The 54891-nt window shown below is 63.3% G+C and carries 55 protein-coding genes and 1 tRNA gene (2 of these 56 cut by a window edge); 33 read left to right on the top strand and 23 right to left on the bottom strand.

Features of this window, described 5'->3' with window-relative positions:
- Window positions 1-930, bottom strand: partial view of a murein L,D-transpeptidase catalytic domain family protein gene (locus LB536_RS21850; RefSeq protein ID WP_224596196.1) — the 5' portion only. 54 nt of this gene lie to the left of the window's left edge; the window shows 930 of its 984 coding nt (coding positions 1-930); it begins with the start codon at window positions 928-930; its stop codon lies off the left edge, out of view.
- 236 nt (window positions 931-1166) lie between these two features.
- Between LB536_RS21850 and LB536_RS21845 the strand changes: the two genes are divergently transcribed.
- Window positions 1167-1724: a GNAT family N-acetyltransferase gene (locus LB536_RS21845; RefSeq protein ID WP_224596195.1), complete on the top strand. Its 558-nt coding sequence runs from the start codon at window positions 1167-1169 to the stop codon at window positions 1722-1724.
- 2 nt (window positions 1725-1726) lie between these two features.
- Here the strand turns inward: LB536_RS21845 and LB536_RS21840 are convergent, their stop codons facing one another.
- The 4 genes from LB536_RS21840 to LB536_RS21825 all read right to left on the bottom strand — a co-directional run bounded on the left by LB536_RS21840 (window position 1727) and on the right by LB536_RS21825 (window position 6073).
- A complete protein-coding gene (locus LB536_RS21840) occupies window positions 1727-2764 on the bottom strand; it encodes a P1 family peptidase (RefSeq protein WP_224596193.1) in 1038 nt (345 codons plus the stop codon).
- Between the two features lies 1 nt (window position 2765).
- A complete protein-coding gene (locus tag LB536_RS21835) occupies window positions 2766-3950 on the bottom strand; it encodes an MFS transporter (RefSeq protein ID WP_224596191.1) in 1185 nt (394 codons plus the stop codon).
- Window positions 3951-4066: 116 nt separating this feature from the next.
- On the bottom strand, window positions 4067-4276 hold the full coding sequence (locus tag LB536_RS21830) for a DUF2061 domain-containing protein (RefSeq protein WP_140761175.1): 210 nt from the start codon (window positions 4274-4276) through the stop codon (window positions 4067-4069).
- Between the two features lie 132 nt (window positions 4277-4408).
- Window positions 4409-6073, bottom strand: coding sequence for a Na/Pi cotransporter family protein (locus tag LB536_RS21825; RefSeq protein ID WP_140810273.1), 1665 nt, complete (start codon window positions 6071-6073; stop codon window positions 4409-4411).
- A gap of 378 nt (window positions 6074-6451) precedes the next feature.
- Here LB536_RS21825 and LB536_RS21820 point away from each other — a divergent pair, with 378 nt between their 5' ends.
- The 5 genes from LB536_RS21820 to rpoD all read left to right on the top strand — a co-directional run bounded on the left by LB536_RS21820 (window position 6452) and on the right by rpoD (window position 12076).
- Window positions 6452-6814, top strand: a complete 363-nt coding sequence (locus tag LB536_RS21820) for an RcnB family protein (protein WP_140810272.1) — start codon at window positions 6452-6454, stop codon at window positions 6812-6814.
- Between the two features lie 136 nt (window positions 6815-6950).
- On the top strand, window positions 6951-7199 hold the full coding sequence (locus LB536_RS21815) for a type II toxin-antitoxin system RelE family toxin (RefSeq protein ID WP_224596190.1): 249 nt from the start codon (window positions 6951-6953) through the stop codon (window positions 7197-7199).
- 12 nt (window positions 7200-7211) lie between these two features.
- Window positions 7212-7577, top strand: a complete 366-nt coding sequence (locus tag LB536_RS21810; protein ID WP_127278334.1) for a helix-turn-helix transcriptional regulator — start codon at window positions 7212-7214, stop codon at window positions 7575-7577.
- A 108-nt stretch (window positions 7578-7685) separates the two neighbouring features.
- The gene (gene dnaG / locus LB536_RS21805) at window positions 7686-9626 is read left to right on the top strand and encodes a DNA primase (protein ID WP_140810271.1); all 1941 of its coding nucleotides are present in this window, start codon (window positions 7686-7688) and stop codon (window positions 9624-9626) included.
- A gap of 425 nt (window positions 9627-10051) precedes the next feature.
- Window positions 10052-12076 carry an RNA polymerase sigma factor RpoD gene (gene rpoD / locus LB536_RS21800; protein WP_027145766.1) on the top strand — a complete coding sequence of 675 codons (2025 nt, stop codon included), beginning with the start codon at window positions 10052-10054 and terminating at the stop codon, window positions 12074-12076.
- A gap of 62 nt (window positions 12077-12138) precedes the next feature.
- Here rpoD and LB536_RS21795 read toward each other — a convergent pair whose 3' ends face one another.
- Window positions 12139-13197 carry a TauD/TfdA family dioxygenase gene (locus tag LB536_RS21795; protein ID WP_224596188.1) on the bottom strand — a complete coding sequence of 353 codons (1059 nt, stop codon included), beginning with the start codon at window positions 13195-13197 and terminating at the stop codon, window positions 12139-12141.
- Window positions 13198-13474: 277 nt separating this feature from the next.
- On the opposite strand from LB536_RS21795, the gene LB536_RS21790 reads away from it, so the two are divergent.
- From LB536_RS21790 to LB536_RS21760, 7 genes are all read left to right on the top strand, one after another.
- Complete coding sequence (locus LB536_RS21790; RefSeq protein WP_140761191.1) at window positions 13475-13768, top strand: GYD domain-containing protein; 294 nt, start codon at window positions 13475-13477, stop codon at window positions 13766-13768.
- A gap of 133 nt (window positions 13769-13901) precedes the next feature.
- Complete coding sequence (locus LB536_RS21785) at window positions 13902-14171, top strand: DUF333 domain-containing protein (RefSeq protein WP_140761194.1); 270 nt, start codon at window positions 13902-13904, stop codon at window positions 14169-14171.
- Window positions 14172-14191: 20 nt separating this feature from the next.
- Window positions 14192-14560: a thiol-disulfide oxidoreductase DCC family protein gene (locus LB536_RS21780; RefSeq protein ID WP_224596187.1), complete on the top strand. Its 369-nt coding sequence runs from the start codon at window positions 14192-14194 to the stop codon at window positions 14558-14560.
- 200 nt (window positions 14561-14760) lie between these two features.
- A complete protein-coding gene (locus tag LB536_RS21775) occupies window positions 14761-15852 on the top strand; it encodes a sugar ABC transporter substrate-binding protein (protein ID WP_140761201.1) in 1092 nt (363 codons plus the stop codon).
- A gap of 10 nt (window positions 15853-15862) precedes the next feature.
- Window positions 15863-16912 carry an ABC transporter permease gene (locus LB536_RS21770; protein ID WP_224596186.1) on the top strand — a complete coding sequence of 350 codons (1050 nt, stop codon included), beginning with the start codon at window positions 15863-15865 and terminating at the stop codon, window positions 16910-16912.
- Window positions 16912-17697, top strand: a complete 786-nt coding sequence (locus tag LB536_RS21765) for an ATP-binding cassette domain-containing protein (RefSeq protein ID WP_140810265.1) — start codon at window positions 16912-16914, stop codon at window positions 17695-17697. The genes LB536_RS21770 and LB536_RS21765 overlap by 1 nt, the downstream gene beginning before the upstream one ends.
- A gap of 108 nt (window positions 17698-17805) precedes the next feature.
- Complete coding sequence (locus LB536_RS21760; protein WP_140761210.1) at window positions 17806-18492, top strand: PadR family transcriptional regulator; 687 nt, start codon at window positions 17806-17808, stop codon at window positions 18490-18492.
- A gap of 82 nt (window positions 18493-18574) precedes the next feature.
- Here LB536_RS21760 and LB536_RS21755 read toward each other — a convergent pair whose 3' ends face one another.
- Entirely contained in the window at window positions 18575-18835 is a 261-nt protein-coding gene (locus tag LB536_RS21755; RefSeq protein WP_027145771.1) for a YiaA/YiaB family inner membrane protein, read from the bottom strand.
- Window positions 18836-18890: 55 nt separating this feature from the next.
- Entirely contained in the window at window positions 18891-19568 is a 678-nt protein-coding gene (locus LB536_RS21750) for a PspA/IM30 family protein (protein ID WP_140761213.1), read from the bottom strand.
- 178 nt (window positions 19569-19746) lie between these two features.
- Here LB536_RS21750 and LB536_RS21745 point away from each other — a divergent pair, with 178 nt between their 5' ends.
- Both LB536_RS21745 and LB536_RS21740 read left to right on the top strand, forming a co-directional pair.
- Window positions 19747-20388: a TetR/AcrR family transcriptional regulator gene (locus tag LB536_RS21745; protein ID WP_140761216.1), complete on the top strand. Its 642-nt coding sequence runs from the start codon at window positions 19747-19749 to the stop codon at window positions 20386-20388.
- A 44-nt stretch (window positions 20389-20432) separates the two neighbouring features.
- Entirely contained in the window at window positions 20433-20723 is a 291-nt protein-coding gene (locus LB536_RS21740) for an HlyU family transcriptional regulator (RefSeq protein WP_224596185.1), read from the top strand.
- Window positions 20724-20832: 109 nt separating this feature from the next.
- Here the strand turns inward: LB536_RS21740 and LB536_RS21735 are convergent, their stop codons facing one another.
- On the bottom strand, window positions 20833-21867 hold the full coding sequence (locus LB536_RS21735; RefSeq protein ID WP_224596184.1) for a class I SAM-dependent methyltransferase: 1035 nt from the start codon (window positions 21865-21867) through the stop codon (window positions 20833-20835).
- Between the two features lie 298 nt (window positions 21868-22165).
- On the opposite strand from LB536_RS21735, the gene LB536_RS21730 reads away from it, so the two are divergent.
- Window positions 22166-24160, top strand: coding sequence for a putative bifunctional diguanylate cyclase/phosphodiesterase (locus tag LB536_RS21730; protein ID WP_224596234.1), 1995 nt, complete (start codon window positions 22166-22168; stop codon window positions 24158-24160).
- A gap of 186 nt (window positions 24161-24346) precedes the next feature.
- On the opposite strand, the gene LB536_RS21725 is transcribed toward LB536_RS21730, so the two are convergent.
- Window positions 24347-25549, bottom strand: a complete 1203-nt coding sequence (locus LB536_RS21725; RefSeq protein ID WP_224596182.1) for an MFS transporter — start codon at window positions 25547-25549, stop codon at window positions 24347-24349.
- Window positions 25550-25734: 185 nt separating this feature from the next.
- On the bottom strand, window positions 25735-26193 hold the full coding sequence (locus tag LB536_RS21720; RefSeq protein ID WP_224596232.1) for an Lrp/AsnC family transcriptional regulator: 459 nt from the start codon (window positions 26191-26193) through the stop codon (window positions 25735-25737).
- A gap of 169 nt (window positions 26194-26362) precedes the next feature.
- Here LB536_RS21720 and LB536_RS21715 point away from each other — a divergent pair, with 169 nt between their 5' ends.
- Together LB536_RS21715 and LB536_RS21710 are read left to right on the top strand one after the other, a co-directional pair.
- The gene (locus tag LB536_RS21715; RefSeq protein WP_224596180.1) at window positions 26363-27097 is read left to right on the top strand and encodes an AzlC family ABC transporter permease; all 735 of its coding nucleotides are present in this window, start codon (window positions 26363-26365) and stop codon (window positions 27095-27097) included.
- Window positions 27094-27393, top strand: coding sequence for an AzlD family protein (locus LB536_RS21710; protein WP_224596178.1), 300 nt, complete (start codon window positions 27094-27096; stop codon window positions 27391-27393). The genes LB536_RS21715 and LB536_RS21710 overlap by 4 nt, the downstream gene beginning before the upstream one ends.
- 54 nt (window positions 27394-27447) lie before the next feature.
- Here the strand turns inward: LB536_RS21710 and LB536_RS21705 are convergent, their stop codons facing one another.
- A complete protein-coding gene (locus tag LB536_RS21705) occupies window positions 27448-28083 on the bottom strand; it encodes an FMN-dependent NADH-azoreductase (protein WP_224596177.1) in 636 nt (211 codons plus the stop codon).
- A 108-nt stretch (window positions 28084-28191) separates the two neighbouring features.
- On the opposite strand from LB536_RS21705, the gene LB536_RS21700 reads away from it, so the two are divergent.
- Window positions 28192-29154 carry a LysR family transcriptional regulator gene (locus LB536_RS21700; protein ID WP_224596175.1) on the top strand — a complete coding sequence of 321 codons (963 nt, stop codon included), beginning with the start codon at window positions 28192-28194 and terminating at the stop codon, window positions 29152-29154.
- A 54-nt stretch (window positions 29155-29208) separates the two neighbouring features.
- Here the strand turns inward: LB536_RS21700 and LB536_RS21695 are convergent, their stop codons facing one another.
- The 4 genes from LB536_RS21695 to LB536_RS21680 form a co-directional block, all read right to left on the bottom strand.
- Window positions 29209-29307 carry a putative RiPP precursor gene (locus tag LB536_RS21695; protein WP_210241180.1) on the bottom strand — a complete coding sequence of 33 codons (99 nt, stop codon included), beginning with the start codon at window positions 29305-29307 and terminating at the stop codon, window positions 29209-29211.
- A 253-nt stretch (window positions 29308-29560) separates the two neighbouring features.
- The gene (locus LB536_RS21690) at window positions 29561-30175 is read right to left on the bottom strand and encodes a TetR family transcriptional regulator (protein WP_224596172.1); all 615 of its coding nucleotides are present in this window, start codon (window positions 30173-30175) and stop codon (window positions 29561-29563) included.
- 145 nt (window positions 30176-30320) lie between these two features.
- Complete coding sequence (locus LB536_RS21685) at window positions 30321-33431, bottom strand: efflux RND transporter permease subunit (protein WP_224596170.1); 3111 nt, start codon at window positions 33429-33431, stop codon at window positions 30321-30323.
- The gene (locus LB536_RS21680; protein WP_224596166.1) at window positions 33431-34543 is read right to left on the bottom strand and encodes an efflux RND transporter periplasmic adaptor subunit; all 1113 of its coding nucleotides are present in this window, start codon (window positions 34541-34543) and stop codon (window positions 33431-33433) included. The genes LB536_RS21685 and LB536_RS21680 overlap by 1 nt, the downstream gene beginning before the upstream one ends.
- 86 nt (window positions 34544-34629) lie before the next feature.
- Here LB536_RS21680 and LB536_RS21675 point away from each other — a divergent pair, with 86 nt between their 5' ends.
- From LB536_RS21675 to LB536_RS21660, 4 genes are all read left to right on the top strand, one after another.
- Window positions 34630-35211 carry a TetR/AcrR family transcriptional regulator gene (locus LB536_RS21675; RefSeq protein WP_224596229.1) on the top strand — a complete coding sequence of 194 codons (582 nt, stop codon included), beginning with the start codon at window positions 34630-34632 and terminating at the stop codon, window positions 35209-35211.
- A 71-nt stretch (window positions 35212-35282) separates the two neighbouring features.
- On the top strand, window positions 35283-36587 hold the full coding sequence (gene fabF, locus LB536_RS21670) for a beta-ketoacyl-ACP synthase II (RefSeq protein WP_224596226.1): 1305 nt from the start codon (window positions 35283-35285) through the stop codon (window positions 36585-36587).
- A gap of 74 nt (window positions 36588-36661) precedes the next feature.
- Window positions 36662-37477: an oxidoreductase gene (locus LB536_RS21665; RefSeq protein ID WP_224596163.1), complete on the top strand. Its 816-nt coding sequence runs from the start codon at window positions 36662-36664 to the stop codon at window positions 37475-37477.
- Between the two features lie 32 nt (window positions 37478-37509).
- Window positions 37510-38244 carry an NADPH-dependent F420 reductase gene (locus LB536_RS21660; RefSeq protein ID WP_224596160.1) on the top strand — a complete coding sequence of 245 codons (735 nt, stop codon included), beginning with the start codon at window positions 37510-37512 and terminating at the stop codon, window positions 38242-38244.
- Between the two features lie 30 nt (window positions 38245-38274).
- Here LB536_RS21660 and LB536_RS21655 read toward each other — a convergent pair whose 3' ends face one another.
- On the bottom strand, window positions 38275-38868 hold the full coding sequence (locus tag LB536_RS21655) for a TetR/AcrR family transcriptional regulator (protein WP_224596157.1): 594 nt from the start codon (window positions 38866-38868) through the stop codon (window positions 38275-38277).
- Between the two features lie 66 nt (window positions 38869-38934).
- Here LB536_RS21655 and LB536_RS21650 point away from each other — a divergent pair, with 66 nt between their 5' ends.
- A complete protein-coding gene (locus tag LB536_RS21650; protein WP_224596155.1) occupies window positions 38935-39360 on the top strand; it encodes a VOC family protein in 426 nt (141 codons plus the stop codon).
- 151 nt (window positions 39361-39511) lie between these two features.
- A complete protein-coding gene (locus LB536_RS21645; RefSeq protein ID WP_224596152.1) occupies window positions 39512-42430 on the top strand; it encodes a patatin-like phospholipase family protein in 2919 nt (972 codons plus the stop codon).
- Between the two features lie 6 nt (window positions 42431-42436).
- On the opposite strand, the gene LB536_RS21640 is transcribed toward LB536_RS21645, so the two are convergent.
- Window positions 42437-43402 carry a S1C family serine protease gene (locus LB536_RS21640; RefSeq protein ID WP_224596150.1) on the bottom strand — a complete coding sequence of 322 codons (966 nt, stop codon included), beginning with the start codon at window positions 43400-43402 and terminating at the stop codon, window positions 42437-42439.
- A 223-nt stretch (window positions 43403-43625) separates the two neighbouring features.
- Between LB536_RS21640 and LB536_RS21635 the strand changes: the two genes are divergently transcribed.
- Window positions 43626-44498, top strand: coding sequence for a S1C family serine protease (locus LB536_RS21635; RefSeq protein WP_224596147.1), 873 nt, complete (start codon window positions 43626-43628; stop codon window positions 44496-44498).
- An 8-nt stretch (window positions 44499-44506) separates the two neighbouring features.
- On the top strand, window positions 44507-45145 hold the full coding sequence (locus LB536_RS21630; RefSeq protein ID WP_224596223.1) for a helix-turn-helix transcriptional regulator: 639 nt from the start codon (window positions 44507-44509) through the stop codon (window positions 45143-45145).
- 52 nt (window positions 45146-45197) lie between these two features.
- Here the strand turns inward: LB536_RS21630 and LB536_RS21625 are convergent, their stop codons facing one another.
- Window positions 45198-45464, bottom strand: a complete 267-nt coding sequence (locus tag LB536_RS21625; protein WP_224596144.1) for a type II toxin-antitoxin system VapB family antitoxin — start codon at window positions 45462-45464, stop codon at window positions 45198-45200.
- Window positions 45465-45644: 180 nt separating this feature from the next.
- Here LB536_RS21625 and LB536_RS21620 point away from each other — a divergent pair, with 180 nt between their 5' ends.
- Window positions 45645-46511 carry an SDR family oxidoreductase gene (locus LB536_RS21620; protein ID WP_224596141.1) on the top strand — a complete coding sequence of 289 codons (867 nt, stop codon included), beginning with the start codon at window positions 45645-45647 and terminating at the stop codon, window positions 46509-46511.
- 264 nt (window positions 46512-46775) lie between these two features.
- On the opposite strand, the gene LB536_RS21615 is transcribed toward LB536_RS21620, so the two are convergent.
- Window positions 46776-49115 (bottom strand): OmpA family protein, encoded by a 2340-nt coding sequence (locus tag LB536_RS21615; RefSeq protein WP_224596139.1) that lies wholly within the window; start codon window positions 49113-49115, stop codon window positions 46776-46778.
- A 197-nt stretch (window positions 49116-49312) separates the two neighbouring features.
- Here LB536_RS21615 and LB536_RS21610 point away from each other — a divergent pair, with 197 nt between their 5' ends.
- Window positions 49313-49759, top strand: coding sequence for a YcgN family cysteine cluster protein (locus tag LB536_RS21610; protein WP_140813433.1), 447 nt, complete (start codon window positions 49313-49315; stop codon window positions 49757-49759).
- 252 nt (window positions 49760-50011) lie between these two features.
- Window positions 50012-50368 (top strand): hypothetical protein, encoded by a 357-nt coding sequence (locus tag LB536_RS21605; RefSeq protein ID WP_140761277.1) that lies wholly within the window; start codon window positions 50012-50014, stop codon window positions 50366-50368.
- Between the two features lie 106 nt (window positions 50369-50474).
- Here the strand turns inward: LB536_RS21605 and LB536_RS21600 are convergent, their stop codons facing one another.
- Entirely contained in the window at window positions 50475-51185 is a 711-nt protein-coding gene (locus LB536_RS21600; protein ID WP_224596137.1) for an SIMPL domain-containing protein, read from the bottom strand.
- A gap of 134 nt (window positions 51186-51319) precedes the next feature.
- On the opposite strand from LB536_RS21600, the gene LB536_RS21595 reads away from it, so the two are divergent.
- Window positions 51320-51395 (top strand) — tRNA-Ile (locus tag LB536_RS21595).
- A gap of 166 nt (window positions 51396-51561) precedes the next feature.
- On the opposite strand, the gene LB536_RS21590 is transcribed toward LB536_RS21595, so the two are convergent.
- Window positions 51562-52677, bottom strand: coding sequence for a Gfo/Idh/MocA family protein (locus LB536_RS21590; protein WP_224596134.1), 1116 nt, complete (start codon window positions 52675-52677; stop codon window positions 51562-51564).
- Between the two features lie 21 nt (window positions 52678-52698).
- Window positions 52699-53436 (bottom strand): GntR family transcriptional regulator, encoded by a 738-nt coding sequence (locus LB536_RS21585; protein WP_224596131.1) that lies wholly within the window; start codon window positions 53434-53436, stop codon window positions 52699-52701.
- Window positions 53437-53564: 128 nt separating this feature from the next.
- Between LB536_RS21585 and LB536_RS21580 the strand changes: the two genes are divergently transcribed.
- Together LB536_RS21580 and LB536_RS21575 are read left to right on the top strand one after the other, a co-directional pair.
- Window positions 53565-54722, top strand: a complete 1158-nt coding sequence (locus LB536_RS21580; protein ID WP_224596128.1) for an LLM class flavin-dependent oxidoreductase — start codon at window positions 53565-53567, stop codon at window positions 54720-54722.
- A protein-coding gene (locus tag LB536_RS21575; protein ID WP_140761289.1) for a flavin reductase family protein crosses the window boundary here: on the top strand, window positions 54722-54891 show its start. 313 nt of this gene lie beyond the right edge of the window; the window shows 170 of its 483 coding nt (coding positions 1-170); it begins with the start codon at window positions 54722-54724; its stop codon lies beyond the right edge, outside the window. The genes LB536_RS21580 and LB536_RS21575 overlap by 1 nt, the downstream gene beginning before the upstream one ends.

Below are 54891 nucleotides of genomic sequence, written 5' to 3'. Positions count from 1 at the left end.
CTTGTACTGGGCGATGACAGGCTCGAGGGTTTTTCGCGGCCAGAATTTCGGCGTCCCGATTTCCTTCAGGCAGGATGCGTTCCAGTAGGTGCCTGAAGCGGCATGGCCGCTCGCAACGGCGGCGATGTCGCGCGATTCCGGATAGATGTAGAGGGTCGTCGGGTTGTCTTTCACCATCGAGATGAGCTGCTTGGCATCGGCTGGGGACCAGCTGGTGCAGCCATTGCTGCGGCCGCCGGCATAGTCCACCAGCTTGCCGAACGGCACCATGCCATCGTGGTCGGCATAGGCGCTGTTCGGGGTCTTGCGCATGCACATGGTGCGCAGCACTTGCGCCGCATGGCCGCCGATCACGCGCTGCCTTGCGTTGGCGGCTTCGCCTTCACCGTCGAACTGGATGAAGGTGCGCTGGAAAGCCACGTCCTGTTTCGCGCCGGTGCGATAAAAGCCCTTGAACGAGGTTTTCGCTTCCTGGGTCATGTAGGCACCGCCGGCGGTCAGTTCCGAATCCATGGCATTGCCGAAGTTCTTTGCGCAGCGCCTGCCATTCGAAAAGTCCACGGTGCCTTTCAGGTTCCGGCCGCCGCCGTGACCCGACGAAATCGCACTGAACGACTGGCTGGCTTCGCACACGACATAATAGCGGCGCCCGAGCACGCCATTGCCCAAATCGCCGGGACGGGTGGCGTCCATGGCGAAGTAGCAGGGGTTCCGGACGGCGCCCTGCGCCACCTTCTTCAGGTAAAGCGCGCGCGCCCGCTCCAGCACCACTTGTGAAATCTGGCCATCGCCATTGCCGACATGGGCCTCCAGCCAGGCCGGAATGGCCGATGGCGCGGCAAAGGACCGGGCCGATGCCATCAAGGCCATGACGATGACGAGGAGGCCGAGGAGCGCAACGACACCCAAGGGGACAGATCTCAACCGCACCGGACCCATTCTCCTGTCGAAGCCGTTTGTGATTCCCAACGGTGAATCACCAGAGGACGATCATAAAATAGCATAATCATAAAACGCCGCGCGCCATCAGGCGAAACACATCTTGTTTAGCGCGCCGGCAAGTATGCGTGACAAGCCCGGGCCGACGCGCAACCTTCCAGGCGGCGAGCCCTTGAGGCGGATGCTTGCCTCGGTTATGCCGGCCGTGGTGGCAAGGAGCGCGGATCATGATCGAGATCGTCAAACCGGCGCTTGAACATCTGCCGTCCTACAAGGCGGCGCTCGAACGCGGGTGGTCGCCGGACAATGTGCGGCTCCTGGAGGCGACGCGCGAACAGCTCGCGGCCATAGAAGAAAATCCCACGGCGTTCCTCGCCGACCTCGATGATCCCGAGGCCAAGGGCGCGCCCATCACCTTGCCAGACGGCACACAAGTACCACGCCTGCCGGGCTTCCGTCGCTGGATCTGGGACGGCGAAGCGTCGGGCTCGATCGGCTTCCGCTGGCAAAAGGGCACGGCGGATCTGCCGCCGCACGTGCTTGGCCATATCGGCTACGCGGTGGTGCCATGGAAGCGGCGGCGCGGCTATGCCACGCAGGCCTTGCGGCTGATGCTGGACGAGGCGAGGGCGGTGGGCTTGCCCTATGTCGAGATTACCGCCAAGCCGGGCAATCCGGCCTCGCACAAGGTGATCCTGGCCAATGGCGGCAAACTCGTCGAGCGCTTCTTCGAGGACGCCGCCTATGGCGGGGTGGAAAGCCTGCGGTTCCGGATTGAGCTGTAGCCCTATCGCCTTTTGGCCTCGTCGCGCAGCCAGTCGGCGAGCGATGCGCGATGCGTGCCGGACCTGCCGGTGAAAGCCTCGGCGGACAGCATGGAGTTCAGCACCGCTTCCTGCGTCGCTTCCGCCGCCGCCTGGAAGAGAATGTCGATGCGTGCTTCGTTGAGCGCGAGCAGCGGCACCAGATCGCGGTTTTCATCGTGGTCGATAGCGTTGCCGGTGCTGAAGGCGATGGCGATGTCGCCGCTGCCATTGCCCCAGAAGGAACCGAGCCTGGCGATGCCGGCGCCCGCGCGGCGCGCCACGCGCTCCAGCTGACGGTTTTCGAGCGGCACATCCGTCGCCAGCACGACCATGATCGAGCCGCGTTCGGCCTCGGCCTGCCGCCTGGGGTCGGGCCGGCGCCCATCGGGCAGGACGAGGTCGCCAAGCCTGCCGAAATTCGACAGGACGAGAACGCCAAGATGATATCCGCCGCCAAGCGCGATCTTCCTGGACGCGGAGCCGATGCCGCCCTTGAAGCCGAAGCAGCTCATTCCCGTTCCGGCGCCGACATTGCCCTGTTCGACCGCGCCTTCACGGGCATCGGCCAACGCGGCAAGGGCATGCTCCTCCGATATCGCCATGGCCTGGATGTCGTTCAGCGGACCGTCATTGCACTCACCGACCACCGGATTGACGGTTCCGGTGGTGCGGCCGATCTCGGGGTTCTGGCGGATGGCGTCACGGATCAGCGCCGTGGCGCACGTACCGACTGAAAGCGTGTTGGTCAAGAGGATAGGCGTCTCGATGGTGCCGAGTTCCTCGACCTGCATCAGCCCGACGGTCTTGCCGAAGCCGTTGATGACATGGCATGCCGCCATCACCTTGCTGCGGAACAGGTTTCCGCCATGCGGCAGGATCGCGGTCACGCCGGTGTTGACGTCGCCGTCGCGCAGCGTGCAGTGACCGACGCGCACGCCGGGCACATCGGTGATCGCGTTGTGCGTGCCCGCCGGCAAGGTGCCGCAGGTCAGGCCGAAATCAGCGACGGTCCTTGCCATGTTATTCGGCGGCCGCCGGTACCGGCGGGCTGATGTCGCTGCGCCGTTCCCAGAGTTGGGAGATGACAGCCACGATGACGGCAACCGCCATCGCGAAGGCGCCAACAACCGGCAGGCTGCGATAGCCGTAGCCGGCATTGAGCATGGCGGCGCCCAGCGACGCGGCCAATGCGATGCCGATATTGAAGCCGGACGGGATAAGCGAGGCGGCGAGGCCGGAGGCGTCGGCCGTCCAGGACAGGATGCGGGTCTGGATCGGGGTGCCGATGGCGAAGTTGAGGCCGCCCCAGACGATTACCGCAATAACCATCGGCACGGGGTAGGGGCTGACGGCATAGATGATGGCCAGCGTCACCGCCTGCAGGGCGAGCATGGTGATCAGCGACGGCATCAGTTTCCAGTCCGACAGTTTGCCGCCGAGAAAGACGCCAAGCGTGGCGCCGACGCCGTTGAGCAGCAGCACCCAGGGCACCAGGTTTTCGTCGAGCCCTGTCACCTCCAGCAGCGTCGGGGTGATGTAGGTGAACAGGCAGAACTGGCCGAGCATCAGCATCAGCATCAGGATCAGCGAGGTCCAGACCTGCTGGCGCGCCAGCACGCGGACTTCGCTGGCAAGGCTCGCCGCCTTGGCCTGATATCCGGTGGTGCGCGGCAACAGGGCCGCCATGGCCAGAGTTGCCGCCACGCCGAGTGCGCCCATCACCCAGAAGGTCGCGCGCCAGCCCCAGATGTTGCCGATGGCAGTGCCGGCCGGCACGCCGATGACGTTGGAGACGGTGAGGCCCGACAGGATGACGGCGACCGCCATGCCGCGCTGGTCCTCGCGCACCAGGCCGACCGCGACCACCATGGCAACGCCGAAATAGGCGCCATGCGCGACAGCCACGGCAATGCGCAGCAACAGCATTGAGGTGAAATCGGGCGCCAGCGCGCAGGCCGCCTGGCCGATGGTGAAGGCGACGGCGAGGCCGAGCAGCAAGGTCTTGCGCGGCAAGGACTTGGTGGCGAGCGCCAGCAGCGGCCCGCCGATGGCGATGCCGCAGGCATAGCCGGAGACGAGATAGCCGGCGGAGGGAACCGAAACGCCAAGCCCATGCGCCACCTGCGGCAGCACGCCGGCGATGACGAATTCGGTGGTGCCGAAAGCGAAAGCGGCGATGAACAAGGCGATGAGCGGCAGCGACATGAAAAAGAAACCCTCGAAATACAGGGCTCAAACCATGGATAGCCGTGGCAGGCAATCCAGAAATTGTCGACGTCGCTTTAGCTTTTCTTGACCAGGTCCGTTGGTCACCGGTCCCGTCAGGTCGCGGACTTGCGTCCGTAAGGAATCTTCAGCCACGCCCGCTCATGAAAATAATAGAGCAGCGACTTGGTGACGACTTCGGTCATGCCGATGGCTGCCGCCAGCTTGATGCTTCCGGTCACCACCAGCGAGATGATCATCGTATCGATAGTGCCGGTCACACGCCAGGAAAGCGCCTTGGCGAAACTGCGCGAATGGGTGTCCATCGATTTCCTCCGGGTGGCATTAGATGCTTAGCCGACGGACGTGAGGATGAGCAAAGACTAATTTTGCCGTTGAAGCCGGAATACCGGAATCGTGTTCCCAAGTTGATGTCGATGCGGCAAATCCTTGCCGCCTCAGCTCGCCTTCAGCCTCGATCCCGTGAGCAGGCCGCGCTCTTCGAGCACGGGGTAGGCCATCGACGCCAGCAGCGAGTTGATCTGCTTCAGGTCGCGGATGGTGTCGAGGTGGATCGAGCTGGTTTCGATGCTTTTGGCGGTGCCTTCGCGCAGGCGCTGGAAATGGCTGGCGCTGGTTTCCTTCTCGCGGTCGCGCAACTGGTCCTTCTCCAGCACCAGCTGGCGGGCGGTCTCGGCATCGCGCGAGACCAGCACGTTGAAGGCGAGCCGGGCATTGGCCAGCACCGAGCCATGGAAGGCGCACAGTTCGCTCCAGCCTTCGTCGGTGAATTCCAGCCCGCGGTCGAATTTCTTCTTCACATGCACCAGCATGTTGCGCACGACGATGTCGCCGACCTGCTCGAGCTTGACGCAGGCGCCGATCAGTTCCTGGCATCGCAACGCCTCGTCTTGGGTCATCGGGTTCCTGGTGACCTTGGCGAGGTAGAGCTTTATGGCCGCGTGCCTGCGGTCGACACGGTCGTCGAGGGCCGCCAGCGCCTTGATCTTGTCCGAGTCGGCGTCCTCGTAGAGTTCGATGATGCGCTTGAGCATGATCTCGACCGTCTCGCAGACCCGCACCACTTCGCGCGTGGCGTTGGCCAGAGCCTGGCTCGGCACATCGAGCGCGCCTTCGTTGAGCGCCGACAGTTCGACGACGTCGAGCGTCGCGGCCGGCGCCGGCTTGGCGCCGAGCGCCACGATTCTCTCGGAGGCTCGGTAGACCAACCCGGCCAGCGGCAGGCCGGCAAGCAGGATGATCACGTTGAACAGAATATGAGCGTTGACGATCTGATCGGCCGCCGTCGCGCCGAGCAAGGCGACATGCGGCCGGAAGATCATGAACAGGATCAGTATGACCAGCGAGCCCAGTCCGCGCATCAGGAGGTTGCCGACCGGCACGACACGCACTTCGGGACTCGCCGAGCGTGTCAGCATCGGCGCGATCAGCGACGAACCGAGATTGACCCCGAGGATGAGGACGAGGCCGAGTTCGGGGCTGATCAGGCCGCGGCCGGCCAGCGTCGCCATCAACAGCACCGCCGCGATGCTCGACTGGAACAGCCAGGTGATCATTGCCGCCAGCAGATAGGCGGTGATGGAATCGCTGGAGAAATAATTGAGGATGACCGGCAGCAGCTGGCTGTTGCGCAGCGGCTCGGACGCCTGCCCGATCATTTCCAGTGACAGGATCAGGAGGCCGATGCCGACCAGGATGCGGCCGGTCTGGCGCCAGTCGCGCCGCTCGGTGGCCATGAACATCACCGTGCCTGATATCAGGCAGAGCGGCACCAGCAGCGTGAGATCGAAGGTCAGCAGCTTGACCACCAGAGCCGAGCCGATCTCGGCGCCACGCACCGCCAACTGGCCGGCGGCGCCCGAGACGATGCCGGAACCGGCGAAGGAGCCGACCAGCAAGGTGACCGCGGTCGAGCTTTGCAGCGCGATCGCAAGGCCGGTGCCGGCCAGTACCGCCATGATCGGGTTGCGCATGGTGGCGCGCAGACGATGGCGCAGCACGTCGCCATAGGCGCGCTCGACGCCGGTCTTGACCATGCGCGTGGCAAACAGCATCAGCGCCACGGCGCCGGCCAGATGCAGAAGGACGACCGAGCCGCTCATCGCGGCGCCTGGATGCGGGCGGGGCGCGCGCCGCGGGCAGCATGGCGACCGGTGGCTAAGGCGAGGGTAAGAATCATGGTCATGGCAGCCTTGGAATATAGCCGGAATATTTTAGCCGGATAATAAAAATTTGTCGATTTCAAGGGCCGCCGCGAGGCGACGGCCGGTGTCGGAAAATGGACGGGCCCGCAAATGGTTGCAGTGGCTGGAGCGGTGGATCGGCGGGATCTGCGGCACTGTTGGCGCCGGTCTTCGCGACGATGTTCAAATCTTTGGAATAAGCGGCGGAATTCATTACACAATTGTAATGGTGGCGTTCAGTTTCGGTTCATCCCCTGGCCGTTATTCCTCTGGCATCGACAACCAAGGAGACTTCCGATGAAACGCATTGTCCTTTCCACTCTTGCTTTCTCGATGCTGGCCGCCACCTCGCTCACCGGCCAGGCAGCGCCGATAAACGCGCCAGTGGCGCCGCAGTCGAACTACATGAAAGTCGATTGGCAGAAGCCTGGCAGGCATGTCGAGAAGCGCGTGGTGAAGAAGAAGGTCGTCGTGAAGCGCAATCACTGGCGCAATGGCCAGAAATATTCCGGCTGGAGACAGCACCAGCCGATCCGCGACTATGGCCGCTATGGCCTGCATCGTCCCGGCCGCGGCCAGGAATGGATCCGCGTCGGCAATGACTATGTGCTGGTCGGCATCCTCTCCGGCGTCATCTTCGGCGCGCTTGCCGCGCAGTAATCGTTGGCGAAAGCCGGCATCTCGCCGGCCTTTCGATGGGAGGCGGCCTCGCGAGGGTCGCCTTCTTTGGTTCGTCCTGCCCAGTCTCATGCCGACCCGCCTTGCCGGAAATATCACAATATGCGATATTTAAACGGTGAAGCGGGTCGTACTTCTGCCTTTGGCGGCAAAAGCGTTGCGAAAGCATCGGGTCGATGCCGAGAGGATTTTATCGAAGATCGAAACCTATGCCAGGGACGCGAGTACGCTTGCAAACAGCGTCAAGGCCTTGCAGGGATCTTCGGCCCTGCGCCTGAGGGTCGGCGACTATCGCGTGATCTTCGAAGAGACGGATCAAGAGATCATCGTGACTAAGATCGGACCGCGTGGATCGGTTTATGATTGAAGGAATGCCGGGATGAATAACATCGCCTATGTCACGACGCCAGGTGGCGAGGAACTGGCCATCCTGCCTCGCAGCGAACTGGAAGCCCTTCGTGAATCGCTGGAGCATGCGCAGGCGCTTGGCGGGTTTCGTGCCGGGCAGCTTCCCGGTCTTACGCCCGATGAAGCACGAGCACTTGTCGGCGCGGTCTCTCCGCTTGCTTTTTGGCGCAGATACCGCAAGCAGACCCAGGCTGTTCTCGCTGCCTCCGTGGGCGTGACCCAGAACTATCTTTCGGATATCGAGAACGGAAAGCGCGGTGGGGACGTCACGCTTTGGCTGCGGATTGCCCGCGCTCTCGAATTGCCCATCGAGAGTTTGGTCGACGACGGCGACTGATCGGCGGCACCGGAGGGTCGCGTTGCCCTGTGGAAACCGGGTATGGCCTCTATTGGGGGTCGTCTGAGATCGCGGGCATGATTATATGGTGGCGAAACGAGTTCCCCGATGCGCTTTCCGCCCGCCTTCCTCGACGAGATACGCGACCGCGTGCCGATTTCCTCTGTTATCGGCCAGCGCGTGGCGTGGGATCGCAAGAAGACCAACCCGTCGCGCGGCGACTATTGGGCGTGCTGTCCGTTCCATGGCGAGAAGAGCCCGTCCTTCCACTGCGAGGACAAGAAGGGCCGCTATCACTGTTTCGGCTGCTCGGTCTCGGGTGACCATTTCAAGTTCCTGACCGAACTCGAAGGACTGAGTTTTCCCGAGGCGGTCGAGAAGATCGCCGACATGGCCGGTGTGCCGATGCCGGTCCGCGACGAACAGGAAGAGCGGCGCGAGAAAGAACGCGCCAGCCTGACCGACGTCATGGAGATGGCGACGGCCTTCTTCCAGGAGCGCCTGCAAGGGCCTGAAGGCGCCAAGGCCCGCGCCTACCTGCGCGACCGTGGGCTGACACCGGCGACGCAGCAGTCGTTCCGGCTCGGCTTCGCGCCCGACAGCCGCAATGCGCTGAAGGAGCATCTGGCCGCCAAGGGTGTGCCGAAGGCCGATATCGAGGCCTGCGGGCTGGTGCGCCATGGCGACGACATTCCCGTCTCCTACGACTGGTTCCGCGACCGCATCATGTTCCCGATCCCGGATTCGCGCGGCAAGATCATCGCCTTTGGCGGCCGCGCACTGGCCCCCGACGCGCTCGCCAAATACATGAACTCGCCAGACACCGAGCTCTTCCACAAGGGCAATGTGCTCTATAATTTCGCCCGCGCCCGAAAAGCCTTGGCCAAGGGCGGGACGGTCATCGCGGTCGAAGGCTACATGGATGTGATCGCGCTGGCGCAGGCCGGCTTCGAGAATGTCGTGGCGCCGCTCGGCACCGCGCTCACCGAAAACCAGCTCGAACTGCTATGGCGCATGGCGCCGGAGCCGATGCTGTGCTTCGACGGCGACAAGGCCGGGCTGAAGGCGGCATGGCGGGCAGCCGACATGGCGCTGCCGTCAGTGCAGGCCGGGCGCTCGGCGCGCTTTGCGCTGCTGCCGGAAGGCAAGGATCCCGACGATCTGGTCAAGGCCGAGGGGCCAGACGCCTTCCGCGCCGTGCTGGCCGATGCGCGGCCGCTGGTCGACCTGTTGTGGATGCGCGAGACAGCGGGCGGCGTCTTCGACACGCCGGAGCGGCGGGCGGAATTGGGACAGACGCTGCGGGAACTCAGCAGCCGCATCCGCGACGAAAGCACGCGCTACCACTACCAGCAGGAAATGCGCGAGCGGGTGCTGAGCTTCTTCGGCTCCCAGCGCAATGCGCGGCAAGGTCGTCAGGATAACGGCCGGCCCGGCGAGCGCGGCCAGGGCAAGCCTGCGCCGGGCGGGCAATTCGCCAAGCCTGGTGGCGGCCGCATGGCGATCACCGAAAGCCTCGGCCAGTCGGCGCTGGTCAAGCGCGGCGAGGGAATGTCGGTGCGCGAGGCAACGATCATCGTCGCATTGATCAACCATCCCGCGCTGATCGACGAGAACTTCGCCCATGTCGAATTCCTCGATCTCGCCAATTCCGATCTGACCCGTCTGCATGCCGCCATCCTCGACGCGATGGCGCATGATATGGCCAATGACCGCAACGCCGTGGTGGCGACGGTCGAGCGCGCCGGCTGCGCCGAGATCTGGGAGCGGGCCGTCGGCCTGATCAGGCGGGCGCGGCAATGGCCGGCACTGGAGACGGCGGCGCTCGAGGATGCCCGCGACGCTCTGAACCAGGCGTTGCACTTGCAGCGTAGCGCGCGGACCTTACATAAGGAGCTGAAACAGGCGGAAGCGGCGCTCGAAGCTGATCCTTCGGATGAAAACTTCCGCCATCTGATCGAAATTCAGGCGCAATTTCAGGATGTACAAGCAACGGAAGCGCTGATCGAAGGATTCGGCGTTTCGTCGGGCAGGGCTGGACGAGCCTAAGTGCATGCGAGTGCGGAATGAAGGCGTTGCCATGCCTCCTTTTGGGGCGGGGCGCGCTAAGTCGGGTAATTGATTCGCTTTTTTCATGCGAATCATGCCAGAGCCGCTTGACCTTCGGACAGAATGGCGGAATCAGGACGATTCGAAACGTTAACCCGCACCCGCGTCGACGGGAAACAAGCGATGTGAGGTACTGGTCACTGGACAGGCAGCCCGCCTGCCACAGATATCAGGGTTAATCTGGACTTAATGCATGCCGCCCAAGAGTGGAACCCGGTTTTGGGGCGACGGCATGCACCAAACAAAAAGAGTGGATGCAGCTCATGGGCCGGGTGAAGCGCGTTTAGAAAAACGGGCGTATCCGATTTGACTGGTCCGAAAGCTGACGCGGCCCGATGGCCGGCCGCTAGGAGAAGATAAAGACTATGGCGACAAAGGAAAAGGAAGAGGTCGAGACCGAACGCGAAGGCGCCACCGATGGGCCCTTGCTCGACCTTTCCGATGATGCTGTCAAGAAGATGATCAAGGCCGCCAAGAAGCGCGGCTATGTCACCATGGACGAGCTGAATTCGGTGCTGCCTTCCGAGGAAGTGACCTCCGAGCAGATCGAGGACACGATGGCGATGCTGTCCGACATGGGCATCAACGTCGTCGAGGATGACGAACAGGGCGAAGAGGCCGAGGCCGGCGACACAGCCGCCGACGCCGAGGAAGACGCCAACGAGCTGGCCGAGCAGACCGGCACCGCGGTCGCCGCCACCACCACCAAGAAAGAGCCGACCGACCGCACCGACGACCCCGTGCGCATGTATCTGCGCGAAATGGGCTCGGTCGAGCTTCTGTCGCGCGAGGGCGAAATCGCGATCGCCAAGCGCATCGAGGCCGGCCGCGAGACGATGATCGCGGGTCTGTGCGAAAGCCCGCTGACCTTCCAGGCCATCATCATCTGGCGCGACGAGCTCAACGAATCCAAGATCCTGCTGCGCGAGATCATCGATCTCGAAGCCACCTATGCCGGGCCCGAGGCCAAGCAGGCGCCGGTGGTCGAGCGCGTCGAGGAGGCGCCCAAGGCCGAGGAAAAGCCGCGTCGCGGACGCGACGATGAAGACGACATCACCAATGTCGGCGCCGACACGCGCGGCATCGGGGATGACGACGAGGAAGACGAGGACGAGGCGAGCCTGTCGCTGGCGGCGATGGAAGCGGAACTCCGCCCGCAGGTGATGGAGACGCTCGACGTCATCGCCGACACCTACAAGAAGCTGCGCAAGCTGCAGGACCAGCAGGTCGAGAACCGTCTGGCCGCCGCCGGCACGCTATCGCCCAGTCAGGACCGCCGGCTGAAGGAGCTGAAGGACCAGCTGATCAAGGCGGTGAAGTCGCTGTCGCTCAACACGGCGCGCATCGAGGCGCTGGTCGAGCAGCTCTACGACATCAACAAGCGCCTGGTGCAGAACGAGGGCAAGCTTCTGCGCCTCGCCGAAAGCTATGGCGTGCGCCGCGAGGAGTTCCTGAAGGAATATCAGGGCTCCGAGCTCGATCCGAACTGGACGCGCTCGATCGCCAATCTGACCTCGCGCGGTTGGAAGGAATTCACCAAGAACGAGAAGGATGCGATCAAGGACCTGCGCGCCGAGATCCAGCACCTGGCCACAGAAACGGCGATCTCGATCCTGGAATTCCGCAAGATCGTCAATCAGGTGCAGAAGGGCGAGCGCGAAGCAGCGATCGCCAAGAAGGAAATGGTCGAGGCCAATCTGCGCCTCGTCATCTCGATCGCCAAGAAATACACCAATCGCGGCCTGCAGTTCCTCGACCTGATCCAGGAAGGCAATATCGGCCTGATGAAGGCGGTCGACAAATTCGAATACCGCCGTGGTTACAAGTTCTCGACCTACGCGACATGGTGGATCCGGCAGGCGATCACGCGTTCGATCGCCGACCAGGCGCGCACCATCCGCATTCCGGTGCACATGATCGAGACGATCAACAAGATCGTGCGCACCTCGCGCCAGATGCTGCACGAGATCGGCCGCGAGCCGACGCCGGAGGAACTGGCCGAAAAGCTCGCAATGCCGCTCGAAAAAGTGCGCAAGGTCTTGAAGATCGCCAAGGAGCCGATCTCGCTCGAAACGCCGGTCGGCGACGAGGAGGATTCGCATCTGGGCGATTTCATCGAGGACAAGATGGCGATCCTGCCGATCGATGCGGCGATCCAGGCCAATCTGCGCGAGACCACCACGCGCGTTCTGGCCTCACTGACGCCGCGCGAGGAGCGTGTGCTACGCATGCGCTTCGGCATCGGCATGAACACCGACCACACGCTGGAAGAAGTCGGCCAGCAGTTCTCGGTCACCCGCGAGCGTATCCGCCAGATCGAAGCCAAGGCGCTGCGCAAGCTCAAGCACCCGAGCCGGAGCCGCAAGCTGCGCAGCTTCCTCGATAGCTGAGTTCATTTCTATCTATCACGACGAGTTAAGGGCGCCGGTTGGCGCCCTTTTTGTTTCAGGCGTCAGAGCAACGGCACGTTCAGCAGTGCGCCCTTGACGATGATTCCGCCCCGATCGCCGATCTCGATCGAGCCATAACGCTGCCTGAAGCTCTCGGGCAGCGGACGGTCGCCGGGGACCGACAGCCACAGGCGCAGCATATGGCGCCGCCTGTCGGGGTCCGGCCAATCGCGAAAGCCCATGCGATCGTGAAGCAGCGAATGATTGTAGACGAACTGCATGTCGCCCGGTCGAAGCCGCATCGACAGATTTAGCTTCGGGTCATTGGCGAGGCTGTCGAAGAGATCCAGCGCTTCGACATGGGCGGCGGTGAGCCGCATGGCATCGGGAAAGCGTTGCGCGCTGTCGATGTACTGGCGCTGATAGATGCCGGTCAGCAGTCCGGCATGCCAGTTGAGTACGGGGATTTCGAAATAGGGCTTTTCGCCTTCCGGGATCTCGCCGCGCCGGTCGGTGGCAATCGGATCAAACAGCAGGGGAACCAGATCGGGCCGTCTTTTGCGCATCTCGTTGTAGATCGTCACCGTGCTGACCAGCAGGGACTCGCCGCCTTGCATGGCATCGCGCAGGCAGAGCAGACCGACGACGTCGGCGGAGTCGGTGTGAAATGTCTGGCGTTCCGACGTCTGGTAAATGCGCGTCGTGACGTCCCTGGCGTCGGCGCCGATGTCGCGGACATGGCCGAGGATATGGCCCTGGGCATTCTGGGACCGAGCGCTTCCCAGATGGGCGCCAACTCCGCAGAAGATCGTTGCCGCCATCTCGGCGGAATAGCTTTCGACCGGGAGACCGCGCAGCACCTCGAATCCAATGCCTGCAATCAGTTTTTCGCGAAGGGCCGCAAGACGGCCGGCCAGACGAGGCAAAGGGAAATCCGCCTTGGTAAGGCCGCTGAGATCGTGCGAGCCGGCAAGAAAGCCGGTCGCGGCAACTTCCAGTTCCACGACATCCTGCGGGCCCAGTTCGACCAGCCACTTTTCAGGATGCTTCGCCATGTACTCGCCGGTCCAGGCGGCGGAAGTTTCGATCTGTTCCGGCGGCAGGTCTATCGTCTCGCGCATGAAGCTCTCCTGCGGCTGGGTCGGTCACGGACGTTTTGCCGGGCTCACGCCACGACGGAGATTGCCGCAATCAAGCGGGTTTTTAAACCGGCTTCAACTGGCCGCGCTCACTCTGCAATGGGTGTCGGCGCGGTAGTGCTTGCGGGACGTGGGCAGCGGGAGGATAATCCGACGTCGGATGCATTTTTCGGGCGACAACCCCGGCAGCCCGCCCCGGTCGAGGCCGTGTCGATACGGCCTGAGTGCCGTGCTCCGTGGCCCCGGAGGGAGGTGTGCCATGACAAGCTACATCGTGCTGATGAACTGGACGGAGCAGGGCGCCAGAAATGTGCGCGATTCACCGAAGCGGCTCGATGCAGCCAGGAAGCAGCTGGGCGAAATGGGCGGATCGTTCAAGGCGTTCTACCTGACCATGGGCGAGTACGACATGGTGGCGGTGGTCGAGGCGCCCGACGACGCGGTCCTGGCGCGTTTCTCGCTGATGCTGGCGGCGGCCGGCAACATCAGGACGCGGACGATGAAGGCCTTCCCCGAATTCGCCTATCGCGAGATCATCACCTCGCTTGGATGATGATGTTTTCGCGGACAGCCCGGTCAGGTGCCGCCTCAACGGCACTCGACCCGGCGCGCGTTCCGACAAATCTGACAGTTGCCTCGGGACAGGACGCCTCGCCGTGGTAGACATGCGGCCGAGGAGAGATCGCATGAAGAAAGTCTCGATATTGGCTGCCAGCCTCGCTTTGTTGTCCTTGATGCCGATCGACGCCGGCGCCGCCGCGCAAAAACCGGTCGGCATGGCAAATCCCGCATCGCTCCATTGCGGTGCGGTCGGCGGCCGCTTCGTGGTCAGGAAGGACAAGGCCGGCAACGAATACGGCTTTTGCCGCCTGCCCAACGGTCGCCTGTGCGAGGAGTGGGCGCTGTTTCGCGACAACAAGTGCGTCGGGCCGAAGGCGGCGATGCGCGGCAAGTGACTGGTAGCGGAACCACGCCTTTGCTGACCGTCTGGTACAACACGCGCTGCCCGGTCTGCGATGCCGGTATCGGCAGACAGAAGCGACGGCTGGTCGAGGCCGTGAAGGCCGGACGGGTCGAATTTCGCGACATCAACCTGGAGCCGCATGCGCTGTCGTCGCATGGCGTCTCGCTGGAGGACATCCGCTGCCGGCTGCATGCCATCGATGCCGAGGGTAGGGTGCTGGTCGGCGCCGACGTGGCGATCGCGGTCTGGCTGTTGACGCCGGGCGAGGGCTGGCTGGCGAGCCTGTTCGGCAATCGGCTCATGCTGCCGCTGACCCGCCATGCCTATGATCGCTTCGCCGATCTGCTCTACGGCTGGAATCGGCGCAAGGGCCGCTGGTAGCGGTCTCGCTGGCCGGACATTCGTTGACCCGGAACTCTCAGCGTTCAAAAAAAAGTCATCGCGGCGTATCCATCTAGCGGACCTTGCGCCGGACCCTAGTTCTGCATGCAAGGGCCTCGTGGCCCCCGTCCATGGCTTTGCCGGCCGTCCGGCAAGAAGGATGCATAAAAAAAGAAAATCGGAACTTAGGGAGATCGACCATGATCGCTGATCATGAATACACCAATCGTGGGCAGGGCTTCGCGGCCACGCGACGCACCCTGCTGCAAATCGCGCTGGGCGCGGGTGGCGCGGCCTCGCTGGCGGCGCTGGCCGCCTTGCCGGCCTCCGCGGCGGCAGACGCTACGCAGGGCGACTTTCCCCAACACAAACCGTGGAAGTTCGTCTTCGTCAACCATGTCACCACGAACCCATTCTTCGTGCCCACCCAATACGGGATCGCCGATGCCTGCGCGCTGCTCGGCTGCTCCTATCAGTGGACGGGCTCACAGCAATCCATCGCCTCCGAGATGGTCAACGCCATGAACACGGCCATCGCCGCGGGGGTCGACGGCATTGCCGTCTGCCTCGTCGACGAGCACGCTTTCAACGAGCCGGTGAGCAAGGCGCTCGCGGCCGGGATTCCTGTCTTCGCATACAACGCCGATGCCAAGGGCAATGCCCGGCTCGCCTATGTCGGCCAGGATCTGTATCTTGCCGGCAAGGCGCTTGGAGAGCGTATCGTAAGCCTGGTCGACGAGGGCGAGGTGGTGGGTTTCATCGCCACGCCCGGCCAGCTCAACATCCAGCCGCGTCTCGATGGCGCCGCCGACGCGATCAAGGCTTCAGGCAAGAAGATCACTTTCACCCAGATCGCCACCGGACCGACGGTCAACGAGGAGGTGTCGCGCGTCGATGCCTATTATGTCGGCCACAAGGACGTGAAGGGTATATTCGCCGTCGATGCCGGCAGCACCATGGCGGTCGGCAAGACCATGGAGAAATACGGTCTGCACGCCAATGGCGTCAGGGCCGGTGGCTTCGATCTCCTGCCCGCGACGCTGGACGCCATCGCCAAGGACCATCTCGACTTCACCATCGACCAGCAGCCCTATCTGCAGGGCTTCTACGCGGTGATGGAGATGTTCCTGTTCCAGATGTCGGGCGGGCTTACGGGCCCGGCCGACATAAACACAGGCCTCAAATTCGTCACCAAGGACAGCGTCCAGCCCTATCTGAAGACGCAAAGCCGCTACGAGGGCAATGCGAGCAAGCAGATGCTGATCGAGCGCTCGGGCGCCATCGGCGGTTGAGGGCGAGCCCATGGCCGACGATGCCCGGCATTCTCCGGCCGGCGAAGGCCGGCTCCCCGACGACGCCGTGAAGGGAGCCGACGCCGCACCGCGCCGCGGCGCCTGGAACCTGGCCGCGACGGCTGTCTTTCGGTACCGCGAAGCCAGCATCGTCATTGCCGGCCTGCTGCTGGTGATCTATTTTCAGTATTCCAGCGCGGCCTTTCTGTCGCCGGCCAACCTCGAAAACCTCGTCCAGTTCACCGCCACCACCGCCATCATCGCCGCTGGCGAGGTGATGGTGCTGGTGTGCGGGGAACTGGACCTGTCTGTGGGCATGGTCTATGCGCTGGCACCCTTCCTCATGTACTTCGCCATGGCTGGCGGCGCACCGCCATGGCTCGCGGTGGTCGCGGGGCTCGCGGCGGCGGCATTGGTGGGCGCGATCAACGGTTTCCTCACCACGCTGTTGCGCCTGCCTTCCTTTGTCACGACCCTCGGCATGCTGTTCTTGATCAACGGTTTCACCTTGACCATTTCCGGCGGCTTTCCGGTGCAGCCGCTGGCGGGCGAACTCTTCACCCAGATTTTCGGCGGCAACCCCTGGGCGGAATTGGCCTGGGCGCTGGCGATCGCGATCGGCCTGCAATTCGTGCTGATGAAGACGCGCTGGGGCCTGCACACCGTCGCCACCGGCGGCAACCCGACTGGCGCCGCCGAGGTCGGCATCAAGGTCCGGCGCATCAAAACCGGCAATTTCATCCTGTGCAGCATGCTCGGCGGCTTTGCCGGGATGCTCGATGCCTTCCGTATCGGCTCGATCGACCCGCTGGCCGGCGGCAGCGAGATCATGTTCGCGGCGATCGCTTCGGCCGTCATCGGCGGCACATTGCTGACCGGTGGACTCGGCACCACGGTCGGCGCCTTCCTCGGCGCGCTCGTGCTGGCCATTCTGAAGGACGGCTTCACCTTGCTGGGCGTCAGCGCCTTCACCTTCGACATGATCCTAGGCGCGGCTATCCTGGCGACAATGACGGTGAATATCCATCTCAGCCGGCTGCGCGACCAGGGAGGCGGATAATGGAACAAGAGGCGGTTTCGGGCGAATTGATGCGGGCCGAGCACATCGCAAAGCGTTTCGGCCAGGTCACGGCGCTGCGCGACGTCAATCTGCGGCTGAAACGCGGCGAGGTGCTGGGATTGCTCGGCGACAACGGCGCCGGCAAGTCCACGCTGATGAAGATCCTTACCGGTTTCCTCAAGCCCACGAGTGGACAGCTCTATCTCGACGGCGTGCCCGTAACGCTGAGTTCGGTCGCGCATGCACGCAGCCTCGGCGTAGAGGCGGTGTACCAGGACCTGGCCCTGATCAATGAGCTGAATGTCTACCGCAACATGTTCCTGCAGCGCGAGGCCGTGTTCGGCGGCCCGCTTGGAATCCTCGACGACAAGGCCATGCGCCGCGCGGCGCTGGCGCAACTGGAGCGCATGGGTGTCAACATCCCTTCGGTGGATGCCGAGGTGTCCCGGCTGTCGGGCGGCCAACGCCAGGCGATCGCCGTCGCCCGCTCGGTCTACCAGAAAGCCAGGATCCTGCTGCTCGACGAGCCGACAGCGGCGATGGGCGCAAAGGAATCGGCACTGATCCTCGATCTGATCCAGCAGCTGAAGGAGGGGGGCGATGTGGGCATCATGATCATAGCGCACAACTACGCCCAGATCTTCGACGTCTGCGACAGGATCAACCTCATCGAGGGTGGGATCATCGTCTTCGACAAGCCCACCTCCGAGACCTCCGTCCAGGAACTGACGGATCTCGTGGTCCGCGAATACCGCAACGCGCGCAAGGGCGTGAGGGGTCGATAGCTTCCTCCACTGGCGTCACTCTCAGATACATCGTAAGATATATCTTGACTCGATCGACCGGCGAGCCTAATTAAGATATATCGTAAGATAGAACTTTAGGAGCGATCAATGCACAATCATTCCGACCACCATCATTTCGGCGAGCGCATGTTCATGCACATGGCCGGCAAGTTCGGCGGCAAATTTGGTGGCAGAGGAGGCGGCGGCTTCGGTCCGTTCGGGGGGAGGGGCGGCGGGCGCGGCCCAGGCGACATGTTCCGCGCCGGACGGATGCTCGCCGATGGTGACCTCAAGCTGATCACGCTGTCGCTGCTGGCGGAGGCGCCGCGCCACGGCTACGACATCATCAAGGCGCTGGAAGAGCGTACTAGTGGCATCTACAGCCCGAGCCCGGGCGTCGTCTACCCGACGCTGACCTTCCTGGAAGAGGCCGGCTACGCTGTCTCGTCGAGCGAAGGCAACAAGAAGGTGTTCTCGATCACCGAGGCCGGGCAGGCGCATCTGGCCGAGAACCGCGAGATGATCGACGGCGTGCTCGAGCATCTCGAACGCTTCGGCCGCAAGATGGCCAAGGCGCGCGAATGGTTCGGCTGGAACGACGATGGCGAGGATCGTCGCGGCGGCCGGGGTGGCCGTGGCGAGCGCTCGGAAACGCGCGACGAATTCCGTGCCATCCGCCACCGGCTGCGCGCCGCACTCGGTGACATCGTCGATGCCCCGGCGGAAAAGCAGGCCGAGGCGATGAGCATCCTCGAAGCCGCGGCAGACGCGCTGGAAGCGCTGACGCACCGGTGATCTCGTGATGCCCGCGTCTCTTAAAAGCTCAACAGACAAGCCCGGGGAGACCCGGGCTTTTCTCGTCAGGCCATTGTCGGCATCATTCCTTGCCGACATATTCGCTGATCAGCTTTTCATTGCGCGCTTTCTCGATCTTGGCGGTGGTCTCGGCGGAGATGCGCTCGTCGGTGCGGTACTTGACCAGGTTCACCAGGCTGCCGGTCAGCAGCAGGATGCCCATGGCCCAGTAGCCCTTGGTCGACAAGTCGACCGGCGCCAGCCACAGCGACAGGCCGAGCATGAAGTAGGCGGCGCCCACCGAGACGGTGTTGAACATGATGTAGGTCTGATTGCTGTTCATTGTCGTATTCCTTTGATTGGATCGAAGTTGGGTTTGATGTGCAGGTCAAAAATATTCAGTTGATGGTTTTCAGGCGCTCGAGCACGTCCTTGGCGCGCACCTTCACCGCCGGGCCGTGTCCGGCGTCGGCAAGGCGGTCGCGGATCGCCTCGTGACGCAGCTCGCCGTCGATCTCATCGAGAATGCCGGCCTCCTCGAACGGATCGCTGCCTGCCTTGATGCGGGCCAAAAGCTCTTCGGCGTCGTTGAGGCTTGCCGAATGGCCGATCGACCTGACGAGGCGTGACTGCGCCTTGCGCTCGGCATCGATGGCCCGGGCCGAGATCATGCCCTGGTTGAGGTCGATGATGCGACGGTGCGCCCGCTCCACCGAAACGCGCATCCGCAAGGTCTTTTCGCCAAGGCTCTGCACCGTGGCGCGGCGGACCTCGCGTTCATTCTCCAGTTCGGCGATGGCCGCGGCACCGCTCTCGGCCAGTCCGCTGTTGCCGGCGGCCAGTGCGCTGATGGTGCGTGCCTCCAGGTCGGCGTGGCGGCGATCGAGATGCTCGAGGCCGGCCTGCTCGGCACGCTGGCGCACGATCAATGAGGCGAGTGTCTGCTTGGCGGCGGCAAGTCCCGCCTCGGCATCGCGGATGCGCTGCGCCAGAAGGTCGATGGCGAAGCGATCCTTGAGGCCGTCCTCGGCCCGTGCGCCGGCGCCGTCGAGCAATGTTCTGATCAGGCTAAGCATGGTTCTTCTCCCTTCGAAGTTTTGGTGAACGATGTTCACAAACTCAACTTAGCAGGAAATGAACTGTGTTCAAGACGATTTTGAACACTGTTCACGATATCCGGGATATGGTAAACGAAGGGAAATCGGGGGTTCGAAAAAGCGTGCCATCAAAAGCACGCGCATCCAAAGGACTTATATGGCGCTGGACAAGGAAGAGACGGGCGAGCGGGTGCTGGCCATTGCCGAGACGCTGCTCGACGAAGGCGGCATGGACAATCTGAAGGCGAGGACCATCGCCGAACAGGCGGGCATCTCGGTCGGCTCGGTCTACAATCTGTTTTCCGATCTCGACGGCGTGCACCGCGCCGTCAACATGCGGCTGCTCGACCGGCTGGGGGTCGCGGGCGCGGCGGCGATGGCCGATCTTGGCAGGCGCGGCATTACCGACGTGCGCCAACGGCTGATGGCGCTGGCCGGCGCCTATGTTCGCTTCGTCGAGGCGCATCCCGGCAGCTGGCCGGCGCTGCTTGCCTTCAACCGGCGGCGTCCGGTGCTGACCGAGCCCGACGTCTATGAGGCAAGGCTCGACCAGTTGTTCGAGATCATCGCCAGCGTCCTTGCCGATGGCGGCTTCGATCTCGACGAGGACACGCGCCGGATCGCCGCGCGAACCCTCTGGTCAAGCGTGCATGGCATCGTCACCAGCGGGTATGCGGGGAGGTCCGAGCGCCGGCAGGCCGACGAGATCGACCGGCAGATCGAGCTCCTGGTCGCCGTCTTCATCAGGGGGCTGGAACGCGGCGGCACATTCGCGCATGCTGGGAAGACAACGTCGTGAATCGCATACCGACGGCGATCGCAGGCGACAAGGAGATCTGAGCGATGTCTTTTCTGAAACGTCTTTTCGGCGGCGGCGGCGAAGCGGCCGAGCCTGGAAGTGCCGCGCCCGCCAAGCAGGTCGAGCACAAGGGTTTTACGATCAGCGCCACGCCCTACAAGACAGAAGGTCAGTACCAGACGTGCGGCATCGTCTCCAAGGAAATCGACGGCGTGGTGAAGGAGCACAAATTCATCCGCGCCGACCGTTTCGCCGGGCTGGACGACGCCGTCGACATCTCGATCAAGAAAGGCATCCAACTCGTCGACGAACAGGGCGATCGGATTTTCGGGTAAGGGTCGGCCGTTTCCGAAAAGGCGCGGATTGTGCGTGAGGCGGGCTTACAACCTCGAGCACTCGTGAAGCGCTCGAGGTCCTTGGCCGCTGTGCCATCCCAGGCGAGTATTATCCGCGCTTTTGGATGACGCCGTAGAGCACGTTGCGGTTCTCACCGAAATACACCTGCGCCTCCACGGTGTTGCGGTCGACGCTGGCATTGATAATGTTCCACATGTCGACTTCCGACCGCAGCAGCAGCACCCAGTCCATGAACGTTTCCCAATACCCCGCGCCGGAACTGCCTTCGGCGTAGTTGGCGAACAGGAATATCCCGTTCGGCTTCAGCATCTGCAGGCAGGTCTTGGTGAGTTTCACAGCGACGTTGTGCTGGAGGTAGTCGTAAAGGCCAGAGGCGTAGATGAAGTCGAACTTGCCCAGCTTGTGGCCTCTCGTGAGCATGGTTCGCACCGAACCGTCGATGGCTTGGACCGCGGTGCCCTGGAAGTCGCGCGCGATCAGTCCGACGCTCTGGGGATCCTGGTCGAGCGCGACCCAGCGCTTGAGGCGGCGCTCGGCCAGGGCGGCCGAACGGTTCGCTTCGCGCAGATGGCCGGCCGCGATCGCCAGGACTTCGGTTTCCGGTCCATTCTTGGCCGCAATCTCATCGACATAACGGGTCAAGAGATCGCGCCGTTCCCGCGCTGCGATGGACGACGGCACGTCCTTGGTATGGCTGTAGAGTGCCTTGCCGATCTCCGAGGCGCTTGCCACGCTCTCGGCCACGTGCGGGTCACAATAGATGTAGTCAAGCAACTGCGCGTCGCCGGAATAACCCCTGGGTTTGGTGAAGGACCAGCGCGTAAGCGGATCCTCGAGAAAATATTTCATGACCGGATGGTTCTGCACCACCGGTATCAAGGCTTGCCAAACGTCGGGATGAACCTTGGAGCGCGTCGCGCTGAGGTGCGACGTCAGGCGACGCGTGATCTCGGCGGGGTCCTTGTGTTGTTCGATCTGCTGCTGTGTCGCGTGAAGAATGAGTGCAAGCTCGGCGCGGGCGGTTTCGAACGCTTCGCCGTGATGCTCGATCTTTCCTCGCGGTAGCCCGCCGGCGATCGCCTCCGCAGTGATCAGACTCTGGCCATCAAAGACAGTTTGCACACCAAGGCTCCATAGTTAACAGTCAGTTAACTTATTGCTTAGAATACTCGATTTGCCAATGTCGGCTCGCAGGCATTTTATCGGTATGATTAATTTCCCGCTAACCATGTCAATTCTTTGGGGTTTTTAAGGAGGGGATTCCGGGTTCGAGTTAACGGAAACTTGTCCTGCGTCGTTGCATTTGACTGCGCGGCAAGACGTGTCGCGCCCAAGGAGTCGGTCTGCGTTGGGGGCAGAAGCTGGAAAAGAATTCGGAACGCGAAATGCCGCTCAGCCGGGATTCGTCGTGAACGAACGCGTGTCATCCAGAGTGGCGGATGCCGTGGATGCGGAACCGCACGATCCGCGTCAGGAGTTGGGGGCGGTCGAACTTCGTATCCTTTACCGCAAGGAAGCTGAAGCGACGCGAAGAATGGAAACCAGGCCAGGGCTTTGGGTCGCCGTTGCCATCTATCTGCTGTTTTCGGCAACGGATCTGCTACTCATTCCTGACGTTGCAGCCTACACGATCGAGGCGCGCTTCGCGGTCGGATTGACCGTGCTTTTGACCATGGAGGCACAGCGTCGCCGGGGAGCCGGAGGGGAATGGCTTGATATAACCTGCGCCGCGGCCATTATATTTGGCTATCTCGGTTGGCTATGCCCGGCGGTTTTGTCTGCAGATAAGGAAAGCGTCTCTTACTATATGATCTTCGGCACCATTTTCATGATGGGGGCCAATCTCTTCTTCACATTCAGATTCAAGTTATCTATTGTAACCTCCGCTATAATCTTGTGCGTATTGTACATTGTGAACTATTTCGTGCCTTCTACGTCAACGTACAAGATAATATTGGGAATTTTCTATATATCGTGCTTCATCTTTACCTCTTATGTGAACTGGAAACTGAACGAAGAGCGCTACAACGTCTTCCTCAACGCGCGGGAAGCCAAGATCCAGCACAATGAGGCCACCGAGCGCGGCAAGGCCCTGCTCAGGCTGTCGCGGACGGATCCGCTGACTGGTCTGGAGAACCGGCGCGCGATCGACGAGAAACTGCGCGACTACTGGAATGACTGGCAAAAGCTTGGCCATGGTTTTGCGGCGATCCTCATCGACGTCGATTTCTTCAAGAAATTCAACGACTGCTATGGCCATCAGGAAGGTGACCGTTGCCTGATCCAGGTCGCCGATGCGCTCAGTGAGCTGATCAAGCAATATGATGGTTCCATCGGCCGCTATGGCGGTGAGGAATTCATCGTCCTAGCCCGCATGGACAGGAAAGACCAGGTCGCGGATCTGGCGGAAGCCATTTGCCGCACGATCGAGAACCTGGCGATCGCGCACGAGTTGCGGCGGGATGGCGTCGCGATCGTGACGGCGAGCGTGGGCGCGGCGTTCACCAGGAAGCAGACCGCCGCCAAGCTGGAGAAGATCATCCACGAGGCCGATCGAGCGCTCTATCTGGCAAAAGCCAGCGGCCGAAACTGTGTCCGGCTGTTCGATCCGACCGACCCCCAAAGCAGCGACGAGAGCGAGAACCTCGCGGCTTTGCTGAAGATCGCGATCGGCCAGGATCTCGTTTCGCTCGTCTATCAGCCCATCGAGGACGTCGCGTCGGGCAGGGTCGATGCGGTGGAGGCGCTGATGCGCCTCAAGATGTTCGACGGCACCTTGGTCCCGCCGAGCCTGTTCATTCCCGTCGCGGAGCGAACCGGCGCCATCCTCGAGCTCGGGCGTTGGGCAATAAGGACCGTCTGCGCCGAGATCCTGGCGCAGGATCACGTGCGCGTCGTCAGCGTCAACGTCTCGCCGATCCAGCTCAAGACACCCGGCTTCGCTACATCGGTCGCGACCATTCTGGGCGAGACCGGCGTAACCGGAAACAGGCTGGCCTTCGAGATCACCGAGGGGCTGGAGATGGAGATGCACTCCGACATCCTGCGCTGCATCAGCGACCTTAAGCTGCTCGGCATCAGGATATGGCTCGATGATTTCGGGACGGGCTTCGCCGGCCTTTCGTGGCTTCGCCTCATCGATTTCGATACGGTCAAGATCGACCGCTCGTTTCTCCACGACTGCGGCACCCCCAAGGGCATGGCGATGCTGCAGGACATCATCGCGCTGGTCAGAAATCGCGGCCACAAAATCCTGGTCGAAGGGGTGGAGACCGAAGAGCAGATGCTCCTCATGCGCCAGTTCGGCATAGACAAGGTCCAGGGCTTTCATGTCGGCCGCCCGGCTCCGGCCGCGAATTTCCAGGCCAAGCGGGCCATTCAAAAGCGGCCGTTCACGGTTCTCAAGTCGGCGTGACGGCTAAGCAGGCGGTGGCTTGACCGGCCATCGGCCATCAAGCGCCCGTTTGTTACCTGGCCACGATTGCCGTCCGGCCGTGCCTACAGCATGTCGCGGCGAACAGGATTCGCCCGACCTGCTGTAAGCTTCTGATTTTATGCATGTCGTTATCCCGGAACCGAGGACACTTGCGGGCGACATGCATTATGCCGGCTGCAACGCCCTGCGTGGCAGCGGCGGGAAGGCGATGGCTATGCCCGCGGCGCCCAGACCGATGAGAGCCGAGCCGATGAACAGCCAATGGTAGCTGGCATAGGCGTCGAAAATCATGCCGCCGGCAAGCGGCCCCAGCGCCATGCCGAGGCTGGAGAGCATGGTGGCGGCGCCGAACACGGTGCCGAGGATACGCTGGCCGAAATATTCGCGCGCCAGCACCGCGTAGAGCGGCATGACGCCGCCATAGGTGGCGCCGAAGATGACGGCCAGCATGTAGAACTGGTCGAGGCGGCTGATCGAGAGATAGGCGGCAATGACGATCGCCTGGATCGCCAGCCCCGCGATCAGCACCGGCTTGACGCCCAGCCTGTCGGCCAGCACGCCGTAGAGCAGCCGCCCGCCCAGGCCAGCCAGACCCTCGACACTGTAGATCGAGACAGCGGCCATCGGGGCGACACCGCACAGCATGGCGTAGCTGACCATGTGGAAGATCGGGCCGGAATGGGCCGCGCAGCAGGCAAAGAAGGTCAGCCCCAGCACGATGAATTGCGGCGAGCGCAGCGCCTGCCCGACCGTCAGGCCGGCACCTTCGGCTATCGGCGACGCGGCCGCATCGGAGGCGGCGGGCTTCGGTGGCTGTCGCACCAGAAGGACGGCGGGCAGCAGGAGCACCCAGGCCATGAGGCCGATGTCGAACATGGCCGTGCGCCATTCATAGGTGGAGATCAGCCAGCGGGCCAAGGGCGAGATCGTCATCGGCGCCACGCCCATGCCGGCCGAGACCAGCGATACGGCCAGCCCGCGATTGGTGTCGAACCAGCCGGATGTCAGCGCGATCATCGGCGCGAAGAAGGCGCTGGCCGCGAGCCCGACGAGCACGCCATAGGTGATCTGGAAGGTGAGAAGCGAACCGGCGCGGCTTGCCAGCACCAGTGCCAGCCCGAGCAGCACGGCACCGATGGTGACGACGATGCGGGCGCCGAACCGGTCGGACAGGGCGCCCCAGGCGAAGCCGCCGAGGCCCATCACCAGGAAATTGAGCGTCATGGCGCTCGAAATGCCCGCGCGCGACCATTGCGTGTCGATCGCCATCGGCTCGAGGAAAATCGCCAGCGAAAACATCGTGCCGATGGCGACACAGGACATCAATGCGCCAGCCGCGACGATGACCCAACGATAGGAAAGGTTCATGTTTCTTCTCCCAGCCGGGTGCAGGATCGATCTTTCGACGCCGCCCGGCTATTCCGGTTGCGTCCGAAGGACGTTCGAGGCGTGCTCGGATCGACATTCCAGATGGAAATTTTTATAGGGCCAGGCGATGGCATGCGCCTCGTCAAATGCGCTGACGATCCACCGACGCGAGACCTTTCAAAGGCTCAGATCGGCAGTTCCGATGTATACTTGATCGTCCAGCTGGGAACGTCGGTCTTGACGTTCTGCACGCCCTTGATGCGGCTCAGATGCTCCGACTGGAAACGGCGATAGTCGTTGATGTCAGCCGCTACCACGCGCACCAGGGCGTCGCAGTCGCCGAGCATGAGATAGCATTCCATCACTTGCGGCAGCTTGGCCACCTCGGTGGCGAAATGTTCGATCGTGTCCTCGTCCTGCGTCTTCAGCCAGATGCGGGTGAAGAAGGTGAGACCCTTGCCGATGCTGGCCGGATTGAGCACGGCGACATAGCGGTCGATGACGCCGGCTTCCTCCAGAAGCCTGACGCGCCGCAGGCAAGGCGAGGGCGACAGGCCGACCTCATTGGCCAGATCATTGTTGGCCATGCGGCCGTCGCGCTGCAACGCCCGCAGGATGCGTTTGTCGATCTCGTCGAGCGTCATGGCGTTGAATTCCATTTTCCTGCCGATATCTGACACTGAATGCCAAAATTTGGCGAAAGACAACAATCTTCGCAACCAAATTGCCGAGAGGTGTAGGTATGTTTTGCCTCTGACATCACAGACTTCAAACGCAGGGCAGGGCGGCTGTGAGGCCGGCCTATGGCAGACCATGAGCATTTCACAGGCAGTCGAAACAGCCGGCAATGGTTCGGAATCCGAGTTCCGCCGGGGCGTGGCGTCCTGCGCGCCTGTGCTGCTCGGCACCATCCCCTATGCGCTGGTGCTCGGCGCCCAGGCCACACAGAAAGGGCTGAGCACGGTCGAGTTGTCTGTCATGACGGGGCTGAACTTCGCCGGCGGCTCGGAATTCGCGGCGATCCAGCTGTGGACGTCGCCGCCGCATATCCTGCTCATTGTCGCCATCACCTTCCTGGTCAACAGCCGGCATCTGCTGATGGGTGCGGCGCTCGCGCCGTTCCTGCGCGAGCTGCCGCGGCGCAAGGTTTTCCCGGCGCTGTTCTTCATGTGCGACGAAAGCTGGGCGCTCGGCCTGGCCGATGCCAAACAACGCGCCGCCGTCGGTATCGCGCCCGCCTTCAGCCCGCGTTACTACATGGGCGCGGCGCTGGCGATGTATCTCACCTGGGTGGCCTTCACGACGCTGGGCGCCTTGCTCGGCCCGATGCTGGGCGATGTCGGGACCTATGGTTTCGACGTGGCGTTTCCGGCCGTCTTCCTGGTGCTGATGCGCGGCATGTGGAAGGGCGTGGCGGCGGCACGGCCCTGGCTGGTCAGCCTGGTCGTCGCGGCCCTTGTCTATCTCTTCATTCCCGGCGCCTGGTATGTCGCGGCGGGTGCGGTGTCGGGGCTGCTTGCTGCCTGGTTGATGGCAGGTGATGCATGATCGACGCAACGACCCTTCTCACCATCGTGCTGATGGCCGGCGTCACCTATCTGACGCGGATCGGCGGCTATGTCGTCCTGCGCAACCGCGTGCTCGGTGCTCGCGCCACAGCGGTGATGGAGGCCGCGCCCGGCTGCGTGCTGATCTCTGTTATCGCGCCGGCCTTCGTGTCGCGCAATCCGGCTGATCTTGCGGCATTGGCCATCACGCTGGCGGCGGCAACGCGGCTTTCCATGCTGCCGACCGTGCTGATCGGGGTCGCTTCGGCCGGCCTCTTGCGGCATCTGATTGGCTGAAACGAAAAGGCAGGCGCGAACGCCTGCCTTTGATAAGCCATACGGATCAGTGGCTTACGCGGCAGCCGCTACATCACGGCTGGCGGCAACCAACGCATCGACCTTGGCGGTCGCCTTGGCAAGCGCTGCTGTCACCGCGTCAGGGCCCTTGGAGATACCTTCGATGCGGACGACTTCGACATCGGTCATGCCGTTGAAGCCGAGCGCAGTGCGCAGGTAAGGGATGGCGTGGTCCATCTGCACGGCAGCGCCTTCCGAATAGATGCCGCCGGAAGCCAGCACGACGTAGACCTTCTTGCCGGTGACGAAGCCCTTGGGGCCGTTCTCGCCGTAGGCGAAGCTCTTGCCGGCACGAGTTACGTGGTCGACCCAGGACTTCAGCGTCGAAGAGACGCTGAAGTTGATGAAGCCAGTGGCCAGGATCACGGTGTCGGCGGCGAACAGTTCGTCGAGCACGTCATCGGAAACGCCGACCACCTCGGCCTGGCGAGGGGTGCGCGCTTCAACCGGCGTGAAGATGCCTGCCGCATAGTCGGCATCGATATGCGGCAGCGGGTTGGCGACGAGATCGCGCACGACAAGCGTGTTCGACGGGTCGGCGGCGAGAAGCTTCTGAGCGAATTCGGTGGCGATGTGGGTCGAATGCGAGTCAGCGCCGCGCGGGCTTGAGGTAACAAGAAGAATGGACATAGCGGGTCTCTCCAGTGGAATGAATTGTCCCGCTACATATGTGGCTATCGATCCATCCGATAAACTGGTATATTTTCTATACGATCCATCTATAAAGTAGATAGAGATATGCAACCCAATCCAACCCTCGACCAGCTCCAGATCCTTGTCGCCGTTGCCGACACCGGCAGTTTCTCGGCCGCCGGCCGCAAGCTCAACCGGGCGCAATCCGTCATCAGTTACGGCATCGCCAATCTCGAGGCGCAGCTGGGGCTGAAGCTGTTCGAGCGCGAGGGCACGCGCGAGCCGCAACTGACCGAGATCGGCCGGGCGATGCTGGAGGATGCGCGGCGCATGGTGGGCGTGCTGCAGCGCATCCGCTCGCGCGCCGACGGCCACCATCACGGGCTGGAAGCCGAGGTGGCGCTGTCGGTCGATGCGACGTTGCCGTCCCCGGTGCTGGTGCGGGTGCTCAAGGCGTTCGAGACGAAATTCCCGACCGTGATGCTGCGCCTGCATATCGGCACGCTCGGCGTCATTCCCGATCTCGTCGTCAACGGACAGGCCGATCTCGGCATTGGCGGCTTGCTGGGCGATGTCGACGTGCACCTCGTTCGCATCGGCTTCATGTCGCTGGTGCCGGCGGCCGCACCCAACCATCCGCTGGCACTGCTGCCGAAGCCGGTGGCGCTCGAGGATGTGCGCGAGCACACGCAGCTTGTCGTCACCGACCAGTCGGAGCGCACCAAGGGGCGTGACTACGGCGTCTTCGCCTACCGCACCTGGCGCCTGACCGACGTGCGCACCAAGCACATACTGATGCGCGAGGGGCTGGGCTGGGGTGGGCTGCCGCGCTGGCTGATCGCCGACGACCTAGCTACTGGCCGCCTGGTGGAACTTGATCTCGATCCCTACAAGGAGGTGAGTTCGCCGTTGTTCGCCATGCACCGCAACGATCGCAGCCCGAAGCCGGCCGCCGCCTGGCTGATCGACCGGTTCAAGCGCGGGCTAGGCTGCTTCAACGAATTCGAGCCGGGCGAGGTGCCCGAAGAGGAGCCGGAGACCCATGGCGTGTCCGGCTCCGGCATCTGACCTGGCGGTGGCCGGGTCGCCTGCCCGGGCCCTGGAACCGGCGCGTCCGAGAAATCATCGGATGATCGTCACCCCGGAAACCACGATCTGCGCGGTGCGGGCGGTCAATTTCCCGTGCTTGCGTAGCGTCGGTTTTTCATAGGTCTTTTTCATCTGTCGGTCCCGAATGTGAGCCTCGAGGGATGCCCTGACACAACGAGATTGGAGGGTTCCGGTTGCGTCGCCATTCCATTCCCTATCGCGGACTGGTCACGATCACCTGCCTCTCGGAGACCGTCAGAGAACTCCACGCTTCACAGCTGGTCGCGATAATGTGCCGCTTTGTTGGCCGTCGCGAAACCGACGTGTCGACCTCGATCTTCTGGTCGCCTCCCGCCGCGAGGCTCTGCCGAAGCGGTGGCACGCCTCAGTGAGACTTTCCCAGTGCCTTCAGGATAAAGCGAATCTGCTCGCGCAGGCCAGCTTCGTTATCTTCGCCGTGTCGAAGGCAGTGCTCGATCAGAATCGGGTGGAAAAACGGCGTGAACGCGGTCTTGACCGCGCGCGCCGCTTTCGCGGAATCTTCGACCTTGAATTCCCCCGCTTCGATGCCCTCGCGGATGATCGCCTCGAAGATCGTTACCACCCGCTCGGTATGCGCCTTGATGATCGCCCAGTTCTCTTGCATGGCGGCGACAATCATGTCGTGCATGCGCTTTTCCTTGACCAGTGTGGTCTTGCTGTGGTGGTGAACCGCGGTCAGGAGTTGATCGAGTTTCTCCGAGGCCGGCGCGCTCGTGCGTGCGATCGCAAAGGCGATCTCGGTGACCTCGTTCACGACCCGCCCGCAGATGGACTCGATGATTGCACCCTTGGAGGGGAAGAAACGATAGACGTTTGCCGTGCTCATGCCGAGTTCGGAGGCGATATCGGCCACCGACGTCTTGTGGGTGCCGATGCGGCGAAATTGCTCGTCCGCCACGGCCAGGATGCGCGCGCGCATCTCGTCGGGATCAGTTCGTGTTCGAACCGGACGATTCATGCATGTCTCCAGAATTGATGAAGCGAAACTGCCGGACTCGCATGAAGGATCATCTGTAAGCGGTAAGTTCGTGCCGTTGGCCCTGCATGTGTCCAGGCAAAGCCAACGGGCAAGAACTTGAACCGTCTCCTGTGACAACAGACCCTTATTCGGCCGCCATTGCTGCTGGCACTTCCGGTTGCTCCGTCGAATCCTCACGGAGCTCATCCGTGGTCGGTTTGATCCGGAACCACGCGACATAGAGCGCAGGGAGGAACAGCAGGATCAGCACCGTGCCGGCCGCCGTGCCGCCGATCAGCGTGTAGGCCATCGATCCCCAGAAGACCGAGTGCGTCAGCGGGATGAAGGCCAGCACGGCGGCAAGTGCGGTCAGGATCACCGGCCTCGTGCGTTGCACCGTGGCCTCGATGACCGCGTGATAGTCGTCAAGACCGGCGGCACGGTTCTCCTTGATCTGTTCGGTCAGGATCAGCGTGTTGCGCATCAGGATGCCCGCCAGTCCTATCAGGCCCAGAATGGCGTTGAACCCGAAGGGCTGGTTGAAGGCCAGCAACATCGGTACGACGCCAACGAGGCCGAGAGGTGCCGTCAGCATGACCATCGCCATCGTCGAGAAGGATCGCACCTGCAGTATGATGACGATCAGCATGGCGGCGAGCATGGCCGGAAAGACCTTGCCCAGCGCGGTGTTGGCCTTGGCCGCCTCTTCGATCGATCCACCCATTTCGATGCGATAGCCGGCAGGCAGGGATTTAATCAGCGGCTGAAGGGCCGTCATGATCTCCTTGGAAACTTCTGGAGGCTGGGTCGCCTCGTTGATGTCCGAGCGGATCGTGATGACCGGCGTGCGATCACGCCGCTTCAGGATCGGCTCTTCCAGACGGATTTCCGAGTGGCCGATCTGGTCGAGCGGGATCTGGCGGCCGTCCCGGCTCATCAGCGAGAAATCCGCCAGACGCGATGGATCCAGTCGCTCGCCGCCGGCGCTGCGTGCCACGATGGGGACATTGCGGATGTCTTCGCGGACCTGCGTGACCGGGATGCCGGTGAGGAGGAACTGGAGTTGCTGGGCCACCTCCGCCGGCGACAGGCCGATGAGGTTCAGTCGATCCTGGTCCGGTATGAAGCGCAGTACCGGCGTGCGATTGCCCCAGTCGCGACTGGCCTGCCGCACGTCCGGCACGCCGCGCATGACGTCGAGGGCTTTCTCAGAGATGGCGTACAATTGCGCGGGATCAGGTCCCATGACCCGGAACTCGACCGGGAATGGCGTGTAGGGTCCGAACACGAGTTGCGTGACGCGGACGTTCGCTTCGGGGGCAAGCCCTGTCGCGACCGCTTCACGGAGCCGGCGCTTCAAGGCCTCGCGCGCCGCCGCGTCCGGTGTCAGCACGACGATTTTGGCGAAGGCGGGATCCGGCAGTTCCGGCGCCATGGCAAAGAAGAAGCGGGGAGCGCCCTGACCGACATAGCTCGTCACGATCTTGGCCTCCGGCTGGCCGCCAAGCCAGTGTTCCAGCTTCTCGACCGTGGCGGTCGTCGTCTCGATGCTGGTGCCTTCCGGCAGGCGAACCTCGACCAGCACTTCAGGGCGATCGGACGTGGGGAAGAACTGCTGCTTGAGACCGCTCATGCCGACAACCGAAAGCGCGAAGACGAGGCCGACGGCAGCGCAGGTCACAAACTTGTGGCGCACGGCAAAGGTGATGAGCCGGCGAAGGCGCCGATAGTTCGGTGTATCGTATATGGCGTGGACGCCGCCTTCGACCGGTTTGATCGCGGGCAGCATCTTGACGCCCATATACGGGGTGAAGACCACAGCGACGACCCAGGAGACGATGAGGGCGAACCCCACGACCCAGAAGATATTTCCGGCATATTCGCCGGCCGTCGAGCGCGCGAAGCCCACCGGTAGGAACCCGGCGATCGTCACCAGCGTGCCCGACAGCATCGGCGCCGCGGTATGGCTCCAGGCATAGGCCGCCGCCTTGATGCGGTCCATGCCCTCTTCCATTTTCACCACCATCACCTCGATGGCGATGATGGCGTCGTCCACGAGAAGGCCGAGCGCCAGGATGAGGGCGCCGAGCGTGATGCGGTCGAAGAACCGGCCGGTTTCCAGCATGATCAGGAACACGACCGCAAGCGTCAGAGGAACGGCGGCCGCCACGACGATGCCGACGCGCCAACCCATGCTGATCAGGGCGATCAGCAGCACCACGCCGAGCGCCATCGCGAATTTGAGCATGAACTCGTTCACCGACGAGCCGATGTTCACGGCCTGATCGCTGACCTTGGCCAGCGTCATGCCGAGAGGCAGCTTCTGTGCAATCGCCGCCGATCTCTCCTCCAGCGCCTTGCCGAGCTCGAGACCATTCCAGCCCTCCTGCATCACCGCCGCGAGCATGATGGTCGGCTCGCCCTGGTGACGGATGACGTAGGTGGCAGGATCCTCGTAGCCGCGCCGGACCTCGGCGATGTCGGAGAGCTTCAACGTCCGTCCGGCGGCGACGATCGGCGTGTCGGCGATCGTCTGGACACTGTCATAAGCGCCATTGACCCTGATGAAGACCTGCGGCCCTTGGGTATCGATCGAGCCCGCCGGTGTGACGGTGTTCTGGCGCTGCAAGGCGGCAACGATATCCTGCGCCGACACGCCAAGGGTTGCCAGCTTGGCATAGGAAAACTCGACGAATATCTGCTCGGGACGTTCGCCGAGGATGTTGATCTTCTTGACGCCAGGCACATGCAGAAGGTCCTGGCGAATGGTCTCGGCTTGCCTGGCGAGTTCCCGCATCGGCAAGCCCTTCGCCTCGAGGGCGTAAAGAGCGAAACTGACATCGGAATATTCGTCGTTGACGAAAGGGCCGAGCACGCCGGGCGGCAGATTGCGGGCTTCATCGCCAAGTTTCTTACGGGCCTGGTAGAACTCCTCCTGCACGCTGGATGGCGGTGTGCTGTCCTTCAGCGTGACCGTCAAATACGCATAACCTGGCCGTGTTGTCGTTTCGACCCGGTCGTACCAGGTCAGTTCCTGAAGTCGCTTCTCCAGCGGTTCGGCGACGAGGTCCTGCATCTCGCGCGCCGTCGCACCCGGCCATACCGTCGTGACCGTCAGCGTCTTGATGGTGAAGTTGGGATCCTCCGCCCGTCCAAGCATGAGGAACGCGTAGGCGCCAGCGGCGACGAGCAGAATAATGAAGAAAAGGGTGACGGCGCGCTCGCGAACGGCGATCGCAGAAAAATTGAGGCTCATCAGTAGCTCCTGCCTTCAGAGACAGTCCTGACGCGAGCGCCTTCCTGCAGGAGATGAGCGCCGAGCGAAACAATCGAATCACCAGAGCTCAGCCCGGAGATCACGGCGGTTTCACTGGTTACACGAACAAGCTTGACGGGCCGAAAGTGTACGGTCGAGGTTGCGCCGTCCAAGCTCCAAACGCCGGTCTTCTGGCCATCATCCAGCACGGCTCCGAGCGGCACCTGGACTTCCGTTTGACTTGCCTGGCTTGCAAGCCGGATGGTCACCGTCGCGCCAAGCGGTGCCGCAGCCGCCTCACCGTCGAGCACATAACGGGCCTCATAGGTGCGAGTCTGGGGATCGGCGGCGTCCGACAACTGCCGAAGATGCGCCGTAAAATGCCGCCCATCGGTTCCATACAAGCCTGCCTCGGCTACCGATCCGATCGCCGGCCGGATCGTTTCGGGAAGCGCGACCACCGCCTCGCGTGGGCCGGCGTTCGCGATCCGAACCACGGTCTGTCCCGCAGTGACAACCTGTCCCGGCTCGCCAAGCGTTTCGACGACCGTCCCATCCGCGTTCGCGTCCAAGACGGAATAGGCGGCCTCGTTCTCCGCGACCTTCGCTTCCGCTTCCGCGGCGGCAAGCTGTGCGGTCGCGGTATCAAGTGCTGCCTTCGCCTGCTCGTAACGCTGCGGGGTTGCTGCCAACTCCTTCTTGACCAGAACGGCATAGCGCTTTTCGTCCGCACTAGTCTGAACCAGGACAGCGCGTGCCGCGGCGACAGCGTTGCGCTTGGCGGCGAGCGCAAGGGCCAAATCGGTATCATCGATCCGCAGCAGCGGTTGGCCCGCCTTGACCTGTTCGCCGACATTTACAAGGCGCTCGATGATCTTGCCGGGTACACGAAAACCAAGATTGCTCTGCACCCGCGCGGCAATTGTACCCGTGAAGCCGCGTTCGGATCCCGTCACCTCCACTGGCGTCACCAGTCTGACGATCGGTGGTTCCAGCCTCGGGTCGCCCGCTGCGGAAGCTGCCTGCGTGCGAATGGAAAGTGTGACGAATGCCGCCATTCCTAATCCCGCGACCAAAATGCTCCCCAGCCCAATAACGTGTTTCTTTTTCATGCCTGTGTCGCCTCCTGTTAAAATAGATTGCATTCACACTCTATACCTGATATAGATTTCGAACGCAATCTAAAAAGGAGATGGCGATGCGCGTAAGTCGCAGTCAGGCCGAGCAGAACCGGCAAACCGTGATCGATGTGGCAAGCCGGCTTTTTCGAGAGCACGGCTTCGATGGCATTGGGCTGAAGGATCTGATGAAGGGTGCCGGGCTGACCCAAGGCGCCTTCTACAAGCAGTTCGAATCCAAGGACGACTTGGCAGCGCAGGCATCGAGACGAGCGATGGAACACGCGACCCGCAGATGGTCGGCTGTTGCTGCCGCAAGCCCTGATCGCCTTGAAGCCGTTATCGGCCTCTACCTTTCGCTGGGACATCGCGAAGAGAAGAGCGACGGTTGTCCATTGGTTGCGCTTGGTTCGGACGCGGCGCGTCAAAGCGAGGAAGTGAGGAGCCCCTTCCGGGATGGGATCGCAGCTCACCTCGAGGTTCTCGACGAATTGATGCCGGCGGCGGAAGGTCCAAAAACCCATCGCAAGGCCATGGCGATGCTATCGCTCATGGTGGGGGCCGTGACGCTCTCCCGTATCCTTGGGGATGAAGAGATGTCGCAGCGTTTTCTCGATGCCGCCGCCGGCGAAGTCAGGCGAATAGCGGCCGCGCAGGAATAGAGGCGGTGATCGCGATCGAGCGTTGGCACGGCGCCGTCGCGCGAACGGATCAAACAGAAGCTGGAGTAGACATGCGTCGTATCGTCATTACAGGCATGGGAGCAGTCAGCCCCCTGGGGGCCAACGTGGCGACTTCCTGGTCGCGGCTCCTGGCAGGCCGTTCGGGCATTCGGAGCCTGCCGGATGAAATGGTGGGAGACCTGCCGGCGAAGGTCGGCGGAATGGTTCCCACCCTGCGGGACGACCCCGAAGCCGGCTTCGATCCAGATACCGCCCTGGCTCCGAAGGAACAGCGCAGGGTGGACCGCTTCATTCTTTTCGCACTGGCGGCGGCGGAAGAGGCGCTGGCCCAGGCGAGGTGGAAGCCGGTCTCGGACGATGACAGGGCCCGCACCGCGACGATCATCGCTTCGGGTATCGGAGGATTTCCCGCGATAACCGAGGCCGTGCGAACCGTCGACCAGCGCGGTGTTCGGCGTCTCTCGCCGTTCACTGTGCCATCTTTCCTGGTGAACATGGCGGCGGGACAAATTTCGATCCGATACGGGTTCAAGGGTCCGCTCGGCGCTCCGGTGACGGCGTGCGCGGCCGGCATCCAGGCGATAGGCGATGCGGCGCGTCTCATCCGCGCCAATGAGGCCGACATCGCGGTCTGCGGCGGAACGGAAGCCTGCATGAATACGGTCAGCCTCGGCGGCTTTGCCGCGGCACGCTCTCTTTCGACCTCTTTCAATCACCGCCCCGATCAGGCGTCCCGCCCCTTCGACATGCTGCGTGACGGCTTCGTCATGGGCGAAGGAGCCGGCATCCTGGTCATCGAGGCCTTGAGCCATGCGCTTGCGCGGGGCGCCAAACCGCTGGCCGAGCTCGTCGGCTACGGCACGACGGCGGACGCTTATCACATCACGTCCGGTCCCGAGGATGGCGACGGGGCTCGCCGGGCGATGGAGATCGCGATTGCCCAAGCCGGCATTTCGGCACGGGAGGTCCGCCACCTCAACGCGCACGCCACGTCAACGCCAGTCGGCGACCTGGGGGAAATAGCGGCGATCAAGAGGGTTTTCGGGACAGATTTCGCCATAGCCGTCAGCGCAACGAAGTCGGCGACCGGACACCTGCTCGGCGCCGCCGGCGGGCTTGGGGCTATCTTCACGGTGCTGGCGCTCCGGGACCAGGTCGCACCGCCGACGCTCAATCTGAGCGCCCCCGATCCTGCCGGCGACGGGATCGACTTCGTCGCAAACCACACCCGGCCAATGGAGATGGACTACGCGATCTCCAATGGCTTCGGCTTTGGCGGCGTGAACGCCAGTGCGTTGTTCCGGCGCTGGACGGACAGACCCGCCGGTGCGGGCGCCGGAGGGGCCGGTTATTGAGCCGCTGACCGGTCCTGAGCCGACCAGCGGGCCATATTTTCGAAACGCAAACCCAGCTTGAAGAAGGAGCTTCCATGAACAAGACCAATCCCGGCGTCGCCCTGGTGACCGGGGCATCCTCCGGCATCGGGCACGCAACGGCCAAAGCCCTGCTGGACGCGGGCTTTCGCGTGTTCGGAACCAGCCGTCGCGCGGCGGGCGAGAGATCCGACGGCGTCACCATGCTGACCTGCGACGTGACCGATGACGCGTCCGTGGCGAAGCTGGTCGAGGACGTTCTGGCCAAGGCCGGACGTATCGACCTGCTCGTCAACAATGCCGGGATGGGCCTGTTCGGCGGCGCGGAGGAGTCCTCGACCGCACAGGCCCAGGCGCTGTTCGACGTGAACGTCTTCGGCGTGTTGCGCGTGACCAATGCGGTGTTGCCGGCAATGCGACGCCAGGGGAAAGGCAGGATCGTCAATTTGAGTTCCGTACAAGGGTTCATCCCGGCTCCCTATTTCGCGCTTTATGCGTCGACCAAACATGCCATCGAGGGCTATTCCGAATCACTCGACCACGAGCTGCGTCCGTTCGGCATTCGCGTTGCGCTGGTCGAGCCGGCCTATACCCGCACGGCGTTCGAGGAGAATCTCGCCGCTCCTGACCAAATGCTTGATATCTATGATTCCGCGCGGGCCGGCATGACCATGGCCGTGCGGAAATCGATGGAAAAAGGTGATGAGCCCGAAGTGATAGCCAAGGTCGTTTTGGCGGCTGCGATCGATGCCACTCCGAAGAGGCGCTATGCGGCAGGAAAAGTGGCTCGCCAGGTCAGTTTCCTGCGCCGTTTCGTTCCCGCATCCGCATTCGACAAGAGCCTGAGAAAGCAGCTCGGGCTACCGGTCTGACGGTGTTGGTTTTACTCGCGAAAGGACATCGAATGAAGATCGCAATTATCGGAGCTGGAAACATCGGCGCCACGTTGGCGCGAAAGCTCGCCGCCAACGGACATGAGATCAAGCTCGCCAATTCGAAGGGACCGGACACCATTCGCGGTCTCGCCCGCGACGTTGGAGCTGCCGCGGTGACGAAGGAGGAAGCGGTGCGAAACGTCGCGGTGATCGTTCTTTCGATCCCGTTCGCGAACTATTCGGATCTCGCCAACCTGTTCGATGACGTACCGACCGATGTCGTCGTGATCGACACCTCCAACTACTATCCGTTGCGCGACGGTGCGATCGCCGAGGTCGATGGCGGCAAACCTGAGACCGTCTGGGTCAGTGAGCAGATCGCTCGTCCCGTCGTCAAAGCCTGGAACGCCGTTTTGGCGGCGACGCTGTCCGACAAAGGACTGCCGGCCGGAGCATCCGGACGTATCGCCATTCCGGTCGCCGGTGACGATTCCGAGGCTAAGGCCACGGCCATGGAATTGGTAGAGGCCACGGGCTTTGAGGCGCTGGACTCAGGGAGCCTTGTCGATTCCTGGCGTCAGCAGCCCGGCACTCCCGCCTATTGCACCGAGCTGACGAGGGACCAACTGACGGCGGCACTGCAATCGGCCGACAAGTCCCGCGCTCCCGGCAATCGTGATGCGTTGATCAAGGAGTTCATGGCAGCCGGCGACAAGCTGACACACGGCGACATCGTCGCCCGCAACCGGGCAGTGACTGCGTGATCACATTCGCATCGTGAAGAATGAAGCACTTCAGGCGCGCGACAGTCCGTCTATCAGCGCCATGAGAACGGCGCGGTAGTCCTCGGCTGATGCGCCCGTCTCGATGGCGAGCGCCGCCCGGTCGAAAGCCGAGCCGAGCAGGGCGGTCAGCGCTTCCGGCGGCAGCCTTTTCATCGACTGCGTCCGCATCGACGCGACCAGGCCCTCGCGCAGTGAGCGGTTGCCGTGGCGGTTGTCGATCGCATCCATGGCGGCGCGGCCGAGCACGGCCGGGCCATCGAGCAGCAACAGCCGCGTGCGGCCGGGCACGCGCATGGCGGCGAGATAGGCATCCGAACCGGCAATCAGCGCATCGCGGGCACCGAGCGAAGGCGGGGAGGCGCGGTCGATCTCCCGGGCCACCGTCGCCGCTTCCTGTTCGACGACGGCGGCGAAAAGCGCCTGCTTGTCGGCAAAGTGGTGGTAGAGCGCGCCACGCGTGACGCCGGCGGCGGCGACGATCTCCGGCGTGCCGGTCTCGGCATAGGACTTCTCCGTAAACAGTTTCCGCGCCGCCGCGATCAGGTCGGCGCGTGTCGCCTCGGTGCGGTCGCGGTTCGAGCGGCGGCCGGTTTCCTGTTGCATACATGCAGCCTGTATGTTAATTCAATTTACATGCAGACTGTATGTTAACTGGCGGAAGAAGGAAAGATGAAGACGACGAGCTACTACCCGGTGCTGATGACCGGCGATGTCGCCGGCACGGCGGCATTTTACGTCAGGCATTTCGGCTTCCAGCCGCTGTTTACGAGCGACTGGTACGTGCATCTGCAATCGGTGGACAATCGCAGGGTCAATCTCGGCATCGTCCAGGGCGACCACGAGACGATCCCCGAGGAGGGGCGGGGGCGGACCTCGGGCCTGCTGATCAATTTCGAGGTCCGCGATCCCGATGCGGTCTATGAGCGGATACTTGCTGCTGGCCTGCCGATCCTGCGCACGCTGCGCGACGAACCCTTCGGCCAGCGCCACTTCATCACCAGGGACCCCAACGGAGTGCTGATCGACGTCATCAAGCCGATCTCGCCCAGCGAGGAGTTTTTGGCGCAGTATGCCGAAGGCGCGGCGGGGGTTTGAGCGGCAGGCTATGACGGAAACCGCCGTCACCTCACCTCCGGCAGTCCTCCAGGCGCCGATTCTCGATTGTTTTTTGACTTCAAGCAGAGACAGACCTTGCGGAAAACGCGCCGTTGTATTGTTGTAGAACAGGTGGCGACGGGGGGTGGCTATGTCCGAACAGGCGAAGCAGTCTGAAAAGAATTCATATACAGACGACTTCAACGAGGTTCTGAGGGAGGAATATCTAGCAATTCTGGAGCGAAGAAAGGCGCTCAACGAAATTGTCGGGCATCACGATCGCAACAAAAAATCCGACGCTGGTTCCGTCGCTGGAAATGATCCGCCATGGTTGTTTGGCGTTGCACTCTCCGGTGGCGGCATAAGGTCGGCTTCGTTCTGTCTCGGCGCGCTTCAGGCCCTCGACCAATATGGCCTCACGCCTCGGATGGATTATCTATCGACGGTGTCGGGGGGCGGTTATATCGGCGCGGCGATGGTCGCCGACATGACGCGCCAGGAAGTCGAGCAAGCGAAGAGGGGCGAGGACAAGCAGCTCGATTTTCCCTTCGCATCCCGCGACGACGCGCACGACGTGCGTGACAATCCGCTTGTCGGTCACATCCGCGACAACAGCCGTTTTCTGGCGCCGCGCGGTTTTCGTGACATCACCTTGTCGATCGGTATCCTCATGCGCGGCTGGATGGTGAATTTCCTGTTGCTGCTGACCCTCGTCCTGCCGCTGGCGACATTTGTCATCCTGACGAACCCGACCACCGACCACCTCGGGCACAGCATCATTCTCGACGTCGCCGACTGGGTGTTCGGAGACGATTGGGGGCAGACGGGATGGACTGCCAGCTTGCGATCCATCGTGGCCAATCCTTTCGTGCTGTCGCACTCCGCACTGGCAGTTTTTGCCATCTGGCTGGTTGCCTGGGGGTTGCGGCGGTCCTACTCCGACAGCTACGCCGTTGCGCGCAAAGGCGAGCATCTCGAACAGGACAGTTTTTGGGCCAGGGATGGCCGCGCGCTGCTCTTGATCACGACGCTCCTGTTCCTGATCGAAGTGCAACCCAAGATCATCCTGTGGCTGATCGAGGTGACCTCACCGACATTCGGCCGCCGGCAGACCACTTTGGAAACGCTCAAGGCGCTGATTGCGGCCGCCGCGGCCATTGTCACCGCCACCGCTGCTTTCAGAGGCCTGTTGATTTCCTGGGTACAGAAAGCCCTGAATTCGCCGAAGATCGGGCACCAGATCCGTGGTTATCTGGCGCGGGCGGCATTCCTGGCGCTGGGGCTTGCCTTGCCCCTGCTGATCTACGGGTTCTTTCTGCTGATTACGCTCTGGGGGATCAAGATATCTCCGGTCTCGATCTGGGGCATCAATGTATCTTCAATCTCGATCTGGGGCATCGACATACCTTGGATATTCGGCCGTGCCAGCGGCTATGCCTATGGCCCGGTCTGGCTGACCGCCAACAGCCACCTCCTGTTCACCACCCTAGTCGTTTGCATGGCGCTGTTCTTGGCGGGGCGAACCTTCGCGGTCCGCTATCTGGCCGACGACCTAGCGCCTGGCCGGCTCAGCAGCTTCTTTGCCGCGATGATGCATGACTACAGCGGATCCGTGGTCGTCAAGGTGGTTCTTGTCCTGGCGAGTTCGGTCGTCTTCGCTATGGCCGCCAGGAGGTCGGGAAGTGTCTGGCATTGGGACGAAGTCACGGTGCTGCTCAACTATCTGGCCATAACCGCCATCGTCACGATCGTGGCCTTCAATTTCACCGAGAATGCCAATGGCCTGCACCGCCTCTACCGAGACCGGCTGCGGTGGGCGTTCCGGCTCGGCGGCAGCGAAGGTGATGCGGACATTGCGTTGAAGGATCTCGGCGTGAAGGCGCCCTATCTCCTGATAAACGGCACATTGAATGTCCGCTGCGCCAGGCAGGCCGCCGATCCCCCGAGAGAGTCTTTTATCGCTGCGGTAATCCGCTGGGTGGCAAGAAAGATCGCTGCGGCCATGAGGCTGCGGGCCTGGCGGGGCCCGGAAATCGTCCTACCAGGCCGCCGGTCTCCAGCACCAGCCGCTCTGAGCCCGACAGCGGTCGACCCGAGCAAACGGGGACGCAATGCCGAATTCTTTCTGTTTTCAAAACATTTCGTCGGCAGTGAATCCACCGGGTACGCGCGCTCCAAGGCGATGGCCAAGGAAGAGGGGCAACTGGATCTCGCGGCGGCGGCAGCGATTTCGGGCGCCGCCATATCCTCGAGCATGGGGCGCATCAGTCTCGGCCTGCTCGGGCCGACTCTGGCCCTTCTCAACCTGCGGCTGGGGTTCTGGCTTCCCAATCCGAGTGGACCCGCATTTGACGACCGGCGCGCCAGGTCGGCCTTTCCTGCAACCGAGGAGGATACCTCCCAGCGAAGCTGGGAGGACATTTTGCGGCTGTATCTTCTCGCGGAAGCGACGGGGCAATTGAGGTCGGACAGTTCGCGCGTCTACATCACCGATGGCGGCCATATCGACAATATCGGCCTCTACCAACTGCTCAAGCGCAGGTGCAAGCTAATCATCGTGGTCGATGCCGAAGCCGATGCCGGCATGAATTTCGGCGCGTTCACCGATGTCCAGCGTTTCGCGCGCATTGATCTCGGCGTACGCATCTCGCTCGACTGGCGGCCAGTCAGGGATGCGGCCCTGGCCCGCGACGTCAACCGCACCAAAATCATCCCGGCGGACTCGCTGCTGCATCTGCGGCATTTTGCAGTGGGCAGGATCATGTACGAGAAAGATCCGGTCGAAGGGATCCTTCTTTACGTCAAGGCGTCGGTAACCGGCGACGAGCCTGATTATGTCCTCGACTACGAGCGCCGCTACCCGCTTTTCCCGAACGAGCCGACGAGCGATCAGTTCTTTTCAGAAGAGCAGATGGAAGCTTATCGGGCGCTCGGATTTCATGCCATGGACAGAGCTCTTCGCGAAAAGCAGCTGCCCGCTGATGCTGAAGTTTACGACTTCGTGCAGACCGACCTCGTCACAGCACTGAAGACGCGCCTTGGCAAAGACGTAAGAGATATTGATAAATGAGATCGCTCAACTCACCCTAGCCACGGGCGTCACCGCCACCCGGCTTACGCCGGTGCGGCGCACTACCGTGCACTGCGTCTCGCGGCCGATGCGCTCGGCGTCGAGCATGCGCACGAGGTCGTCGACGCCGGTCACCGGGCGCCCGTCAATGGCGGCGATGATGTCGCCTTCCTTGAGACCGGCCTTGGCCGCCGGTCCATCCTTCTCGACGCTGCGCAGCCGCACGGCCGTGCTGGTCGACACCTGCGACAACAGCGCTGCGCGGCGCGGCGGGTTTACGGTGTCGGCGGAGATGCCTATGAAGGCGCGGCGCACGCGGCCGAAGCGGATGATCTCCGAAATGACGAAATTCGCGGTGTTGGAAGCGACGGCGAAGGCGATGCCTTGCGCGCCGTGGATCATGGCCGTGTTGACGCCGATTACTTCGCCCGCCGACGACACCAGCGGCCCACCGGAATTGCCGGGGTTGAGCGCGGCGTCGGTCTGGATGACGTCGTCGATCAGCCTGCCGGTCGAAGCGCGCATCGAGCGGCCGAGCGCCGAGACGACGCCCGAGGTGACGGTCCATTCGAAGCCCAGAGGATTGCCGATGGCAATCGCGATCTGGCCGCGCCGCAGCCGCTTGGAATCGCCGAGCGGCGCCACATCGGCGAAGCTGCCGTCGGCGCGCACCAGGGCGATGTCGGTGTCGGGGTCGCGGCCGAGCACGCGGCCCTCGCTGGAGGCGCCGTCGGGCATCGACACGCGCACCGTCCTGGCGTCACCCACGACATGGAAATTGGTGACGACCAGTCCGTCCGGCGCGATGACGAAGCCCGAGCCATGGCCGCCCGGGCCGCCGATGCGCTCGATGCGGCAGACGGCCGGGCCGATGCGGTCGACCGCATCCGCGACAGTCGTCGAATAGGCGTCGAGCAGCGTACCGTCGAGAAGTGTGTCGTCGGATTCGAATTTCTGGGCGGCGAGGGCCATGGGCGGGCTCCGTGTTCAGGCACAACGATGCGTTTCTTGCATGCGTGTCGTTGTCCCAAACCGGTGAGCACTTTTGCGCGACACGCACTATATGTGCGGAGCGGTCCGAACCGCCGCGACCTGACCAGATGGCCAGTCGAACCCGTAACTAGCCGTCAGGCGAGTACCTGCAGGCGCGCCGTCGAGCGATATCTGGGACATGCAAGAAACCCAGGAGACCCTTATGAGCGACTTCAATCTGAGCGCGTTTTCAGACGCCATCGCCGATCTGGCCGCGAAAGCGGCCCCCGCCACGGCGAGCTTCGCCACTCATCACCATCGCACGGCCAGTGCCTTCCATTGGCGCGACGGTTATTTCGTCACCGCCGAGGAGGCTGTCGAGGCCGGCGAGGAGATCGAACTGACGCTGGCCTCCGGCGACACTGTGAAGGCCGAACTGGTAGGCCGCGATCCTTCGACGGGCGTCGCCCTGCTGAAGCCCGCCGATGCGGCCACCGCGCCTGTCCTTGCCAAGGCCGATGCCGTTCGGCCGGGCAACATCGCCATTGCCATCGGCAACAGCCAGGGGTCAGCACTGGCTGTGTCCGGCTCGGTCGGCGAAGTCGGGCCGGCCTGGCGCTCGATGCGCGGCGGCACCATAGACCGGCGCATCAACCTTGCCGTCGGCGCCGGTGGCCGCTTCGAGGGCGGCCCGGTGCTCGACACCAAGGGCGCGTTGATCGGCATGCTGTTGTTCGGGCCGCGTGGCCGGGCGCTGGTGATGCCCTACGAGACGATCGAGCGGGCCGTCGCCACGCTGCGCGAAAAGGGCCATGTCGCGCGCGGCTATCTCGGCGCCGGCCTGCATCCGGTGCGTGACCGCGACGCGCACGGCGCAATGGTGATGAGCCTCGACGACAATGGCCCTGCCAAGGCCGCTGGCCTCTCGCTCGGCGACATTATCGTGGCGTGGAACGGCGAGGCCGTGCATGGCCCGCGCGACCTGATCCGCCGGCTCGGGCCCGACAGCGCCGGTGCCTCGGTGACGTTGGGTGTCGTTCGTGGCGGCGAACAGCGCGACGTCGTGCTGACCATCGGCGAAAAGCCACTGAGCTGAGAGGAATGATGGAAACACTCGCCAGTGACCGGATCGGGACCGACAATGCGGCTTCGCGGCGGCTGGTGGTGCTGATTGCGCTTGGCGATGCCGGGCGCGCCGAGCGTCTGGTCGCCTCGCTTGCCGCCAGCGACGACCTGTTGCCGGTGGTGGTTGGCGCCGGCAGGGCCGACGTCGCGATCGTCGACGACAGGAGCGGTGACGCCGTGCCCGCCTCGGTGCCACGGGTGCTGCTCTCGGCGCGCGCCAGCGGCGACCGGCCTGCCGGCGAGGTGTCTGCCGTCATGCCCGCAGGCGCGGACGACCTGCTGATCGCCGCGGCGGCGCGGTTGGCCGCCGCTGGCTACAGCATATCGGGCAATGGCCGCGCGCCTGGACATCGTGAGGATTTCCACGCCGGCGATGGCGAGCCGTTCGAGGATGAAGCTTTGGACGAGCACGCCGCCCGGCCAGCGCTGTCCCCGCGCGAGGCGGAAGTGCTGGCGCTGCTCGCCGAAGGGGCCCCCAACAAGGTGATCGCGCGGCGGCTCAACATCTCCGTGCATACGGCGAAATTCCATGTCGCCGCGATCCTGATCAAGCTCGGCGCCGCCAATCGCACGGATGCCATCGCCATTGCTATGCGACAGGGGCTTGTGCTGGTCTAAGCAATCCAAGTTCTGAGAGGTTAGCGGCGCGACGCTGTGGGCGAAGTATGCATTATCTGGTCGGGATTCCGAATTCGTCGTAACCGAGTATCTCGTCTTCCGTCATTGGATTGTCGCGCTCTGGTATCCGACCTGCGCGATCTGAAATTTCCGTGAGCTTTATGATCAGATCAGATTCGTTCGGCCAAGAGGTCACACTGTAGAGAGCAATTTCGCTTTCGAGACTTTGCCGGATCGCTTCGGTCACCGATATGCCGCGGCTGCGGGCAAGCTCACGCGCCAGCTCGTCCACTTCCCTGTTTTTGATCGACAAAGCCATTTGATCGTCTGCCCTTATGCTCTGAATATATGCCAAATCTGTTGTAGTGGCACATCCCTGCCAATGGCGTGACACGGAATCCTCCCTAACGTCACCATGGCTTGGAGTTGCAAGCCCTTGTTTCCGGGTTCGCCACGGGCAAGGATCGCGCCGACGAAAAGTTTGCAGGGAGGCGAAAAAATGTCGCTCAAGGGAAAGACGCTGTTTATCTCCGGCGGGTCGCGCGGCATAGGGCTGGCGATCGCGCTGCGGGCCGCGCGCGACGGCGCCAATGTGACGATCGCGGCCAAGACCGCCGAGCCGCATCCCAAGCTGCCGGGCACGATCTACAGCGCCGCGCAAGAGATCGAGCAGGCGGGCGGCAAGGCGCTGCCGGTGCTGTGCGACATCCGTGAGGAAGCGCAAGTGGCCGAGGCGGTCGCCAGAACCGCCGAAAAATTCGGCGGCATCGATATCTGCGTCAACAATGCCAGCGCCATCCAGCTCACCGGTACGCTGGAAACCGACATGAAGCGCTACGACCTGATGCATCAGATCAACACGCGCGGCACCTTCCTCGTCTCCAAAATGTGCATTCCGCACCTGAAGTTGGCTAAGAACCCTCACATTCTGAATCTGGCGCCGCCGCTCGACATGAAGGCCAAATGGTTCAAGAACCACGTCGCCTACACAATGGCCAAGTTCGGCATGTCGATGTGCACGCTCGGCATGAGCGCGGAATTCGCCAAGGACGGCATCGCCGTCAATTCGCTGTGGCCGATCTCGACCATCGACACGGCGGCGGTGCGCAATCTGCTGGGCGGCGCCACGGTGGCGGCGATGAGCCGGTCGCCCGACGTCATGGCCGATGCCGCGCATGCGATCTTCATGCGGCCGTCGCGTGAGGCGACAGGGAATTTCTACATCGACGAGGAGGTGCTGCGCGCCGAAGGCGTCAGCGATTTCTCTATCTATGCGCCTGACGCGACGGGACCGTTGGCGGGAGATTTCTTTGTGCCCGACGAGGTGTTTGCCAATTCCGACACGAACGTCAAAAGCATCTATTAGCGGACGTCACCCCGAAGCAAAAAACCCCGCCGGAGAGGGCCGGCGGGGCTCAATGCGTCCCGCTGGAGTCGGGACGGGGCAGGGAACGCCCAGACAGGAATCTGGGGTGCGAAGCCTGTCGATTCAATGAGCCGGCCCTTGGGCTGTACGAATCTTATTGGCCCAGGCCGTACTGTCCGTAGTCCATCCCACCCCGGTTGACCGGGATGGGACCTTGTTGCCGACCTGATTCCAGAAATCACTGTAAGTCGCTGGAAACGCGGGTCAGTCGTTGCTCGCCACCGGTGCCACCAGCGGGGTGATGCGGCGGATGGCGACGCGCCGGTTCTCGCGGTTTGGCGCCGAGGTGTCGACCTTCAGATACTCCTCGCCATAGCCCTGTGTCGTCAGGTTCTCGGGCGGGATGCCGAAGGCATTGGTCAGCGCTTCCGCAACCGCTTCGGCACGGCGATCCGACAAGGCAAGGTTCGCCTCCGGCGTGCCGACGGCGTCGGTGTGGCCCTCGATCAGGAAGGTCTCGGCCGGGTTCTTCTTCAACAGCTTCTCCATGGCGTCGGCGACACCCTGGAGCTTCTGCACCTCGGTGTCGGAGATCGAAGAGGAGCCGAATTCGAAGTTCAGCGTGTCGAGGTCGATGCGCCGGGCAATGTCACGCACACGGGCCGAACGTTTGACCTCGTTGATCGAATAGAGACGCTGCACCTTCTCCACCGGCGGCTGTTCGAGGAAGCTATAGTAGTCGTCGGGGCTTTCGACATTCTCGGAATCGAGGATGTAATCACGGCGCGGAATGGTCAGCCGCATCGGCGGCAGGTCGTCGCCGGGATCGCGCCAGTCATTTTCGTCCTGGTAGCTGCGCTCGTCGACATAGCTCAGCACATATTCGCGACCGTCGGGCGCGATGCGCGACCGCTGCAGGATGTCGCCATAGCGGTTGCGGATGGTGACGATCCGGAACCCATTGTCGCGCTCGACCGTCTCGCGTGTGCGGCCCTGCGGCAGGTCCTCGTAGTAGACATCCTTGGCGCCGCGGGTCAGGCGCGGGCGGTCATTGCTCTGGACGAACGTCTGATCGTTGAGCTGGATGATGACGCGGTCGCCGATCTCCTTGAGCACGTCGACGCCCTTGGGCCGGCGGCGGTCACGGATATTCTCGTCAGGCGCGCGCTCGAGCCGCTTGCCCTTCTCCTCCGTCACAGGAACGATCTTTTCGGGCTTGATCGCCTCCTGGGCGGCCCTATCGTCGGTTGGAGGCGGACCCTGATCCACCGGCGCCACTACCGGCTTGCGGCCCTGGTCACCGCCCTGCTGGGCATTCTGCCCACCATTTTGCTGCCCACCATTCTGCTCTTCACTATTCTGGTTGGCGGGGGTCCGGCCGCCCTGGGCATTCTCGCCGCGACCCTTGCGCCTGGCATCCTTCTGGCTGTCGAGGATGGGTGCGGCGTTCTTGTCGGCGGGTGCTTCGCCCTGAACCGGGTTTTCGCCCTGGACAGGCGCGGCTTTCCCATTGGTAGCGGGCTGCTGTCCGGTCGCCGGCTGTTCGCCGGTGGCGGGCTGTCTGCCGGTCGTAGGCTGTTCGCCGTTAGCGGGCTGCTCACCGGTCGTAGGCTGTTCGCCAGCCGGTTTCCTGCCGTGCTTCTTCGTCTTATCCTGCTCGCCCTGGGCGGGAGGCTGCTCGCCGGCCGGGGCCGGTTCAACCTTCGGCGTCGCTTCGCCGGCAGGAGCCTGCTTCGGCGTTGGGGTGGTCTCCGGCACGGCGGCAGGCGCCTCTTTCTGCTGATCCTGCTTGGGTTTCCTGCCGGGCTTGCTCGGCTGGTTGTCATTGGCAGGAGCCGCCTCGCCGGCCGGGGCCTGCCCGGTCTGCTGCTGCTGGTCACGTTTCTTCTTGCGCGGCTGCTGCTCGCCGGTGGCGGGCGCGGCCTCGGCGGCCGGGGCCTGCTCGATCTGCTGCTGCTGCTGGTCACGCTTCTTCTTGCGCGGCTGGTGCTGGTCTGTGGCGGGTGCGGCCTCGGCGGCCGGAGCCTGCTGGGTCTGCTGCTGCTGGTCGCGTTTCTTCTTGCGCGGCTGCTGCTCGTCCGTGGCGGGCGCGGCCTCGGCGGCCGGAGCCTGCTGGCTCTGCTGCTGCTGGTCGCGTTTCTTCCTACGCGGCTGCTGCTCGTCCGTGGCGGGCGCGGCCTCGGCGGCCGGAGCCTGCTGGGTCTGCTGCTGCTGGTCGCGCTTCTTCCTGCGAGGCTGCTGTTCGTCGACCGCAGGGGCTGGCTGCTGGGCGGCCGGGGCGGACTCCGTCTGCTGTTGCTGGTCGCGCTTCTTCTTGCGCGGCTGTTGGTCCTCGGTTGCGGGAGCGGCCTGCGCCGCCGGTGCCTGCTCGGTCTGCTGCTGCTCACGCTTCTTGCGCTGGGGCTTCTGCTCGCCCTGCTTCTGTGCGCAGGCTTCGGCTGATTCGCCCTCGGCGCAGGCCGCCTGGGCCAGGATTAAAGGCACAGCGCCGCGTTGCATGGGGCCAAACGCGGCTGTTCCCTGAAGCGGGGACGCGCCTAACGGCGCGGATGCCATCAACAGGCCAAGGGCTGTGCCTGCCAGAATCCGTGGTTGGCGTTTCATCGAAATTCTCCTTGTGGGGTCCCATCCTTGCCGAAACCGCTTTTTACGAAATTGGTTCCAGCGGCCCATCGTTAGGGGCCGTACGGGGCTATTGGCCGGCCTTTTGAAGGCAAATTCGTGTCATTCGGCCGAGTTGCCGCGCCATTCTGGCTGTCGCCGCGCTTGACCTTGGCGGCGGCTGGGGCCACATGCCGGAAATGGAAACGCCGTTCTGGAAAACCAAGACGCTGGAAGCGATGAGCCCCACGGAGTGGGAATCGCTCTGCGACGGCTGCGGCAAGTGCTGCCTGTCGAAGCTCGAGGACGAGGACACCGGTGAAATCTACTGGACCAGCGTCGGCTGCCGGCTGTTCGACGCCGAGAGCTGCCGCTGTGCCGACTATGCCAACCGGCTGGCGCGCGTTCCCGATTGCGTCGGCCTGACGCCGCAGAATGTGCGCACCATCAGCTGGCTGCCCAGCACCTGCGCCTACCGGCTGGTGGCCGAGGGCCGCGACCTTTACTGGTGGCACCGGTTGATCTCGGGCAGCGCGGAGACCGTGCACGAGGCCGGCATCTCGATGCGCGGCCGGGTCAAGGCGAGCGAGACCGAGCTGGCCGAGCCGGAAGACTATTTTGACTATATGCTCGACGACGAGCCTTGACCCGCGCGGATGTCGAGAACCCGGCGAGGGGGCAGGGCGTTTGGCGCGAATATCGTTCAATGCGGCAAGGGATTTGGGCCGGCAAGGGATTTGGGCCGGCAAGGGATTTGCAAACGGCCAGCGCCTCGCCCGCCGGCGCCACATGAACCGCAGATGAACGGCGAGTTCGTAAATAGTTCAGACAGGCCAGTGCATTCTCCCGCCATCGGTTTCACGAGGACGGGCGCAAGCCCGCAACAAGGAGAGAGAACCATGTACACCACCATCAAGACGGCAGCGCTTTCTGCTCTGGTCGGCCTCGGCACGCTGGCGGCCATTCCCGCCCATGCCGACAGCCTCTATCTTGGTTTCGGTAACAACAACGATCCGCGCTTCGGCGTCTATGCCGGCGACGACGGCTATCGCCACCGCCGGGATGAGCGCCGTGACGACTGGCGCCGCGGCTGCTCGCCGGACCGCGCCCTCGACAAGGCCGAGCGCATGGGGCTGCACCGTGCCCGCATCGTCGATGCCAATCGCCGCGTGGTCAAGGTGATGGGCCGTCAGTACGGCGACCGTGTCGTCATCGTGTTCGCCAACGAGCGTGGTTGCCCGATCATCAACCGCTGAACGGGCGCAGCTCGAAAGAACCCCGCGGGAGCGATCCCGCGGGGTTCTTTCATGGGTGCCAACGGGGGACCCATGGCCGGCGGGGACCGGCCATCGCCTCGACCGATTACTTGAGTTCGAAGGTAACGGTGACCTGGACATTGTAGGCGTTCTCGCCGGCCTGCACAGGTGCCGCCCCGGCGGCGGCGTCGAAGGCCTTGGCGTTGATCGGCATTGGCGCCGGCCTGATGTTCTGGTCCGTGATCTCGAGCACCCGGCCGAGGCTGACCCCGGCCGCCTCGGCCAGCGTCCTGGCCTTGGCCATGGCGTCGGCGACAGCTTTCTTGCGCGCCTCGCTGACGGTGGCCGCCGGATTGTCATTGGTGAAGGCGATGCCGCCGCCCTGGTTGACGCCGAGCGACACCGCCTTGTCGAGGATCTCGCCTGTCTTGTCGACATCGCGTACCCGCACCGAGAGCGTGTTGGTCACCTGATAGGCGACGAGTTCGGCGTCCTGACTGCCGTCCGGCTTGTTGGTGTAGTTGTAGCGAGGGTTGATCTGGATGCCTGCGGTCTGCAGGTCGCGATCCTTGATGCCGGCTGCTTTCATCGCGGCGATCACGGCGGCCATGGCGTCATTGTTGGCATCGAGTGCGGCGCGCGCCGTCTTGGCTTCACGCATGACGCTGAGCGTCAGGACCGCCAGATCGGGGGCGACGGTTGCTTCGCCCTCGCCGGACACGATAATGCGAGGCGGCGTCGGCAGATCGGCGGCTCCAGCCATCGCCGGAAAAGCGATTGCAGCGGCGAGCGCGAGGGGCAAAAGATGTCTGGTCATGAAAATCTCCTTGGTCTGCGATCAGGTCGCAGGGGTCGCGTAGAGCGCGATTATGGGGTGATTTGGGCGATCTGCGAAACCCCGCAGGTAAAGCCTTGTGCCGCGATGCGAAAAACATTAATCCAGCCCGCGTGGGGCCTGTAGCTCAATGGTTAGAGCCGGCGGCTCATAACCGCTTGGTTGGGGGTTCGAGTCCCTCCGGGCCCACCAATACTTTAACTTATTGATTTTATTATATTTTATGGCCATGCTAACCTCGGTGTTTTGGACTCGAACCCTCGGATATTCGAGCAACGAACGATATGAGAATATTTGGCCGTGGCCGGCTTGAAACAGATGGTGGCCGCTGGACGCCATCTTGCCGGGGCAGCACTCCCTAAGTTGGCAACGTGAACTCACCGGCGAGGTTAACGGCACGGCCTTCGCGGGCCGATCTCTGAGCGGCGAGGCCCATGACGACGGCCCACCAGCCGTCGTGCAGGGTCACCTCCACCTTGCCTTGTCCGCGCACCGCCGCGAGGAAGCGGGCGTGTTCGAAATAGGTCGAGCCGTTGTGATCGCCGGCCGCAAGCAGCCGCGGGTCGACCGGAAACTCCAGCAGGCGCGGTCCCGGCGGATTGCGCGGGCTGATGATGAGCTCCGGCACGGGGTTGGCGCCCAGATGCTGTGGCCAGAAGCGCCCGGGTCCCGGCACCCGACATTCGATCTTTCCGTTGCCGCCGACGGCGCAGAGCTCCTCCTGGTAGCGGCTGCCCTCGGCGAACATGCAGAGTTCCAGCATGGCGCGCGCGCCGCCGGCGAAATCGATCAGCACATAGCCGTGGTCGAGAATATCCGGCGTCTCGCCGCTATAGCGTTCGTCGAGATGGTTGACCGCCTGTCCCGCGCTCGCCATCACGCGGACGGGATCTGATTTGAGAATCAGCCGCATCAGATCGAAGAAGTGGCAGCACTTCTCGACGAAGGTGCCGCCGGTGTTGCGGTTGAAGCGGTTCCAGTCGCCGACCTTGGCCAGAAAGGGAAAGCGGTGCTCGCGAATGGTCAGCATGCGGGTGCCCCCTGTGACATCGCCAGCGTGTTCGATGAAATTGGCGACGGAGGGCATATAGCGGTATTCCATCGCTACCCAGACGAGCGGAAGCCGGGCTGTCAGCGCCGCGATCCGTCTTTCATCGGCGGCGTCGGTGAACAGCGGCTTTTCCACCAGCACAGGCACTGGCCGCAGCGCTGCGATCTCCTCCAACTGGGCGAGATGACGGTGGTTGGGGCTGGCGATCAGAACACAGTCGACCGTGTCCATTGCCAGCAATTCGGCGGCCGACGCCGCCGGGCATGCATCCGGCGCCAGGGCGAGCGCGGCCGCCATCATGGCTGGGTCCGGCTCGAAGATCGCGGCGACATGCGCGTCAGGCAGCAGCGCGATGTTACGGATATGCTCCTGGCCCATCATGCCGCAGCCGATAATGCCGTAGCCGATCGATGATGTGGTCACGCGGCGTCTTCCTTCCAATGCTTATTTGAAACGGGTCACGTAGCGCGCCACGTCGGGATCGAACCAACTGCGGGAATACTCCACGCTGGCTCCGTCTCCAGCCCAGGCGACACGTTCGATGAAGCCGACGACCGTCCCCGGCGGCGGCCTGAAATCGGCCGGCGCCCAGTCGGGTGCCGGCCCGACGGAGACGAGATCCTCGGCGCGGACGATCGAAAAACCGAGCGCCAGCCGGTAATGGAGATAGAGCGATTCCGATAGCTCCTCGCGCTTGAGCCGCTCGGCGCGGCCGGCGTCGAGCCAGATCTCCTCGACGGCGGCCGGCTCACTGTCGAGCCGCCGCAGGCGGCGGATGCGATGGGCTTCGCTGGCGCTGCCGAACTCCGGCAGGCCGGCGGGTTTGGGCAGCCGTTCGACCGACAGCACCTCGGCGGTCGGCAGCCCGCCACCGCCGATGCACTCCAGCCGGAAGAAGGCGTAGACCCCGAGCAGGTCGCCGCGCGCCCTGATATAGTTGCCCGAGCCCTGGACGCGGTCGAGCAGGCCCTTTTCGGTGAGGTCGGCCAAGGCGCGCCGCAGCGTGCCGACAGCGATCCCCAAGTTCGCGGCCATCTCGCGCTCGGGCGGAAGCCGCGCCCCGTCCGCCAGCCGTCCGGCGGCGATTTCGCGGATCAGCATCTCGCTGATCTGCAGGTGCACGGGCAGGGGACCGCGCATCTGGCTCGATCGGTGGCCGGGCTCGGCCCGTGTCAGCGGCATTTCCGCTTTCTCCAATCCGCTTTCTTGGCTGCATCGAAAATTGATACAGTATTGATCTACATCAAAACGAATGCTACGCAAAGCCTATTCGCGCCGTCAAAAACCAACGCGTTTCCTGAAGGACCGGCATGACCATCGTCCCCATCACGTCACCGGATCTCGACGCGGCCGAAGTTTCATGGTTCGCCGCGCTGTGCTCGGACGACTATCGCTATCTCGGCATGCCCGACGGCGCGCTGCGCTCGAGCTGGGCGCATTGTTCCGAGATCGTGAAGACGTCCGAGGAGCTCGGTTTCCGCAACATATTGTGCCCGTCATCCTATCAGGTCGGCCAGGACACGCTGAGCTTCGTTGCCGGCTGCGCGCCGATCACGTCGAAGATCAATCTGCTCGCGGCCGTGCGCTGTGGCGAGATGCAGCCGATCATGCTGGCGCGCACGATCGCGACGCTCGACCACATGCTGGAAGGCAGGCTGACACTGAACATCATCTCGTCGGACTTTCCCGGCGAGACGGCCGACAGCGCCTACCGCTACCAGCGTTCGCGCGAAGTGGTGCAGATCCTGCGCCAGGCCTGGACCCGCGACAGCATCGATTTCGAGGGCGAGGTCTATCGATTCAAGGGTGTGCCGACGGCTCCGGCGAAACCCTATCAGCGGAATGGCGGTCCATTGCTCTATTTCGGCGGCTATTCACCGGACGCCCTCGAGCTTTGCGCCGAACAGTGCGATGTCTACCTGATGTGGCCGGAAACCAGGGAAGAACTGGCCGGGCGCATGAAGGCCGTGCATGAGCGCGCCGCGCGGCACGGGCGTACGCTCGACTATGGCCTGCGCATCCACATGATCGTGCGCGACACCGAGGCCGAGGCGAAGGAATACGCGCGAGAGCTGGTTTCGAAGCTCGACGACGAACAGGGCAAAGCGATCCGCGAGCGGGCGCTCGATGCCCGATCGCTTGGCGTGTCGCATCAGGCCAGGAACCGCGAGATCGCCGATGCGGAAGGCTATGTCGAGCCGCATCTGTGGACGGGTGTCGGCCGTGCGCGCTCGGGCTGCGGCGCGGCCCTTGTGGGCTCGGCCGATCAGATCCTGTCGGAGATCGAGGGGTATATGAAAATGGGCATCCGCGCCTTTATCTTCTCCGGCTACCCGCATCTCGACGAGGCGCGGCATTTCGGCACCAAGGTGCTTCCGCAGCTCAAGACCTGCTCCTTGCCGCATGCCTATGGCCGGGTGCCGAACCGGATGCCGGACACACCGTTGGGAACGGGGGCGCGGCGCTGATGGAGCATGTCGTGTGCGATCCGCGCAGTCTGCGCAACGCGTTCGGGCGCTTCGCCACCGGCGTCACGGTGGTCACCACCGGCGGCGCCGACGGTCCGGTCGCGATCACCGCCAACAGCTTTTCGTCGGTGTCGCTCGACCCGCCGCTGGTGCTGTGGTCGATCGGCCG

The sequence above is a fragment of the Mesorhizobium sp. ES1-3 genome (assembly GCF_020164795.1).
Classification (GTDB): Bacteria; Pseudomonadota; Alphaproteobacteria; order Rhizobiales; family Rhizobiaceae; genus Mesorhizobium.
Note: the sequence above shows the minus strand (reverse complement) of the source record. Positions and strands in the feature narration are given on the sequence as shown.

What these genes read in the sequence shown, in the direction of transcription:
- LB536_RS21845 (WP_224596195.1), top strand. Translation starts at nt 1,167, where the DNA reads ATGATCGAGATCGTCAAACCGGCGCTTGAACATCTGCCGTCCTACAAG.
- LB536_RS21740 (WP_224596185.1), top strand. Translation starts at nt 20,433, where the DNA reads ATGTCTTTTCTGAAACGTCTTTTCGGCGGCGGCGGCGAAGCGGCCGAG.
- LB536_RS21750 (WP_140761213.1), bottom strand. Translation starts at nt 19,568, where the DNA reads ATGCTTAGCCTGATCAGAACATTGCTCGACGGCGCCGGCGCACGGGCC.
- LB536_RS21625 (WP_224596144.1), bottom strand. Translation starts at nt 45,464, where the DNA reads ATGGCTTTGTCGATCAAAAACAGGGAAGTGGACGAGCTGGCGCGTGAG.
- LB536_RS21795 (WP_224596188.1), bottom strand. Translation starts at nt 13,197, where the DNA reads ATGCGCGAGACGATAGACCTGCCGCCGGAACAGATCGAAACTTCCGCC.
- LB536_RS21785 (WP_140761194.1), top strand. Translation starts at nt 13,902, where the DNA reads ATGAAGAAAGTCTCGATATTGGCTGCCAGCCTCGCTTTGTTGTCCTTG.
- LB536_RS21675 (WP_224596229.1), top strand. Translation starts at nt 34,630, where the DNA reads ATGCGCGTAAGTCGCAGTCAGGCCGAGCAGAACCGGCAAACCGTGATC.
- LB536_RS21615 (WP_224596139.1), bottom strand. Translation starts at nt 49,115, where the DNA reads ATGAAACGCCAACCACGGATTCTGGCAGGCACAGCCCTTGGCCTGTTG.
- LB536_RS21665 (WP_224596163.1), top strand. Translation starts at nt 36,662, where the DNA reads ATGAACAAGACCAATCCCGGCGTCGCCCTGGTGACCGGGGCATCCTCC.
- LB536_RS21820 (WP_140810272.1), top strand. Translation starts at nt 6,452, where the DNA reads ATGAAACGCATTGTCCTTTCCACTCTTGCTTTCTCGATGCTGGCCGCC.
- LB536_RS21650 (WP_224596155.1), top strand. Translation starts at nt 38,935, where the DNA reads ATGAAGACGACGAGCTACTACCCGGTGCTGATGACCGGCGATGTCGCC.
- LB536_RS21640 (WP_224596150.1), bottom strand. Translation starts at nt 43,402, where the DNA reads ATGGCCCTCGCCGCCCAGAAATTCGAATCCGACGACACACTTCTCGAC.
- LB536_RS21770 (WP_224596186.1), top strand. Translation starts at nt 15,863, where the DNA reads ATGGCCGACGATGCCCGGCATTCTCCGGCCGGCGAAGGCCGGCTCCCC.
- LB536_RS21835 (WP_224596191.1), bottom strand. Translation starts at nt 3,950, where the DNA reads ATGTCGCTGCCGCTCATCGCCTTGTTCATCGCCGCTTTCGCTTTCGGC.
- LB536_RS21840 (WP_224596193.1), bottom strand. Translation starts at nt 2,764, where the DNA reads ATGGCAAGGACCGTCGCTGATTTCGGCCTGACCTGCGGCACCTTGCCG.
- LB536_RS21655 (WP_224596157.1), bottom strand. Translation starts at nt 38,868, where the DNA reads ATGCAACAGGAAACCGGCCGCCGCTCGAACCGCGACCGCACCGAGGCG.
- LB536_RS21680 (WP_224596166.1), bottom strand. Translation starts at nt 34,543, where the DNA reads ATGAAAAAGAAACACGTTATTGGGCTGGGGAGCATTTTGGTCGCGGGA.
- LB536_RS21700 (WP_224596175.1), top strand. Translation starts at nt 28,192, where the DNA reads ATGCAACCCAATCCAACCCTCGACCAGCTCCAGATCCTTGTCGCCGTT.
- LB536_RS21660 (WP_224596160.1), top strand. Translation starts at nt 37,510, where the DNA reads ATGAAGATCGCAATTATCGGAGCTGGAAACATCGGCGCCACGTTGGCG.
- rpoD (WP_027145766.1), top strand. Translation starts at nt 10,052, where the DNA reads ATGGCGACAAAGGAAAAGGAAGAGGTCGAGACCGAACGCGAAGGCGCC.
- LB536_RS21705 (WP_224596177.1), bottom strand. Translation starts at nt 28,083, where the DNA reads ATGTCCATTCTTCTTGTTACCTCAAGCCCGCGCGGCGCTGACTCGCAT.
- LB536_RS21580 (WP_224596128.1), top strand. Translation starts at nt 53,565, where the DNA reads ATGACCATCGTCCCCATCACGTCACCGGATCTCGACGCGGCCGAAGTT.
- fabF (WP_224596226.1), top strand. Translation starts at nt 35,283, where the DNA reads ATGCGTCGTATCGTCATTACAGGCATGGGAGCAGTCAGCCCCCTGGGG.
- LB536_RS21720 (WP_224596232.1), bottom strand. Translation starts at nt 26,193, where the DNA reads ATGACGCTCGACGAGATCGACAAACGCATCCTGCGGGCGTTGCAGCGC.
- LB536_RS21695 (WP_210241180.1), bottom strand. Translation starts at nt 29,307, where the DNA reads ATGAAAAAGACCTATGAAAAACCGACGCTACGCAAGCACGGGAAATTG.
- LB536_RS21710 (WP_224596178.1), top strand. Translation starts at nt 27,094, where the DNA reads ATGATCGACGCAACGACCCTTCTCACCATCGTGCTGATGGCCGGCGTC.
- LB536_RS21725 (WP_224596182.1), bottom strand. Translation starts at nt 25,549, where the DNA reads ATGAACCTTTCCTATCGTTGGGTCATCGTCGCGGCTGGCGCATTGATG.
- LB536_RS21585 (WP_224596131.1), bottom strand. Translation starts at nt 53,436, where the DNA reads ATGCCGCTGACACGGGCCGAGCCCGGCCACCGATCGAGCCAGATGCGC.
- LB536_RS21605 (WP_140761277.1), top strand. Translation starts at nt 50,012, where the DNA reads ATGTACACCACCATCAAGACGGCAGCGCTTTCTGCTCTGGTCGGCCTC.
- dnaG (WP_140810271.1), top strand. Translation starts at nt 7,686, where the DNA reads ATGCGCTTTCCGCCCGCCTTCCTCGACGAGATACGCGACCGCGTGCCG.
- LB536_RS21745 (WP_140761216.1), top strand. Translation starts at nt 19,747, where the DNA reads ATGGCGCTGGACAAGGAAGAGACGGGCGAGCGGGTGCTGGCCATTGCC.
- LB536_RS21825 (WP_140810273.1), bottom strand. Translation starts at nt 6,073, where the DNA reads ATGAGCGGCTCGGTCGTCCTTCTGCATCTGGCCGGCGCCGTGGCGCTG.
- LB536_RS21635 (WP_224596147.1), top strand. Translation starts at nt 43,626, where the DNA reads ATGAGCGACTTCAATCTGAGCGCGTTTTCAGACGCCATCGCCGATCTG.
- LB536_RS21810 (WP_127278334.1), top strand. Translation starts at nt 7,212, where the DNA reads ATGAATAACATCGCCTATGTCACGACGCCAGGTGGCGAGGAACTGGCC.
- LB536_RS21620 (WP_224596141.1), top strand. Translation starts at nt 45,645, where the DNA reads ATGTCGCTCAAGGGAAAGACGCTGTTTATCTCCGGCGGGTCGCGCGGC.
- LB536_RS21685 (WP_224596170.1), bottom strand. Translation starts at nt 33,431, where the DNA reads ATGAGCCTCAATTTTTCTGCGATCGCCGTTCGCGAGCGCGCCGTCACC.
- LB536_RS21775 (WP_140761201.1), top strand. Translation starts at nt 14,761, where the DNA reads ATGATCGCTGATCATGAATACACCAATCGTGGGCAGGGCTTCGCGGCC.
- LB536_RS21645 (WP_224596152.1), top strand. Translation starts at nt 39,512, where the DNA reads ATGTCCGAACAGGCGAAGCAGTCTGAAAAGAATTCATATACAGACGAC.
- LB536_RS21790 (WP_140761191.1), top strand. Translation starts at nt 13,475, where the DNA reads ATGACAAGCTACATCGTGCTGATGAACTGGACGGAGCAGGGCGCCAGA.
- LB536_RS21610 (WP_140813433.1), top strand. Translation starts at nt 49,313, where the DNA reads ATGGAAACGCCGTTCTGGAAAACCAAGACGCTGGAAGCGATGAGCCCC.
- LB536_RS21765 (WP_140810265.1), top strand. Translation starts at nt 16,912, where the DNA reads ATGGAACAAGAGGCGGTTTCGGGCGAATTGATGCGGGCCGAGCACATC.
- LB536_RS21600 (WP_224596137.1), bottom strand. Translation starts at nt 51,185, where the DNA reads ATGACCAGACATCTTTTGCCCCTCGCGCTCGCCGCTGCAATCGCTTTT.
- LB536_RS21630 (WP_224596223.1), top strand. Translation starts at nt 44,507, where the DNA reads ATGGAAACACTCGCCAGTGACCGGATCGGGACCGACAATGCGGCTTCG.
- LB536_RS21830 (WP_140761175.1), bottom strand. Translation starts at nt 4,276, where the DNA reads ATGGACACCCATTCGCGCAGTTTCGCCAAGGCGCTTTCCTGGCGTGTG.
- LB536_RS21690 (WP_224596172.1), bottom strand. Translation starts at nt 30,175, where the DNA reads ATGAATCGTCCGGTTCGAACACGAACTGATCCCGACGAGATGCGCGCG.
- LB536_RS21760 (WP_140761210.1), top strand. Translation starts at nt 17,806, where the DNA reads ATGCACAATCATTCCGACCACCATCATTTCGGCGAGCGCATGTTCATG.
- LB536_RS21715 (WP_224596180.1), top strand. Translation starts at nt 26,363, where the DNA reads ATGAGCATTTCACAGGCAGTCGAAACAGCCGGCAATGGTTCGGAATCC.
- LB536_RS21755 (WP_027145771.1), bottom strand. Translation starts at nt 18,835, where the DNA reads ATGAACAGCAATCAGACCTACATCATGTTCAACACCGTCTCGGTGGGC.